Raw genomic sequence first — 55,243 nt, forward strand, 5'->3', positions numbered from 1 at the left:
ACCGGAGGAATAGTCCAGTGGTTCACAGCGTCCTCGCTGTGTTTTTTCAAAGGAACCTCGTCCCAGCCGTATCGGCCGGAGACGGGGTATCAACATATCTGGCGTTGACTTTTGGCACGCTGTTGAGTTCTCAAGGAACGGACGCTTCTTTCGTACTCACCCTCTCGGGCTTTCCTCCGGGCGCTTCCCTTCGGTGTTTCCGACTCTACCAGATCTTTTTCCGATCCGATTTCCTCGGCGCTTTCCAGGTTTCCGCTCTCGCGGTTCCCTTTCCGGCGGATCCGACTTTATCAGAGATTCTGAGCCGGATTTCCCACCCCTCCGGGGGTGTCCCGCGGAGCGCATGAAGGCTCCAGGTTCCCGTCCGGGCGGAGCCGTAAACGTACTGGAGCGGGGCGCCCCGATGCAAATCGAGGCGCCCCGCCGTCAGTTCGAGCGTCCGGACCCGTCAGACCTCCACGACCACAGGGAGGATCATCGGCCGGCGCCGGTAGCTGTCCGAGACCCACTTGCCCAGCGTGCGGCGGATGAGTTGCTGCAGCTGGTGGGCGTCGGCGATGCCCTCCTGGGCAGACCGCTCGAGGGTCTCGGCGATCTTCGGGACCACCTCGGCGAAGGCCGAGTCGTCGATGCCCGAGCCGCGGGCCTGGATGTGCGGCCCGCCGGTGATCTTGCCGGTGGTGGAGTCGACCACCACGAAGACCGAGATGATGCCCTCGTCGCCGAGGATCTTGCGGTCCTTCAGTGCGGGCTCGCCGACATCACCGACGGAGAGGCCGTCGACGTAGACGTAACCGGCCTGGACCTTGCCGGAGATCTTGGCCTTGCCCTCGACGAGGTCGACGGTGACCCCGTCCTCGGCGATGACGATGTGGTCGTGCGGCACACCGGTCATGGCGCCGAGCTCGGCGTTGGCGCGCAGGTGGCGCCATTCGCCGTGGACGGGCATGAGGTTCTTCGGGCGGCAGATGTTGTAGAAGTACAGCAGCTCGCCGGCCGAGGCGTGGCCCGAGACGTGCACCTTGGCGTTGCCCTTGTGGACGACGTTGGCGCCCCAGCGGGTCAGGCCGTTGATGACGCGGTAGACCGCGTTCTCGTTGCCGGGGATCAGCGACGAGGCGAGGATCACCGTGTCGCCCTCGACGATGCGGATCTGGTGGTCCCTGTTGGCCATCCGGGACAGGGCCGCCATCGGCTCGCCCTGGGAGCCCGTGCAGACGAGGACGATCTCGTGGTCGGGCAGGTCGTCGAGCGTCTTGACGTCCACCACCAGGCCCGGCGGGACCTTCAGGTAGCCCAGGTCCCGGGCGATGCCCATGTTGCGGACCATGGAGCGGCCGACGAAGGCGACCCGGCGGCCGTACTCGTGGGCGGCGTCCAGGATCTGCTGGATGCGGTGGACGTGGCTGGCGAAGCTCGCGACGATGATCCGCTTGCGGGCGCCGGCGAAGACCTGGCGGAGCACGTTGGAGATGTCGCGCTCGTGCGGGGTGAAGCCGGGGACCTCGGCGTTGGTGGAGTCGGAGAGGAGGAGGTCGATGCCCTCCTCGCTCAGCCGTGCGAACGCGTGCAGGTCGGTCAGCCGGTTGTCCAGCGGCAGCTGGTCCATCTTGAAGTCGCCGGTGTGCACGGCCATGCCGGCCGGGGTGCGGATGGCGACGGCCAGGGCGTCCGGGATGGAGTGGTTGACGGCGACGAACTCGCAGTCGAAGGGGCCGATGCGCTCCCGGTTCCCCTCGGCGACCTCGAGGGTGTAGGGCCGGATGCGGTGCTCCTGGAGCTTGGCCTCGATGAGCGCGAGGGTGAGCTTGGAGCCGATCAGGGGGATGTCCGGCTTCTCGCGCAGCAGGAAGGGGACACCGCCGATGTGGTCCTCGTGGCCGTGCGTGAGGACGATGCCCTCGATGTCGTCGAGGCGGTCCCGGATGGACGAGAAGTCCGGCAGGATCAGGTCGATTCCGGGCTGCTCCTCCTCGGGGAAGAGCACTCCGCAGTCGACGATCAGCAGACGGCCGCCGTACTCGAAGACCGTCATGTTGCGGCCGATCTCGCCTAGGCCGCCGAGCGGGGTGACCCGCAGGCCGCCTTCGGCGAGGGGCGGGGGGGCACTGAGTTCAGGATGCGGATGACTCAAAAGACTCTCCTCACCACGCACGCCACGTACCGGTGGGCACGTGGCGCGCGTGACGTTCGTGCAGAAGCAGTTGTCGTTGTGGGGCGCAGGCACCGGTGGCCTGCTTATTCAGTTGTGTCGCCCGGTTTCCGCGGTCCCGTCGTGGGGCCGGGGAGGGGGCGGTGCGAGAGATCTCGCGAAGTCTTGTTCTCAGAGTTGTACCCCGCCGGCGGCAAGATCGATCTTGAGCTGCGCGGTCTCCTCGGGCGTGAGCTCGATCATGGGGGGCCGGAGCGGTCCGCCGGGCAGGCCGAGCGCGGTCAGGGCGGCCTTGGTGGTCATGACGCCCTGGGTGCGGAACATGCCGGTGTAGACCGGGAGCAGCTTCTGGTGGATCTCGGTGGCCTTCTGCACGTCGCCGGAGGCGTAGGCCTCGACGAGGGCGCGCAGGTCCGGGGTGACGAGGTGGCCGACGACCGAGACGAAGCCGACCGCGCCCACGGACAGCAGGGGCAGGTTGAGCATGTCGTCGCCGGAGTACCAGGCGAGGCCCGAGCGGGCGATGGCCCAGCTCGCACGGCCGAGGTCGCCCTTGGCGTCCTTGTTGGCGACGATCCGCGGGTGCTCGGCGAGACGGACGAGCGTCTCGGTGTTGATGGGCACGCCGCTGCGGCCGGGGATGTCGTAGAGCATGACCGGCAGGCCGGTGGCGTCGGCGATGGCCGTGAAGTGCCGGTACAGGCCCTCCTGCGGGGGCTTGTTGTAGTACGGCGTGACGGTCAGCAGGCCGTGCGCGCCGGCCTGCTCGGCGGCGCGGGCGAGCTCGATGCTGTGGTGGGTGTCGTTGGTGCCGACTCCGGCGACGATGTGGGCGCGGTCGCCGACCGCTTCCAGGACCGCCCGGACGAGCTCCGTTTTCTCCGCGTCGCTGGTGGTGGGGGACTCGCCGGTGGTGCCGTTGATCACCAGGCCGTCGTTGCCTGCGTCCACCAGGTGGGCGGCGAGCCGCTGCGCGCCGTCGAGGTCGAGTGCGCCGTCCGCCGTGAAGGGCGTGACCATGGCGGTGAGGACCCGCCCGAAGGGGGTCTGCGGAGTCGAGGTCGGAGCCATGGGTAACACGCTACTCGTTGCTCAGGGCGGGGTCTGCCTTAGGGCGGGCGACAGGTCGTGCCAAAGGTGGAGCCCGGCACTGCCTGCTCGGGGGTTCAAGCAGTGCCGGGTCCGTTTGATCAGGCTAGATGAACTTCTCGAAATGCCGCAATACGGACACCTCGCGAGGCTGATGGGTACATCTGTACCTGGCCGGACGCGGACCGCGGAGGGCGGGGTGCGCCGCTACGGGGCTACCCGGCCGTTGGCGTTGAAGGCGGCGTACGTGAGGGGCATGAGCCTGGCCCACTCCGCCTCCATGCGCTCGCCGACCATCTCGATCTCCCGCTGCGGGAAGGACGGCACCTTCGCCAGCTCGTGCTGGGTGCGCAGGCCGAGGAAGTGCATCAGCGAGCGGGCGTTGCAGGTGGCGTACATCGAGGAGAACAGGCCCACCGGCAGGACCGCTCGGGCGACCTCGCGGGCGACGCCGGCGGCCAGCATCTCCTGGTACGCCTGGTAGGACTCGCGGTAGGTGTCCTCCATGACGCGGCCGACCAGCTCCTGCTGGGCCTGGGTGCCCTCCACGAACCGGTACTTGCCGGGGCGGCCCTCCTGGACGAGCTTGCGGGACGCGTCGGGGACGTAGAAGACCGGCTGGAGCTCGCGGTAGCGGCCGGACTCCTCGTTGTACGACCAGCCGACCCGGTGCCGCATGAACTCGCGGAAGACGAAGATCGGGGCGCTGACGAAGAAGGTCATCGAGTTGTGCTCGAAGGGGCTGCCGTGCCGGTCCCGCATCAGGTAGTTGATCAGGCCCTTGGAGCGCTCCGGATCCTTGTCGAGCTCCTCCAGGGACTGCTCGCCGACGGTCGAGACGCGGGCCGCGAAGAGCACGTCGGCGTCCGACGCGGTGTGCTTGACCAGCTCGACGGTGACGTCGCTGCGGAAGCTGGGCTTCAGGTCGTCGGCGGGGGTGTCGGTGCTCTCGGTCACGGCTTGGAGGGTTCCTTCCATCACGGCTGTCGGGCGGCGCCCACTCTACGGGCCGCCTGTGACATCGGGGCGTTCGGTGCCCGGGGCGACATCTTCGGTGAAGGTCTGTGATTTCGGCGAAAGCGGGCACCTTTCGGGACACTCGCTCGTCTGTGTTGGTGACAGCGGCTCGTTCGAGCCCCCTCAAGACCTTGAGCATCCGGAAAGGAGCCGTGCCTCCGATGTCCCGTCGGCGCGAGACCGTCCCGTTCTCCTTCGTCGCCGAAGCCGACCGGTTCCGCAGCAATGTCACTCCCCCGCCCCGCCGGCGCGCCTCCGCGAGCCAGCTGGCCGGGCGTCTGCTGCTGGGGCTGACCATCGTGGCGGCGCTGGTGGGTTCCGTGATCCTGGGGATGCCCGCCCTGTCGATCAGCCACACCCCGCAGCAGACACAGCAGGCCTCGCACGGGCACTGACCGGCCGGTGCCTCCCTTGGACCCCCACGGGTGGTGAGCGGGGACACAGCCGGATAGCCTCACCGGGCACAGCCCACGCATGGATTGAGTGAGGACCAGCCGTGCCCCTGCCCTTCCTGACGGCCGACCGTGCCTTCGACACCGCGGACGATGTCGCGCTGCCCTACGACGACCGTGAGCGCTGGCGGCGCCCGTACCGGCCGGGCCCGTGGCGGGTGGGGATCGCCGCGCTTCTGCTGCTGCTCGCCTCGTTCCTGCTGTTCGCGGCGGTCGTGATCGCGCTGACGGACGCGGTGTCCTCCGCCGGGTTCTGCCTCGGCATCGCGCTGGTCGTGATCGCGGCCGCGTTGCGGATGCTGCGCATGGGCGTGTGGGTCGGCGCCCGGGGGCTGCGCCAGGTGGGCTTCCTGGTCAGCCGTACGACGCCGTGGGACCAGGTGGTGAACGTACGGACGGTGCAGCAGCCGGTGCGCTGGCTCGGGCTGCCGCGCACGGTGCAGGGGCAGGCCCTGCTGATGACCCGCCAAGGCAGCGCGCCCGAGGACGTGCCCCCGCTCCTGACCACGCACAACGCCGACTTCATGGGCCGCCCGAGCGCCTTCGACCGCGCCGCGGACAAGGTGGAGGCCTGGGCGGAGGAGCACCGCCGCTGAGCCGGCCGCGCGCGGCCGGCTCACGCGGGGACGTGCCGGTGGGTCAGGCCGACTCCGGTTGCCTGCCCGCGTGCAGGGCTATCGCTCGTTGCATGGCCTTGCGGGCGCGGGGGGTGTCCCGGGCGTCGTGGTAGGCGACGGCCAGGCGGAACCAGGTGCGCCAGTCGTCCGGGGACGCCTCCGTCTCGGCCTTGCGGCGGGCGAAGACCTCGTCGGCCGAGTCGCGGTCGATGCGCCCGCTGGGCGTGCGCTTCAGCTCGTCGACGGGCAGCCCGCCCTCGGCGTCGAGTTCGGCGGCGAGCCGGTTGGCGTCGCGGACGAACCGGGTGTTCTTCCACAGGAACCACAGCCCGATCACCGGCAGGATCAGTACCGCGATCCCGAAGGCGACGGTCACGGGCGTGCCCGACTGGATGAGCATGACGCCGCGGCTGCCGACCAGGACGAAGTAGAAGACCAGGACGGCGGCCGTGACGAGGTAGGTGATCTTCGCGCGCATGGGGGTGTGGCTCAGTTCAGGTCGAGGAAGTGCTCCAGGCCGAAGGTCAGGCCCGGAGTGGTCACCACGCGGCGTGCGCCGAGCAGGATGCCCGGCATGAAGCTGCTGTGGTGCAGGGAGTCGTGGCGGATGGTCAGGGTCTCGCCCTCGCCGCCCAGCAGGACCTCCTGGTGGGCGAGGAGGCCGCGCAGGCGGACGGCGTGGACGGGCACGCCGTCGACGTTCGCGCCGCGCGCGCCGTCCAGCGCGGTGACGGTGGCGTCGGGTGCGGGGGCCGAGCCCGCCCTGGCGCGGGCCTCGGCGATGAGCTGGGCGGTGCGCGTGGCGGTGCCGGAGGGGGCGTCGGCCTTGTTGGGGTGGTGCAGCTCGACGACCTCGACCGACTCGAAGTACGGCGCGGCGATCTGCGCGAACTTCATGGTCAGCACGGCCCCGATGGAGAAGTTCGGGGCGATGAGCACGCCGGTCTCCGGCGACTGGGCGAGCCAGCCCTTGAGCTGGGCGAGGCGCTCGTCGGTCCAGCCGGTGGTGCCGACGACGGCGTGGATGCCGTGCCGTACGCAGAAGTCGAGGTTGCCCATGACCGAGGCGGGTGTGGTCAGTTCGACGGCCACCTGGGCGCCGTTCTCGGCGAGGGTCTCCAGCTTGTCGCCCCGGCCGAGGGCGGCGACCAGTTCCATGTCCTCGGCGGCCTCGACCGCCCGTACCGCCTCGGACCCGATCCGGCCCTTGGCACCGAGGACCGCCACGCGCAGCTTGCTCATCTCTTGCTTCCTTACGACCGGAGGGCCGACCGTCGACCGGGGGTGACGGTCGGCCCGGGTGGGTGACCGAAGGGCTCAGGCGACCGTCTCGTGCAGCAGGGCCGCCTGCTTGTCCTTGAGCGGGCCGATGACCGACAGCGACGGGCGCTGTCCCAGGATGTCGCGGGCGACCTCGCGGACCTCGTCCGGGGTCACCGCGGCCATTTTGCCCAGCATGTCGTCGACGGAGATCTGCTCGCCCCAGCACAGCTCACTCTTGCCGATGCGGTTCATCAGCGCACCCGTGTCCTCCAGCCCGAGGACCGTGGAGCCCTGGAGCTGGCCGATGGCGCGGCCGATCTCGTCGTCGGACAGACCGTGCTCGGCGACGTGGTCGAGCTCGTCGCGGCAGAGCCTCAGCACGTCGTGCACCTGGCTCGGGCGGCAGCCGGCGTACACGCCGAACAGGCCGCAGTCGGCGAAGCCGGAGGTGTACGAGTAGACGCTGTAGGCGAGGCCGCGTTTCTCCCTGACCTCCTGGAACAGGCGGGAGGACATGCCGCCGCCGAGGGCGGTGTTGAGCACGCCGAGGGCCCAGCGGCGGTCGTCGGTGCGGGCGAGGCCCGGCATGCCGAGGACGACGTGGGCCTGTTCCGTGCGGCGGTTCAGCAGGTCGACGCGGCCGGCGGTGCGCAGCCTGCGGCGGCCGTCGCGGGGCGCGATCGGCTCGGCCTCGGCGCTCTTGAAGGCACCGGCCTTCTCGAAGGCGGCGCGGACCTGGCGTACGACCTTGTGGTGGTCGATGTTGCCGGCGCAGGCGACCACGAGGTGGGTGGGGTCGTAGTGCTTCTTGTAGAAGCGGCGGATGCGGTCCGCGGTGAGGGCGTTGACCGTGTCGACGGTGCCGAGGACCGGGCGGCCGAGGGGGGTGTCGCCGAACATGGTGTGCGCGAACAGGTCGTGCACGCAGTCGCCCGGGTCGTCCTCGGTCATCGCGATCTCCTCGAGGATCGCGCCGCGCTCGACGTCGACGTCCTCCTCGCGGATCAGCGAGCCGGTGAGCATGTCGCAGACCACATCGATGGCGAGCGGCAGGTCGGTGTCGAGCACGCGCGCGTAGTAGCACGTGTACTCCTTGGCGGTGAACGCGTTCATCTCGCCGCCGACCGCGTCCAGCGCGGAGGAGATGTCGAGGGCGGACCTGCGGGAGGTGCCCTTGAAGAGCAGGTGCTCCAGGTAGTGCGTCGCGCCGCCGAGCGCCGGGGTCTCGTCCCGGGAGCCGACGTGCGCCCAGATGCCGAAGGTGGCCGAGCGCACGGAGGGCAGGGTCTCGGTGACGATGCGCAGGCCGCCGGGGAGGGTGGTCCTGCGGACGGTGCCGATGCCGTTCTGCCCCTTGATCAGGGTTTGGGTACGGGCGACGGCCCGCTCCTCCGAGGAGGTGCGGGCCGTCGCCCTGAAGCCACGGGACGTCACTTGTCCGCGTCGTCCTTCTTGTCGTCGCCGTCGTCCTCGCCCTCGATCACGGGGACGAGGGAGAGCTTGCCGCGGGAGTCGATCTCGGCGATCTCGACCTGGACCTTCTGGCCCACGCCGAGCACGTCCTCGACGTTCTCCACGCGCTTGCCGCCGGCGAGCTTGCGGATCTGCGAGATGTGCAGCAGACCGTCCTTGCCGGGGAGCAGGGAGACGAACGCGCCGAAGGTGGTGGTCTTCACGACCGTACCCAGGTAGCGCTCGCCGACCTCGGGCATCGTCGGGTTGGCGATGCTGTTGATCGTGGTGCGGGCGGCCTCGGCGGAGGGGCCGTCGGCGGCGCCGATGTAGATGGTGCCGTCGTCCTCGATGGTGATCTCGGCGCCGGTGTCCTCCTGGATCTGGTTGATCATCTTGCCCTTGGGGCCGATGACCTCGCCGATCTTGTCGACCGGGATCTTCACGGTGATGATCCGCGGCGCGTTGGGGGACATCTCGTCCGGCGTGTCGATCGCTTCCATCATCACGTCGAGGATGTGGAGGCGGGCGTCACGGGCCTGCTTGAGGGCGGCGGCCAGGACGGAGGCGGGGATGCCGTCCAGCTTGGTGTCGAGCTGGAGGGCGGTGACGAACTCCTTGGTGCCGGCGACCTTGAAGTCCATGTCGCCGAAGGCGTCCTCCGCACCGAGGATGTCGGTGAGGGTGACGTAGTGCGTCTCGCCCTCGATCTCCTGCGAGATCAGGCCCATGGCGATGCCGGCGACCGGGGCCTTCAGGGGCACACCGGCGTTCAGCAGCGACATGGTGGAGGCGCAGACCGAGCCCATGGACGTCGAGCCGTTGGAGCCGAGGGCCTCGGACACCTGGCGGATCGCGTAGGGGAACTCCTCGCGCGTCGGCAGCACCGGCAGCAGGGCGCGCTCGGCGAGGGCGCCGTGGCCGATCTCGCGGCGCTTGGGCGAGCCCACGCGGCCGGTCTCACCGGTGGAGTACGGCGGGAAGTTGTAGTTGTGCATGTAGCGCTTGCGGGTCACCGGGGAGAGGGTGTCCAGCTGCTGCTCCATGCGGAGCATGTTCAGGGTGGTGACGCCCAGGATCTGGGTCTCGCCACGCTCGAACAGCGCCGAGCCGTGCACGCGCGGGATGGCCTCGACCTCGGCGGCCAGGGTGCGGATGTCGGTGACACCGCGGCCGTCGATGCGCTTCTTCTCCTTGATGACGCGCTCGCGGACCAGGGTCTTGGTCAGCGAGCGGTACGCGGCGGAGATCTCCTTCTCGCGGCCCTCGAACTCGGGCAGCAGCTTCTCGGCGGCCAGGCCCTTGACGCGGTCCAGCTCGGCCTCGCGCTCCTGCTTGCCGGCGATGGTGAGCGCCTGGGCCAGCTCGGGGCGGACCGCGGCGGTCAGCGCCTCCAGGACGTCGTCCTGGTAGTCGAGGAAGATCGGGAACTCGCCGGTCGGCTTGGCGGCCTTGGCGGCGAGGTCCGACTGGGCCTTGCAGAGGACCTTGATGAAGGGCTTCGCGGCCTCGAGACCGGCGGCGACGACCTCCTCGGTGGGGGCCTCGGCGCCGCCCTTGACCAGCTGGATGGTCTTGTCGGTGGCCTCGGCCTCGACCATCATGATCGCGACGTCGCCGTCCTCGAGGACGCGGCCGGCGACCACCATGTCGAAGACGGCGTCCTCGAGCTCGGTGTGCGTCGGGAACGCGACCCACTGGCCGTTGATCAGCGCGACGCGGACGCCGCCGATCGGGCCGGAGAAGGGCAGTCCGGCCAGCTGCGTGGACGCGGAGGCGGCGTTGATGGCCACGACGTCGTACAGGTGGTCGGGGTTGAGCGCCATGATGGTGCACACGACCTGGATCTCGTTGCGCAGGCCCTTCTTGAAGGACGGGCGCAGCGGGCGGTCGATGAGGCGGCAGGTGAGGATGGCGTCCTCGGAGGGCCGGCCCTCACGGCGGAAGAAGCTGCCGGGGATCTTGCCGGCGGCGTACATCCGCTCCTCGACGTCGACCGTCAGCGGGAAGAAGTCGAGCTGGTCCTTGGGGTTCTTGGAGGCGGTGGTGGCCGACAGCACCATGGTGTCGTCGTCCAGGTACGCCACGGCGGAGCCGGCGGCCTGCTTGGCCAGGCGGCCCGTCTCGAAGCGGATGGTGCGGGTGCCGAAGGAGCCGTTGTCGATGACGGCTTCGGCGTAGTGGGTCTCGTTCTCCACTAGCGTTTTCTCCTCGTCCTCGTCCCTCCTGGCCCGTGTGGCCGGGGGACGGTGGCGGAGAAGCGCTCCGTCTGGTGCGGGCCGGTCTTCGATCGAAGCACCCGGGGCTCGCTTCCCCCCGGGGGCCACTACCGAGGACCGGCGGCGGCGAGGCGCGCTTCTCCTCGTTCTGTGTCGTCGTTCTACGTCGGTGTACGACGTCGATGTTCTACGTCGGTGTACGACGTCTTCTTCGCCGGCGTACGTATGTCGTTGTGCTACCACACTACAAAGCGTGAGTGACACTCCGCACGTTCGTCGCACGTACGGCAAAGGGAGCGGCTCCCGATACTGCCGGGAACCGCTCCCTTCACGGCGTCCTACTTGGCGCCCGCCGCACCGCGGCGGATGCCGAGGCGGTCGACCAGCGCACGGAAGCGCTGGATGTCCTTCTTGGCGAGGTACTGCAGCAGCCGGCGGCGCTGGCCGACCAGGATCAGCAGACCACGGCGGGAGTGGTGGTCGTGCTTGTGGGTCTTGAGGTGCTCGGTCAGGTCGGAGATCCGACGGGACAGCAGAGCGACCTGGACCTCGGGGGAGCCGGTGTCGCCCTCCTTGGTACCGAACTCGGAGATGATCTGCTTCTTCGTGGCGGCGTCGAGCGACACGTGTGACTCCTCTTGGTCTGAGACTGGCCTCCGAGTGCCCCCGGTCTTCATCTCGGGGGAGCTTCCACGACTCGTGAGGCGATGGTCCGCCGGCGCGCGGCTTCCGGGGCTCGCAGGGTTCCCTGCGGGGCTCCGGGGGTGCGTACACGAACGGCCGTCACACAGCGTACCAGGCGGTGGCGGTCCGGTTTCCCCCGCTCCCGCGAGGGCCGCGGGGCGGCGGGCGGGACTACTAGGGTGAGCGCTGTCAGCGGGTACGTACGCCGGGGGCCGGAGCCGGGAGGCCGGGGCCGGGAGCCGGGGAGTCTGGAAGGGGTCGCTGCGGCATGGCGGAGACGGAAGCCGAGACCAAGGCACGCAAGGAGCGCGAGCGGGACGAGCTGTACGCCCTCGACATCTCGGGCGTGGAGTGGCTGTGCGCGCCGGGGACGGAGCAGCACGAGGAGCGCGTCGAGATCGCCTACCTCCCCGGCGGCGCCGTGGCCATGCGCTCGTCCCTCGACCCGTCGACGGTCCTGCGCTACACGGAGGCGGAGTGGCGCGCCTTCGTACTGGGGGCCCGGGACGGGGAGTTCGACGTCGAGGTCTGACGCGAGAGGTGTGCGGAAGGAGGGGGCACGCGCGCGTGCCCCCTCCTTCCCCGGCGGTCACTTCCTGGCGGCGAGGCTCTCGAGTCCGAGGACCAGCCAGTCCCAGCGCTTCTGCTTGCTGTTGGCGGGGCCGTCCGCGGAGCGGGCGCCGAAGAACAGGCGGCCGTTCTGCACGAGGACGTCGCTGAGGTCGGGGGTCGCCAGTGTGTAGCCCTCCGTGGGCACCGCGAAGTAGAAGTACGGCGTCTCCGTGCCCGTCTCCGGGTCGAGGCTGACGAGCGCCGAGGGTGAGATGTGGTCGTCGCTCTCGCGCAGGGCCATGAGCTTGTCACCGCTCATGCGCAGCGGATACAGCAGCGCGTTCGGCCCGGACTCGAACTTCCTGGTGGTGTTCCCGGTCGCCAGGTCGAAGCCGATGACCCAGTTCGAGTTGTGCAGGCCGCCCGCCTCCTTGCTCCTGAGGAAGACCTGGTCGTCGCTGACCGGGATCGTCTGGCAGTCGTCGAAGACGACGTAGTCCGTCTCGTCCATGCACTCGCCGACGTAGAAGCTGTCGCGCAGCGAGATCGTGGTCCGCCTCCGGCCGTGGTCGTCGAGGGAGATCAGCTCGGTGAACTCGGTGTCGCCCGCCGAGACGGCGAGCACGGCCGGATCGGTGGACGGGACCCGTACGTCCCTGATGCCGGCCGCGGGCGCGTACGTCCACAGTGTGCGGCCGGTGCGGGGTTCGACACTGCGGACCTTGTAGACGAGCGCCTTCCAGGAGGTGGCCGGCTGCTTGCGGTCGAGACACTGCACCCGCAGGAGCAGGGCCCGCCCGCCGGCGGCGCCCGTGTCGCGGCAGTCGCCCGAGGCCCTGGTGCGCCACAGCCGCCGCCCGGAGTCCATGTCGTAGGCGTCCGAGCCCTTGCCCCAGGTGACGGCGACGGTGCCGTGGACGAGGGTCACGCTGGGGTCGTCGTAGGCGCTGTCGCGCAGGGGGATGACGTGGTCCCAGATCTTCTGGCCGTCGTCCAGGTCGACGAAGGTCACGTGGTCGCAGGCGGCGTGCCTGTCGTCGCTCGACCGGGACAGCACGGCCGTGCGGTTCTCGCCGGTGACGTGGCGGGTGTAGCCGCAGATGAGACCGGAGAGCCTGAGCCGCCACGCCTCGTCGTGGGGTGAGGCGTCCGTGCCGATCCGGAAGCCCGCGAGGGTGCTCTTGATGCCCTTGGCGAGGATCTTGTCGGTGGCCCACATGCCGGGCATGTCGTCGTGCTCGCCGGGGCTCATGTCGTCGATCGAGAAGCGGAAGCCCATGACGCCGACGGTGCTGGCGGGCGGTTCCTCGACCGTCTCCCGGACGTCGAGGCGGCCCTGGCCGGAGGCGACGGGCTTGTCGTCGCTCTTGCCGGGGCTGCCGTCGCGCAGGGCGAGGCCGGCCACGACGAGGGCGGCCACGACGGGCACCGCGAGGAGGCCCCACAGCCGTTTCCTGCGGCGCTTCCTGCGTTGGTCCTCGGCGGTCACCGCGGACTGCGTGTATATGGAGGGCGGCGGGCCGAAGCTCACGCGGGAGGGTCCCTTCGTCGCACGGGGCGGGTGGGCCCGTGTGCGTGGTGTCGGTGGTGGGTGGGGAGGCTCGGCCGGTCAGCTCGTCAGGGAGCGGACGGTCGTGTAGACGTCGAAGACGGCCAGGGCCAGGGGGACCAGGGTCAGCAGGACGAAGCCCTCGGCGATCTCCATGAAGCGGCCCCAGAAGGGGCTCAGGCCGCTGCGCGGCACGATGAGGCCGATCGCGGTGACGAGGGCGGCCGCCGCCGCGATCGCCGCGACGAGCCAGATAGTCCGGATGTCGAGGTCGCCGCGGTTGCCCTGGAGGGCCTCCAGCACGTAGGCGCGCGGCGGGTCGAGGGCCAGGCCGAGGCCGAGCAGGACCAGTGCCGCCAGGCCCGCCGCCAGCACGGGGGCGACCTGGGCGGTGTAGCGGAAGAGCTGGGCGCGGGTCAGCAGGGCGAGGCCGGTGGCGAGGGCCAGCAGCTGGGCCCACAGGCCGTCGGAGAAGCCGAGGACGGCGCAGGCGCCGACCGCGGTGAGGGCGCAGCCGCCGACGAGGCCGACGAGGAGTTCGTGGCCGCGGCGGGCCTGGGCGGCGATCCGCTCGGCGTCCACCGGCCGGGCGGCCTCGGGCTCGGCGCCGTACGGGGAGCGGGCGGAGTTGCCGGGCGGGTCGAAGCCGATCGGCAGGCGGGCGAAGCGCATCGACAGGCCGGGCAGGAAGGCCAGCGCGCCCACGGCGACCGGCGCGCACAGCGCGGCCGTCCGGGCGGGTGTCCAGTGGGCGAGGATCGCGGTGAACACCGCGAGCACGCTGACGGCGGAGGCGAAGACGAACGCCACGAAGGGACCGTCGCCGCTCGGCGCGCACAGGGTGAGGACGACCGAGGCGAGCAGCACCGCGGCGCAGGCGAGGAGGAACTGGAGCTTTCCGATGCCCTGGCCGTCGGTGAGCGGCAGGAGCCCCGATCCGCCGACCCCGACGCCCGGCAGTGCGCCGAGCCCGAGGGCGACGGCGAAGGCGCGGTCGTCGTAGACGCGGGCCCGCACGCAGGCCAGGACGACCAGGAGCAGTCCGGTGACGCCGGCGAGGACGCCGGGCAGGCTGTGCATGTCGTGCCGCGGGTCGGCGGTCCAGGCGACGAAGGCGAGCAGGGCCGGCAGGACGCCCCCGCCGACGAGTCCGGCCGCGCGGGTGAGGTCGCCGCTCCACAGGGTGTGCTCACGGGTGACGGCGGAGGCGACGGCGTCGGAGACGTCGTCGAAGACGGCGGGCGGCAGGGACTGCGAGAAGGGCCGCAGGGTGAGCAGTTCGCCGTCGAGGATGCGCTGCGCGGCGAAGGACCGGGCGCTGTCGAGGACGGTGCCGTCGCGGCGTACGAGGTGGTAGCCGACCGGGGCGCCCTCGGCGGGGCTCTGCCGGGAGAGCCGGAGGATCTCGGGGTAAATGTCGGCGACCGGGACGTCGTCGGGCAGGGCCACGTCGATCCGGCTGTCGGGCGCGACGATGGTGACCCGGCAGAAGCCGAGCCCGGTGCCGGCCCCGGAGGGCGCTCCGGTACCGGGACCGCCCGCCCCGGTGGCCGCCGCGGACGCCGTGATGCTCACCTGCTGCTCCCCCTCAGTGATGGTTCTGCGACTGCGATGTGAAGGTCCTGCGCCTTTTCCCCGGCCCGCGCCGCCGATGCCGCGGCCGTACGGCCGGGAAGGGCGCAGACCGGCCGGGACCGGGGCGCCGTACCGCTCCGCATCGCGCGGAATGCCCCGGTTTCCAGGCCTGTTCCGCGTGTGCTCACGCGAACATCCGGCACCCTACCGCCCCTTGGTCCCCGGCGAAGTCAGTAGGATCACGCGGCGGCCCGCGTCCCCCGGCCCGGGGCGGCGGCGTCCGCCTGACACGGGGTGGCGGACGGGAACTTTCGGGCCCGGCTAGGGAATTGGTGAGCAGTGAGCCACATCGTCGTCAAGCGTCCGCCGCGGGCGCTGCCGTCCGAAGTGCCCACGGGGGAAGTCGTCCTGCAGCCGCCGCCGGAGTTGCCGCGGGGGCACCAGGAGAGCGTGCTGATGCAGTTGCTGCCCACGCTCGGCATGGGCGGCTCGGTGGTGTTCTTCTTCACCAACGGCCAGCCGTTCATGAAGATCATGGGCATGGTGATGATCGCGTCGACGGTGGCCATGTCGATCGCGATGGTGGTCCGCTTCCGGCGCGGCTCCCAGGGGCAGTTGGCGGACCTGCGCCGCGACTACCTGAGCTATCTGTCGCAGACGCGGACCGCCGCACTGGAGACCGCGCGCAGGCAGCGCGACGCGCAGTACTACCTGCACCCCTCCCCCGACCAGCTGTGGGCCCTGGTGGCCGAGGGCAGCCGGGTGTGGGAACGGCGGCCGGGCGACGAGGACTTCGCCCAGGTGCGCGTCGGTCTCGGGCCGCAGGCCCTGGCGACCGAGCTGGTCGCCCCGCAGACGGGCCCGGTGGACCAGCTGGAGCCGCTGACGGCGGGCGCGATGCAGCGCTTCCTCGCCGTGCACGGCACCCTGGAGGACCTGCCGATGGCCATCTCGCTGCGGGCCTTCCACCACGTCACCGTCAGCGGTGAGCCGCGGTCGGCGCGGGCGGCCGCGCGGGCGCTGACCGCGTCGCTGGCCGCGCTGCACTCCCCCGAGGACCTCGTGCTCGTCGTGGCCGCGGGCCGCGACGCCCTGCCGCACTGGGAGTGGGCCAAGTGGCTGCCGCACGCGCAGGCGCCCGGCGCGGTGGACGGGGCGGGCAGCCGCAGGCTGATCGGCCCCGACAGCCGCGCGCTGGAGGACCTGATCTCCGCCAGCCTCACCGGCCGCCCGCGCTTCCACCCGGGCGCGGCGCCGCTCGTGGACCAGCCGCACGTCGTGGTCGTGCTGGACGGCCTCTCGCTGCCGCCCGACTCGGTGCTGGCCGTCGCGGAGGGCCAGCAAGGCGTGACCCTCGTCGAGGTGGTGCCGGGCGAGCCGGCCGCCGCGGCCGGCGACCTCCATGTCGTCGTACGGCCCGGGTCGCTGCGCCTGGAGTCGGCGGACGGCGCCGTCTACGAGGGGACGCCGGACGAGCTGTCGTACGAGAGCGCCGAGGCGCTGGCCCGCCAACTGGCGCCGTTGCGCGTGGCGTCGGGCGGTGACGACGGCGAACCGCTGCTGGCCAACCTGGAGTTCACGGATCTGCTCGGCCTCGGGGACGCGGCGTCGGTGGACACCAAGCGGACCTGGCGGCCGCGTGCGCTGGCCGAGCGGCTGCGGGTGCCGATCGGCGTCGGCGAGGACGGCCGCCCGGTGATGCTGGACCTGAAGGAGGCCGCGCAGGAGGGCATGGGTCCGCACGGGCTGTGCGTGGGGGCCACCGGCTCCGGCAAGTCGGAACTGCTGCGCACCCTGGTCCTCGGCCTCGCGGTCACCCACTCCTCGGAGACGCTGAACTTCGTCCTCGCGGACTTCAAGGGCGGCGCCACCTTCGCCGGCATGGCGCAGATGCCGCACGTCGCGGCCGTCATCACCAACCTCGCGGACGACCTGACGCTGGTCGACCGCATGGGCGACTCCATCCGGGGCGAGCTCAACCGCCGCCAGGAGCTGCTGCGCGACGCGGGCAACTACGCCAACATCCACGACTACGAGAAGGCGCGCGCGGCCGGCGCCCCTCTCCAGCCCATCCCCTCACTCGTCCTGGTGATCGACGAGTTCAGCGAACTGCTCACCGCCAAGCCGGACTTCATCGAGATGTTCGTGCAGATCGGCCGCATCGGCCGGTCGCTGGGCGTGCACCTGCTGCTGGCCTCGCAGCGCCTGGAGGAGGGCCGGCTGCGCGGCCTGGAGACGTATCTGTCGTACCGGATCGGTCTGCGCACCTTCTCCGCGGCGGAGTCCCGTGCGGCGCTCGGCGTCCCGGACGCCTACGAGCTGCCCAACGTGCCGGGCTCGGGCTTCCTGAAGTACGGCACGGACGAGATGGTGCGGTTCAAGGCGGCCTACGTGTCCGGCGTGTACCGCACGGGCGCGCACCGTGCGGCGGCCGGGGGCGGGGCGCTGCCGGTGGACCGGCGGCCGGTGCTGTTCACCGCGGCCGAGGTGCCGGTGACGTACGCGGCGGTGCCCCGGCAGCGGGTCGCGGACGAGGGCGAGGTCGACGAGGCGCTCGCGGACACCGTGCTGGACGTGATCGTGCGCCGGCTGGAGGCGCAGGGGCCGGCCGCCCACCAGGTGTGGCTGCCGCCGCTGGACAGCCCGCCGTCGCTGGACGGGCTGCTGCCGGGGCTCGTGGCCGTGGAGGGCCGGGGGCTGACCCAGCCCGGGTACGAGGGCGCGGGACGGCTGGTGGTGCCCGTGGGCCTCGTCGACAAGCCGTACGAGCAGCGGCGCGACCCGCTGTGGCTGGACTTCTCCGGGGCGGCCGGGCACATGCAGATCGTCGGCGGCCCGCAATCGGGCAAGTCGACCCTGGTCAGGTCGCTGATCTGCGCCTTCGCCCTCACCCACACCCCGCACGAGGTGCAGTTCTACGGGCTGGACTTCGGCGGTGGCGGCATGGCGGCGGTGGCCGGCCTGCCGCACGTGGGCGGGGTGGCCTCGCGGCTGGACCCCGAGCGGGTGCGGCGCACGGTCGCCGAGGTGTACGGCGTGCTGACCCGCCGCGAGGAGTACTTCCGCTCCTCCGGCATCCCGTCGATCGCGGACTTCCGCGCGCGCCGGGCCCGGGGGCAGATCACGGTCGCCGACCAGCCGTGGGGCGACGTGTTCCTCGTCGTCGACGGCTGGGGCAACTTCCGGGCGGACTACGAGGCGCTGGAGCCGCTGGTCCTGGACATGGCGGCCCGGGGCCTGGGCTACGGCATCCATGTGATCCTCACCGCGTCGCGGTCGATGGAGGTCCGGGCCAACATGAAGGACCACCTGATGAACCGCCTCGAGCTGCGGCTCGGCGACACGATGGACTCCGAGATCGACCGGAAGGTCGCGGCGAACGTGCCCGCCGGGGTGCCCGGGCGGGGTGTGTCGCCGCAGAAGCTGCACTTCATGGCGGCGGTGCCGCGCATCGACGGCCTGACCTCCGACACGGACCTGGCCGACGCCACGCAGGCGCTCGCGGCGGAGATCTCCCGGCACTGGCAGGCGCCGGGCGCGCCCGAGGTGCGGCTGCTGCCGCGCGAACTGCCCGCGGCGCAGCTGCCGTCGGGCGACCGGTACCCGGAGCGCGGGGTCGCCTTCGCGCTCGACGAGGACAGCCTGGAGCCGGTCTTCGTCGACTTCGAGCAGGACCCGTTCTTCCTGGTGTTCGGTGAGAGCGAGTCGGGCAAGTCCAACCTGCTGCGGCTGCTGATCAAGCAGCTGACGGAGCGTTACCCGGGCGACGAGTGCAAGCTGTTCGTCGTCGACAACCGGCGCTCGCTGCTGGACGTCACGCCCGCCTCGCACCTGGCCGAGTACATCCCGATGTCCAACGCCATGGACCACCACATGACGGCGCTCGCCGACCTGATGCGGCGCCGTACGCCGACGGCCGACGTGACGGCGCGTCAACTGCGGGAGCGGAGCTGGTGGAAGGGGCCGACGGTGTACGTGGTCGTGGACGACTACGACCTGGTGTCCACGTCCAGCGGCAACCCGCTCGCCGGTCTGACGGAGCTGCTTCCCTTCGCCCGTGACGTGGGCGTCCGCTTCATCATCGCCCGCTCCACGGCGGGCGCGGGGCGCGCCTCCTACGAGGCGTTCATGCAGCGGCTCCAGGAACTCGGCGCGCAGGGCGTGGTCCTGGCCGGCGACCCGAGCGAGGGCGACGTCCTCGCCGGCGTCCGCCCCCGCCCCATGCCCCCCGGCCGCGGCACCTTCGTCTCCCGCCGCCGGGGCAGGCCGTTGGTGCAGACGGGGCTGGTCGAGGACCAGCGGTACTGAGACACGGGAACCCCACGGGGTGGGCACCTCCCGCGTATGCCCACCCCCGTGGGGTTCCGTCCGTTCACTGCCCGGGCCGGCTCACTGGAAGTAGCTGGCGCCCTTGAGGTCTCCGGCGCGGTAGTCACCGCCGGCCTCGTGGACGCGCTGGCCGATGGTCACCAGTGCCTGGTGGATGCCGTTGGCGTGCGCGTCCCACTTGGTGTGCTGGGCCTTGAAGGCCTCGTGCGCCTCGCCGCCCCAGCCTTCGGCGATCTTCTGGACGTCGGCCTTGAGGGACTGGATGTCCTCTTCCAGCTTCTTGGCGATGGAGCCGAGTTCGGTCGTCAGCGCGTCGAGGGTGCCGTACTTTACGGCGAGATCCTGGTTGTGGACGTTCGTCATGGGTGCCCCGTCTCGTCTTTCGGGTCGGTCTTCAGTGGTCGGCCGCGAGGCCCGCAGGCCCGGGGAGTCAGTAGCTGGTGAGCGCGGAGGTCTTGCCGCCCAGGTCCTGCACGTCGATCTGGTGGATCTTGCTGTGCAGTTCCTGCTCGAGGCTCTCCTTGTCCTTGCGGTTGAGGTTGACCCCCTCGAGCACCTTCTCGAGCATCTTCCCGAGGGCGACCACGTGGTCGTTGATGTCCGACTGCTTGCGGTCGAAGGCCGCGGCGCCCTGGCCCGTCCAGTTGCTCTGGATCATGTCGATGGTGCCCTGGAGCCGGGCGAGCTGGCCCTTGATGGACTCGTACTTGTGGACGATGGACTTCTCGAGCCTGAGGACTTCAGCGCTGTCGAGCTTACGGCCGTCGGCCATGTGGGTACTCCTTCTCGTCGATCGGTGAACGCGGGTCGTTCACCCTTTCCGCGCACGACGCGATCACTCTAGCCAGACCCTGCGACAGCCGAGCCGCCCACAAGCACGGACGGCGGCACGGGACTTGGCCAGTTTTCGCGGTTCATTCTCCGGGCGCCGTCAGTCTCGTGCGTCTTCTGCGGGCGTCTCTGGTGGCTATGGCTGTGCCGGTGAGGGCGGCGGTGAGGACTGCCGTGGACACGGCGACGTACGTGGCGAGGCGGGCGTTGCGTTCATCGGGGGTCTCGCCGAGCTGGAGGCGGGCGGGGGTGGGGGGCTGCGCCTTGGTGAGGCCGTCCTCGGGGGACGGGGACTGCGTGGGGTGGTCGTCCTCGGTCAGGGCGCGGACGGGGTCGACCACGCCCCAGCCGACGAGGCGGTCGTGGCCGGCGATGGTGCGCTCCGCGGTCTGCTCGATCTGGGCGACCACCTCGCGGGCGGTCCAGTCGCGGTGCTTGGCCTTGATGAGCGCGGCGACGCCGGCGACGTACGGCGCGGAGAAGCTGGTGCCGTTGTCGGAGCAGTGGCCGCCCTTGGGGACCGTGGAGACCATGTCGACGCCGGGGGCGGCCACGCCGACGAAGTCGCCGGACTGGGAGAAGGCGGCGCGTTCGTTGTTGCGGTCGGAGGCCGCGACGGCGAGGACCCCGTCGTAGGAGGCGGGGTAGGTCGGCTTGACGTTGCCGCCGAGGCCGTCGTTGCCCGCGGAGGCGACCACGACGATGTTGAGCGCCAGGGCCGCGTCGACGGCCTGCCGCAGCGTGGGGTCCGGCTCGACGGCGTTCGAGGTGTCCTGCGAGATGTTGATCACGTCGGCCTTGGCGCGGATCGCGTAATGGATCGCGTCGGCCAGCGTCCGGGCCGTGCCGTGGCCCTCCGCGTCGTTCTGCTTGAGCGGGATGATGGTGGCCTCGGGCGCCAGCCCGACGAATCCGCTGCCCTTCATGGGGCGGGCCGCGATGATGCCGGCGACCTTGGTGCCGTGGCCGACGGTGTCGGTGGTGGCGCTGGACCCGGCGCCCTCGACCTTCTTGCCCTTGTCGTCCTTGGACGGCAGGAAGTTCTTGCCGCTCTTGGCGTCGACCGCGTCCGCGAGCTGACGGTTCCTCACGTCGACGCCCGTGTCGATAACGGCGACGCGTACGCCCTTGCCCCGGGACTGGCCCCACAGTTCGTCCAGGTTGACCCGCTGGAGTGCCCAAGGGCGCCCTGGATAGGTCTTGTTGGGGAACGTGCACTGGTCCGAGAAGGAATCGTCGGCCGCCGCACGCGGGGTGAGCAGGGTGGCCGTGGCGAGCAGGGCCGCCGCCGTCACCGTGCCGGCGCGCAGGGCGTGTGCGCCCGGGGAGCGATGCGCCATGGTGTGCGTCCTCCCTACGAGCCCTGCGGCTGGCGTGCCGCGGCCGTCGAGAGCCGGGGACCGGTGGGCAGGAACTCGGACCACGCGGCGGGCACCGGCGCCGGGTTCACACCGGCGTACCCGAGCCGGGTCTGCGCCTCCTGCGCCTCCTGCCGCAACTGCTCGCGCTCCTTGGCCGTCGTGCCGATGCCCGCGTCGTCGGTGGCGCTGTCGGAGTTGGACTGGAGCACGTAGCGCAGGCCGGTGTCGGTGACGAGGAAGACGGGCCCCGCCTTGGTCTCCCGGCCCTGGAACTGGCGGTAGACCTGGCCTGATCCGGGGGTGACGTAGGCGCTGGCGGAGCCGATGGGCAGCGGGGCGGGGAAGTCGGCGCCCGCCCAGGTGCTGAGGGTGGTGTCGCCGCTGCCGCCGTCCACGCCGTCCAGGACGTTGCAGACGGTGCTGCGGCTGCCGGGCCGGTCGGAGGCGTCGTTGACGGGCACGGGGCTCTCGGTGGGCCACCGGTGGCCGGCGCCGAACGCCCCGCCCGGCTGCAACGCGCCCGGGCTGACCGCCTGCGCCTGGCCGGCCTGGCCGAGCCGGGCCAGGTCCTTGCTGAACAGCAGCAGTTGGGCGACGAACGCGGAGACGGGCGCCACCCTGCCGGGCAGCACCACGTAGTACTGCTCCTTGGTGTTGTCGGCCGCCTTGAGCACCATGCCGACCCTGTTCACCGAGGGGTCGAGCCCGCCCGGCGCCCCGGCGGGCGCGCCCGGGACGCCGTCGATCACCGGGAAGCGGATGCGGTCGCCGGTGTGCAGGGTCGCCAGCCACTGGCTTGACACCCGCTCCGGCTCGCGGCCCGAGCCGACGACGGCGCGCAGCAGCAGTTCGTCGTTCGCGGACACCCGGTACGCCGTGCCGCCCGCGTCCACGACGTAGCGCTTCCCCTCCGGGTCGACGACGTAGAGGAGTTCGCCGCCGCGCAGCCGCTGCGGGCCCTTGGTGCGGGCCATGTCGCGTGCGGCGAGCACCAGCGCGGCCTTCTGGATGGAGCGGCCGCCGGCGCTCGGGCGCTCGCACACCACCCACTGCTTGGCCGCGGCGGCCTCCTTGTCCGAGGGCAGCCGGTCGGGGGCGTATGGGATGCCGACGGTCACCCCGTGCGGAATCCTCCCGCTGTCCAGCACCGACTCCGCGACCGTGACGACCTCGCCCTGGCCGGGGTTGAGCAGGAGCTTCGCCGACGCCATGTTGAGGACCGGGTGGAGCTGGACCTTGCCGTCGGTCTTCAGGACCACGTAACGGGTGGTCGACTTGCTGGCGACGATCACCTTTTCGTTGGGCGTGTCCCAGCCCTGCGGCGCCGTCGGCCTGAACATCCCCCAGGCCCCGAAGACGGCCATCACGACCACGCCCACGATGGTGCCCGGCAGCACCGCGCGCATGGGCCGCGGCGCCCCCTCCTCCGAGCCGTCCGGCGACGACTGGACGAAGGACGCGAGCATGCGGCGCTTCGCGAAGGTGTAGGCGTTGAGCTGGTCCCGCCGAGATGCCATCTGCCCTTGTCTCTCCCCGTGTTCCGCCCGGCCGCACCCGAGGGCGGGGCACGTCCCCCGCCTGTCGTTGTCGGACCGAGCCCCTACTATGCCTGGTGTCCGCGGGGGTTCGCGGGGCGGGTAGGGTGCCCGGACCTTCAAGAGCCCTGTGCGGTGCTGGAACAGCTGGTGAGTTGTGAGCAAATCGGGGGGATGAAGTGATGACTTCCGGGACGCGGACCCGTTCCCGCGACCGGGTACGCACGGGGGGTTCCCCGGCGCCCGGCCGGTCACCCGCGGGGCCCTCGCCCGCACCGGGCCGCCTGCCCTCCCCCGCCAGTTCCCTCAGCCTCCGGCCGCGGCCGGGAAGGTCCGGGGCGTTCCGGCTGCAACGGCTCGTCCTGCTGGAGATCGCGGCCGCCGCGCTGCTCGCCGGGTGGGCGGCCGGACCCGTCGCGCTGGTACCGGCGGCCGTGGTCGCCGTGGTGCTCGTGCTGCTCGCCGTCGTCCGCCGCCGCGGCCGCTCACTGCCCGAATGGCTCGGTACGGCACGGGCGTTGCGGGCGCGGCAGCGCCGTGCGGCGTCCCTGGTGATCCCCGCGGGCACCGAACCGGGGCTGGCCCCCGCCGTCGAGTGCGACCCGGCGCTGCGGACGTACTCCTACGGCGGCTCCGAGGGCGGCCGGGAGCGGCGCCCCGTCGGCATGGCCGGGGACGGCACCTTCCTCAGTGCCGTCGTGCAGGTGGAGGCCGACGTCACCGCGCTGCGGGCGGAGCGGGGACGGCAGCCGCTGCCGGTCGGGCTGGTGCGGGACGCCCTGGAGGTGGACGGCATCCGGCTGGAGTCGGCGCAGATCGTGCTGCACACCCAGCCCGCGCCCGCGCTGCACCTGCCGCAGCACTCGGTCGCGGTGACCAACTACGCCCCGTTGCAGGCGCAGGCGGGCGCCCCGGCGGTGCGCATCACGTGGATCGCGCTCAAGCTGTACCCGGAGCTGTGCCAGGAGGCCGTGGCCGCGCGGGGCGGCGGGCTTGTGGGCGCGCAGAAGTGCCTCGCGCGCGTGGCCGGCCATCTGGCCAGCAGGCTCACCGGTGCCGGGTTCCGTGCGACCGTGCTCGACGAGGAGGAGCTGACGGCGGCCATCGCCACCTCCGCGTGCGCCAATCCGCTGGTGACGGCGGAGGCGGGGCGTACGGAGGCGCGGGAGCGGCGCACGGAGGAGTCCGGGCGCAGCTGGCGCTGCGACAACCGCCGGCACACCACCTACTGGGTCCGGCGCTGGCCCCAACTGGGCGAGCGGGGCACGTCTTTGCCGCAGCTCGTCGCGCTGTTGACGGCTGTGCCGGCGCTCGCCACGACGTTCAGCCTCACGCTGTGGCCCGGGGACCGTCAGGAGACCGCGCTGTGCGGGCACGTACGGGTGACCGGCCGCGGTGACGACGAACTCGTCGCAGCCCGGCGCGCGTTGGAGGACGCCGCCCGGCAGGCCGGCGCGGGCCTCGCCCGGCTGGACCGGGAGCAGGTGCCCGGCCTGCTCGCCACGCTGCCCCTCGGAGGTGCCCGTTGACCGCCATCACCACCCAGCCGGCCGCCGGTGCGCCCGGGGGCGCCGGGCCTTCCGCCCCTGTTCCGGCTCCGGACCCGGCTCCCGCCCCGCCAACCGCCGTCGAGCGGGTGCGCGGGCGCCTGCGCGGCGGGCTCGGGCTGCTCGGCCCTCGGCACGGACGCCATACGCTGCCCGCGGAGCAGGTGGACGCGCTCGCGCTGCCCATCGGTGACGACGGTGTCGTCGCCGGCGTGGACGCCGAGGGGCGGCCCGCCGTGCTGGGCCTCAACAGGCCGACGCCGTACGACGTCGTACTGATCGGCAGTCTGTGGACGGCGCAGGTCCTCGCCCTGCGCGCGGCGGCCACCGGGGCGCGCGTGGCCGTGGAGACGGGACGGCCGCAGGCGTGGATGCAGATGGTGCACGCCATGGGCGGCGGGCACAACGGGCTCGCGGTCCACGAGGTGGGCCGGGTGCCCCCGCAGGGCGCCTCGGCCGGAACCCCCGTACTGGTGGTGCGCGACTGCGGGATGCGGCCCCCGCGCGGGCGTGTGGTCTCCGGTCCGTGGCAGTCGGTGCTGACCCTGCTGCCGTACCTGAGTCCGGTGGCCCCACGGCTGATACGGCAGGCAAGGTTGGTCGGCGTCCAGCGGATCTCACCGGACGAGGCGGCCGAACTCGGCCGCGCCATGGCGCTGCCACGGGCCGACGTGGAGTCGCTGCCCACGCTCGCGGACGGGGTCACCCTGTGGTGCGCCGACCGCGACCGGCAGTACGTGATGACCCAGCCGACCGACGCGGAGACGGGACTTCTGGGCAATCCGCGCCGGATGGACTGAACGGCCCTCATGGGACGGGCCTGCCGTGAGCATGCCCGTGGTGATTAGGCTGGGGCGGGGGGCGTCACGTCGGAACCCGCGGCCCCCTTACGAGTTGAACGGTCGCCCCAGCACGGCTTGAGGGTGCTCGACCACACCAGGAGGAACTGTGAACAGCGATCGGGACGGGATCCGCGGGGGCTGGGGGGCCACACCCGGCGATGACCAGTCCGACGCGGAGTCCGCCGTCGAGGCGACGGGCGAGTTCACCATCGACTACGCACCGCCCGCCTGGTACACGCAGAACGCCTCGGGTGCGGCCGGGGAGGCGGCCCCGGCACCTGCCGCCCCGGCACCTGCCGCCCCGGCACCTGCGGCCCCGGCCCCTGGGGCGCCGGCCACTCCTCCCCCGCCTCCGCAGCAGCCCGGCTGGACGCCCGCCGCGCCCACCGCGCCGCCGGCGGCGGAGGAAGCCTCGAACGGTGACCTGGTGAGCGGGGCGACCATGCGGATCTCCGCGGCCGCTCTGAAGCGCGAGTTCGCCGAGCGGGCCGGTGCCGATGCACCGGGGGCCGCTGGAAAGGGTGTTGGGGAGGGTTCTGGGACGGACGCGGGTGCGCGGTCCGGACCGGAGCCGGAAGCGGCGGTGACGGAATCGGAGGAGGCGGAGCCGGCTTCCGCGACTCCGGAGGCTGCGGTGACTGCGGAGGCTTCGGTGGCTCCGGAGGCTGCGGACGTCGACGACTCCGACGCGGGTGACGTCGACGGAGGGAAGGCGGAGGAGGCCGGGGACGCCGGTCCTGCCGAGGCCCCTGCGGACGACGTGGTGCGGGACTCCGAGGCCGGTGCCGACGAGGAGGTTCCGGCCGCCGGCGGCGACGGCAGCGGTGACGCGGACGGTGACGTGCAGGATGCCGTGTCCGCCGGTGACGACGCCGCTGAGAGCGCGGGTGAGGCACAGGACGCCGTCGTGGACGGCACCGACGTGCGGGACGCTCCGCCCGCGTGGGCCCCGCCGCCCGCGCCACAGGACGCAGTGCCGCCGCTGCCGCCGTCGTACCAGCCCGCGGCCCCGGCCCCGGCGGCCCAGTGGCCCGCGCAGCCCCAGCCCCCGGCGCAGGGCCAGCCTCAACCGCCGCACGAGCCGCAGGAACCGCAACCCGCGCCCGCGCCCGCGCCCGCCGCGTGGAACGCGCCGGCGCAGGCCCCGGTGCCGCCGCCCCAGCAGCCCCCGGCCCCCACTTCCCCGGTCCCGCCGTCCGGTTACGGCTTCCCACAGCCGGGCCCCGCGCCGGCGGCCCCGCAGCCGACGCCGCCCCACCCGGCACAGGGCGGCTACGGCTTCCCCCAGGCCGGCCCGGTACCAACGGTCCCGCAACCCACACCACAGCCGCAGCAGATGCCGCAGCCGCAGCCGCCCAACCCGGCACAAGGGGGCTACGGCTTCCCCCAGGCCGGCCCGGTACCAACGGTCCCGCAACCCACACCACAGCCGCAGCAGATGCCGCAGCCGCAGCCGCCCAACCCGGCACAAGGGGGCTACGGCTTCCCCCAGGCCGGCCCCGCGCCAACGGCCTCGCAACCCACACCACAGCCGCAGCCAATGCCGCAGCCGCAGCCGCAGCCGCCCAACCCGGCACAGGGGGGCTACGGCTTCCCCCAGCCTCCCGCGCAACCCGGCCAGCCGGTGCCTCCCGCGCAATTGCAGGCCCCAGCGGCGCAGCCCCCGGCTCAGCCCCAGCCGCCCCAGCCCCAGCCCCAGCAGCCCGTCGACCCACGGCTCGGGGCCGCCTGGCCGCAGCCCGTGCAGCACGACCAGCGGCAGCCCGTCAACCCCGGTGCCGCGCCGCTCGGTTACACGGCGGCCGTGGAGCTGTCCTCCGACCGGCTGCTCAACAACAAGCGCCAGAAGGCCCGTAGCGGACGGCCGGCCGCAGCCGGGTCCCGGTTCCGCATCGGGGCCAAGAAGGAGGAGGCCGAGCGGCAGCGGAAGTTGGAGCTGATCCGGACGCCGGTGCTCTCCTGCTACCGCATCGCGGTCATCAGTCTCAAGGGCGGTGTCGGCAAGACGACCACGACCACCGCGCTCGGCTCCACGCTCGCCAGCGAGCGGCAGGACAAGATCCTCGCCATCGATGCCAACCCGGACGCCGGCACGCTCGGCCGCCGGGTGCGGCGGGAGACCGGGGCCACCATCCGTGACCTCGTGCAGGCGATCCCGTACCTCAACTCCTACATGGACATCCGGCGGTTCACCTCGCAGGCGCCCTCCGGCCTGGAGATCATCGCCAACGACGTCGACCCGGCGGTGTCCACGACGTTCAACGACGAGGACTACCGGCGCGCGATAGACGTGCTGGGCAGGCAGTACCCCATCATCCTCACCGACTCCGGCACCGGTCTGCTCTACAGCGCCATGCGCGGTGTGCTGGACCTGGCCGACCAGCTCATCATCATCTCCACGCCCTCCGTGGACGGCGCGTCCAGCGCCAGTACGACCCTGGACTGGCTGTCCGCGCACGGGTACGCCGACCTGGTCGCCCGTTCCCTCACCGTCATCTCGGGTGTGCGCGAGACCGGCAAGATGATCAAGGTGGAGGACATCGTCTCCCACTTCGAGACCCGGTGCCGGGGCGTGGTCGTGGTGCCCTTCGACGAGCACCTGGCCGCCGGCGCCGAGGTGAACCTCGACATGATGCGGCCCAAGGTGCGTGAGGCGTACTTCAACCTGGCCGCGATGGTGGCCGAGGACTTCGTCCGGCACCAGCAGGCCCAGGGCCTGTGGACCTCCGACGGCAACCCCCCGCCGGTGGCGGCCCCACCGTTCCCGGGCCAGCCCTACCCAGGTCAGCCGCCCCAGCCCTACCCGGGCCAGTACGCAGCCCCGCAGCAGCCGCAACCACACCCCCACCCCCAGCCCCAAGCACACCCGCAGCCGCAGCAACACCCCCATGTGCAGCCCCAGTCACAGCCGCACCCGCAGCAACACCCCCAGCCGCCCTACCCCCCGCAGTACCCCCAGACCCCTCCCCCGCCGCCCCCTCCGCCGCCCTCCCAGCAGTGACCGGTCACTCCTGACCCGCCCCCGAAGGCCCGCGCCGTCCGTACGGCGCGGGCCTTCGCGTGTTCGCAGCCAGAACCGTTGGGAATCCGCCGCCACGCCCTCACCAGGAGGGCGTCAGTGGTCTCCACCAATGAGTGCAGCAGAGCGACGAATTCGTTATTTCCGCAGGCCACATGGGGTTTGACGCACCGTTGACGGGCGCAGACTGCCGCTGATAGACACTCACTTCATTCCGCCGGCGTCACACGATCAAGCCCGTTCAAGCCTGCCACGCGCGGGGGCGCAAACCGTCCCACGCGTGCGATGACGCGAGGTCACCGAGCCATGAAGAGACATGATCAGCACGGCAGAGGACGTAATGGCCCACACCTGAGGAGGTTCCGGCTCCTCGGCGCCGCGGTTGCCGCCGCCCTCCTCCTCACGGCCGGCCTCGCGACCCCGATGACCCCGGGCACGCCGCAGGCACACGCGGCCGAGGCCCACGACAAGGACGGCGGCGGCAAGAAGGTGCTCACGGTCGCCGTCGCGCAGAGCGTGGACTCGCTGAGCCCGTTCCTCGCGGTGCGGCTGCTCAGCACGAGCATCAACCGGCTGATGTACGAGTACCTCACCGACTACGACCCCAAGGACGCCCACGCCGTACCGAGCCTGGCCACCAAGTGGGAGCCGTCGCCGGACAAGCTGACGTGGACGTACACGATCCGCGGCGACTCCAAGTGGTCGGACGGGCAGCAGGCCACCGCCGAGGACGCGGCGTGGACGTTCAACAAGATGATGACCGACCAGGGCGCCGCCACCGCCAACGGCTCCTTCGTCGGCAACTTCGCCCAGGTGACCGCGCCCAGCCCCACCAAGCTGGTGATCCGGCTGAAGAAGCCGCAGGCCACCATGACGGCGCTGGACGTGCCGATCGTGCCCAAGCACATCTGGGAGAAGGTGAAGGACTTCTCGAAGTTCAACAACGACAAGACCTTCCCCATCGTCGGCAACGGGCCGTTCGTCCTGACCGACTACAAGCCGGACAGCTATGTGCGCCTGAAGGCCAACAAGGACTTCTGGCGCGGCGCGCCGAAGTTCGACGAGCTGCTGTTCCGCTACTACAAGGATCAGGACGCGGCCGTGGCCGCCCTGCGCAAGGGCGAGGTGTCCTTCGTGGCGGGCTCGCCGTCCCTGACGCCCGCGCAGGCCGCCTCCCTCAAGGGCGACAGGAACATCCACGTCAACGACGCCCCGGGCCGCCGCTTCTACGCCCTGGCCACCAACCCGGGCGCGCAGGCGAAGAACGGCGAGAAGTTCGGTGACGGCGACCCGTCCCTGCTCGACGAGCGGGTGCGGCACGCGCTGTTCATGGCGGTCGACCGCAAGGCGATCGTCGACAAGGTGTTCCAGGGCCACGCGGTCGAGGGCCAGGGCTACATCCCGCCCCGCTTCTCCTCGTACTTCTGGAAGCCCTCGGCCGGCCAGGAGCTGGCGTACGACCCGGTGAAGGCGGGGCAGCTCCTCGACCAGGCGGGCTACAGGAAGAACGCCGACGGCAAGCGGGCCGGCAAGGACGGCAAGCCGCTGAACTACCGCGTGCTGTGCCACGCCACCGACCCGAACGACAAGGCGGTCGGCAAGTACCTCCAGGAGTGGTGGGGCAGGCTCGGCATCGGTATCACGCTCGACTGCCTGGACAACGTGACCGACCCGTGGCTCGCGGGCAAGTACGACCTGGCGTTCGACGGCTGGTCGGTCAACCCCGACCCGGACTTCGTGCTCTCGATCCACACCTGCGCGGCCCGTCCGGCGACGCCCAAGGACACCGGCGCGACCGACGACTTCATCTGCGACAAGACCTACGACGAGCTCTACGCCCAGCAGCTCGCCGAGTACGACCCGGCCAAACGGGCGGACATCGTCAAGCGGATGGAGTCGCGGCTGTACGACCTCGGGTACATGAACGTCATGGCGTATCCGAACGCCGTCGAGGCCTACCGCACCGACCAGATCAAGTCGATCACGACGATGCCGTCCAAGGCGGGCAACATCTACGGCCAGGACGGCTACTGGAGCTGGTGGTCGGCGGTCCCGGCCGACTCGGGTGACTCCTCGGGGAGTTCGGTCTCCACGGGCGTGGTCGTCGGCATCGCCGCGGGCGTCGTCGTCCTGGTCGGCCTCGGAGTGCTCTTCGCGATGCGCCGCCGGGCCACCGCCGAGGACCGTGAGTAGGGCAGGCGCGACCATGAGCGAGGCAGGCGGACATGACCGCTGAAGCGACACCCTCGCTGGTCGAGGACCCGGGCGCCTTCGGTGCGGCCGGGTCCGGGCCGGCGGGGGCCGGGCGTGCGCCCCGTGCGCGCACCACCGCGGCGTACCTGCGGTACGTGGCGGGGAAGCTGGCGGGCGCGGCGGTCTCGCTGCTCGCCGTCCTGGTCACCAGTTTCTTCCTCTTCCGGCTGATCCCGGGCGACCCGGTGAAGTTCATGACCGGCGGCCGCCCGGTGTCGGCGGCGCAGATCACCGCCTACCGGCGGGAGTTCGGGCTCGACCTGCCGCTGTGGCACCAGTTCACGCAGTACTGCGGCAAGGCGCTGACCGGGGACCTGGGCACCTCGTACCAGTTCCACGTGCCCGTCGTCGACAAGATCACCGAGGCGCTGCCGAACACCCTGCTGCTCACCGGCACGGCCTTCGTCCTCTACACGGCCCTCGGGATCTTCCTCGGCACGCGCTCCGCGTGGCGGCACGGCGGGCTCGGCGACCGTCTCAACACCGGTCTGGCGCTGACCCTTTACTCGATCCCCTCCTTCTGGCTGGGGCTGCTGCTCATCATCGTGCTGTCGGTCGGCGCGGGCCCGGTCCCGGGGCTGTTCCCCACCGGCGGCATGGAGTCGGGCGGCAAGGAGGGCTTCGCGTACGCCGTCGACGTCGCCCACCACCTGGTGCTGCCGGTGGTGACGCTGGTGGCGGTGGAGTACGGCCAGACGCTGCTGGTCACCCGGTCGGCGCTGCTGGACGAGATGGGCGGCGACTATCTGACGACCGCGCGGGCCAAGGGACTTCGCGACGACCTCGTACGGCGGCGGCACGCCGTGCCGAACGCGCTGCTGCCGACCGTGACGCTGGTCTTCGTCAACCTCGGCCGGACGGTGGCCGGGGTCATCCTCGTCGAGACGGTCTTCTCCTGGCCGGGGCTCGGCGGGCTGTTCTACCAGGCGCTGAGCGTGCCCGATCTGCCGCTGGTGCAGGGGCTGTTCTTCGTCTTCGCCTCGGCGGTGATCGTGATGAACACCCTCGCCGACCTCCTGTATCCGCTGCTCGACCCGAGGGTGGGCCGATGACGACCCCGAGCACCGAGTCCCCGGAGACCGCCCCGGCCGCCGAGAACACCGGGGCCGCGGCGGTACCCGGTCCGCGCGCGACGGCGTGGCGGCGGCGCCGGGCCTCGGCCGCGCGCTTCTGGCGGGAGTACCGCCGGCACCGGGCCGGTGTCCTGGGCCTGGCCGCGCTGCTGCTGTTCGCGCTCGTCGCGCTGACCGCGCCGCTGACCGTGGGCTCGGACGTGGCGAGCGTGACGGACGCGCCGGGCCGGCCGCTGCAGAGCCCGAGCGCTCAGTTCCCGCTGGGAACCGACCAGTTCGGGCGGAGCCTGCTCGCCCTGGTGATCTGGGGTTCGCGCGTCTCGCTGCTCGTCGGGCTGCTCGCGGCGGTGCTGTCGGTGGCGATCGGCGCGCTCATCGGCATCACCGCCGGGCACTTCCGCGGCTGGTACGCGACTGTGATGATGCGGGTCACCGACTGGTTCCTGGTGATGCCGACGCTGGTGCTGGCCATCGCGCTGGCCACCGTGATGTCCCGCTCGCTCGGCACGATCGTGCTGGCCATCGGCGTGACCACCTGGCCGACGACCGCCCGGCTGGTGCGCGCGCAGACGCTGGCGGTGGAGTCACGGCCGTACATCGAACGCGCCAGGGCGCTCGGTGGCGGCCACTGGCACGTCATGTCCCGGCACGTGCTGCCCAATGTGATGCCGCTGGTGCTCGCGCAGACCACGCTGATCATCTCCTCCGCGATCCTCGCCGAGGCGACGCTCGCCTTCCTCGGGCTCGGGGACCCCACGGTCGTCTCCTGGGGCGGGCTGCTCCAGGACGCGCGGGAGGCGGGAGCGGTCAGCTCCGGCGACTGGTGGTACCTGGTGCCGCCGGGCATCGCCATCGCCGTGGTGGCGCTGGCGTTCACGCTGTGCGGCCGCGCGGTGGAGGCCGTCCTCAACCCCAGGCTGGGGGTGTCGCGTTGAGCCTGCTCGAGGTGCGCGAGCTGGAGGTCGCCTACCCCGGCGGCGCGGCCGCCGTGCGCGGGGTGGACCTGAGCCTCGCCGCGGGCGAGAAGCTGGGCATCGCCGGTGAGTCCGGCTGCGGCAAGTCCACGCTGGCGCTGGCCCTGCTGCGGCTGCTGCCGGCCGGGACCCGGACCGGCGGGCGGATCCTGCTGGACGGCGAGGACGTGCTCACGATGAAGTGGGGCCGGGTGCGCGCGGTGCGCTGGGCGGGGGCGTCGATCGTCTTCCAGGGCGCGATGCACTCCCTCAACGCGGTGCACCGCGTCGGCGACCAGATCGCCGAGCCGATCCTGCTGCACCACAAGGCGACCCCGGCGGGCGCGCGGAAGCGGACCGGCGAGCTGCTGGAGCAGGTGGGTCTGCCGGCCGCGCGGGCGGACGCCTACCCGCACGAGCTGTCCGGCGGGCAGCGCCAGCGCGTGATGATCGCCATGGCGCTGGCCTGCGATCCGCGGCTGATCGTCGCCGACGAGCCGACCACCGCCCTCGACGTGATGATCCAGGCGCAGATCCTGCGGCTGATCGAGGAGCTCGTGAGCGAGCAGGAGACCGGCCTGATCATGATCAGTCACGACCTCGCCGTCCTCGCCGACACCTGCGACCGGCTGGCGGTGATGTACGCGGGCCGGATCGTCGAGGAGGGCCCCGCCCGCCAGGTCTACGACGACGCCCGGCACCCCTACGGCCGGGCCCTGTCGGAGGCGTTCCCGCGCATCGGCGACCCGGCGTCGCGGTTCGCGCCGCACGGGCTGCCCGGCGATCCACCGGACCCGGCCGCGGTGCCGTCCGGCTGCGCCTTCCACCCACGCTGCCCGGTGGCCCTGGACGTCTGCGCGACGCGGGACCAGCCGCTGCGCGCGGCGGGGCCGGAGCGCCGGGCGGCGTGCGTGCACGTGGAGGGGGCGGGATTCGGCGGGACCCCGGCCGCGGGCGCCGGCGCCCGGGCCCCGGACGCCGAAGCGAGGAGCAGCACCCCATGACGAACCCGACGACTGACCCCACAACGCACCCCAGGACGACGACCACCGCCACGCCGCCGCTGCTGCGCGCCGAGGGACTGCGCGTCACGTTCCCGGGACGGCACGGGGATCCCCCCGCGCGGGCCGTGGACGGGGTGGACCTCGACATCGGGCCGGGCGAGATCGTGGCACTGGTCGGCGAGTCGGGCTGCGGCAAGACGACGCTGGCGCGCGCCCTGCTGGGCCTGGTCCCGCCGACCGCGGGCCGGATCGCCTTCGACGGCGCCCCGCTCGGCCGCTCCACCCGCGCGCTCAGGGCGTACCGCAAGCGGGCGCAGCTCGTCCTCCAGGACCCGAGCGGCTCGCTGAACCCCCGGCACACGGTGTACGACGCCGTCGCCGAGGGGCTGCGCATCCACGGTCACGGCGGTGACGAGCGGGCCGCGGTCGCCGAGGCCCTGGCCCGGGCGGGGCTGCGGCCGCCCGAGCGCTTCTTCCCGCGCTACCCGCACGAGCTGTCCGGCGGCCAGCGCCAGCGCGTGGTCATCGCGGGCGCGCTCGTCCTCGGGCCCGAACTCCTCGTCGCCGACGAGCCGGTGGCCTCGCTCGACGCGTCGGTGCGCGGCGAGATCCTCGCGCTGCTGCTGCGGCTGCGCACCGAACTCGGCCTGGCCGCGCTGGTGGTGACGCACGACCTGGGCCTGGCGTGGAACATCGCCGACCGGGTGGCGGTGATGTACCTCGGGCGGATCGTGGAGACCGGCGAGGTGGAGCAGGTCCTCACCGCGCCCCGGCACCCTTACACGCAGGCGCTGTTGTCCGTGCTGCCCGAGGCGACGGGCGCGCCGGTCGTCCTCGCCGGCGAGCCGCCGGACCCCTCCCGCATCCCTTCCGGCTGCCGCTTCCACGCCCGCTGTCAGATCCTCGCGTCCGGCGAGGCCGAGCGGGCGGGTGTCGCCGACGCCTGCCGTACCCGGGACCTGGAGATCCTCGGCGGAACGTCCGCGTCCCAGGTCGCCTGCCACTGGGCGCGGGCCCGCGCGGACGCCGCGAAGACGGAGGCGTCCGGGGCCGGGTGAGGGGCGGGCCGGGCGGGGCGCGGGGGTCAGCGGGTCTCGGCCGTCGCGCTCTTCGCGTCGGCGGTGATGATCCCGCGGCACTTCCTGACGTCCTCGGCCATCGTCTCCAGGAGCGCGTCGAGCGAGTCGAACCTGGCCTGGCCGCGCACGAAGGCGAGGAAGTCGACGCCGACGTGCAGGCCGTACAGGTCCAGGCCGACGCGGTCGATGGCGTAGGCCTCCACCGTGCGCTCGGTGCCGTCGAACTGCGGGTTGGTGCCCACCGAGATCGCGGCCGGCATCACCTCGCCCTGCGCGTGCAGATAGCCGGCGTAGACGCCGTCGGCGGGGATCGCGGTGTGCGGCAGGGTCTCGACGTTGGCCGTGGGGAAGCCGAGCTCGCGGCCGCGCTGGGCCCCGCGGACCACCACGCCCTCGACGCGGTGCGGGCGGCCCAGGATCTCCCGGGCGCCCTCGACGTCGCCCTCGGCGACCAGGCGCCGGGTGAGTGTGGAGGAGAAGGGCTCGCCGCCGCCGGCCTCACCGGTGACGTACAGGTCGACGACCTCGACCTCGAAGTCGTAGGTCTTGCCCTGCTCGGCGAGGAAGTCGACGTTGCCGGCGGCCTTGTGGCCGAAGCGGAAGTTCGGGCCCTCCACGACCGCCTTGGCGTGCAGCTTGTCGACGAGGACCTTGACGACGAAGTCGGCCGGGGACAGCTTCGAGAACTCGGTGGTGAACGGCAGGATCAGCACCGCGTCCACGCCCAGCCCGGCCATCAGCTCGGCGCGGCGGTGGTGGGGGGCCAGCAGCGGCGGGTGGCTGCCGGGCCGCACGACCTCGCTGGGGTGCGGGTCGAAGGTGACGACGACGGACGGGACGCCGAGGTCGCGGGCGCGGTTCACGGCGTGCTCGATGATCAGCTGGTGCCCGCGGTGCACCCCGTCGTAGGAGCCGATGGTGACGACGCTGCGTCCCCAGTCCTCGGGGATGTCCTCCAAGCCACGCCAGCGCTGCACTGTGACCGCTCCTCGTCGAACCCGTGTCCGTGTGTGTCGTTCTCGTTGTCGTTGCCTTGCCGCAGGTCTAAGGGTGCCATGCCGCGCGCGCCCGGCCCGCATCGGCATGGTGCCTGTGATCCGGCGCACTCCCGCCGCGCGGCCCGGCCCGTACGGCCGTACAGGGGCGCGTACGCCGGCTCACACGGGGACGCGTACGCCCGCCAGGTTCTCCAGCATGCGGCGGGCGCTGGGGCCCACGACGGCCGCCCAGTCCTGCGGGGACTCGGCCAGCCAGCCAGCCGTGCGCGCGGCGAAGCCGGGGACGTGCCGGCCCAGCTCGACCAGGCCCCGGTCGAAGACGGCCGCGCCCTGCGGGGTGCGGACCAGGAGGAGGCCGACGCGGTGGACGAGGTCGCGCAGGTCCTCCTCGGCGCCGGCCGCCGCGCCGCGCAGCACCGCGTCCAGTACGGCCGGGTCGTCCTCGTGGGCCAGCAGGTAGTCGAGGAGTTCGCGCCGCAGCGGCCGGGAGGCGGGCGCGCCGGGCCCGGCGAGCACCGCGCCGAGCGCCGCCCGCAGCGGCTCCGGACCACCGTCCAGAAGGCCGGTGACCAGCGGGAACAGTACCGTCCGTGCGGCGGTATCGTGCTCCAGCCTCCGCCCGACGTACGCCGCCACCGCCCCCGCCGTCTCCGGCCGGCGCACCACCGCCTCGCGCAGCGGGGCGGCGACCCGGCGGGCGAGCACGGGCGTGGTGACGGCGGCGAGGGCGCCGAGTGCCTCACCCGCGTCGCCTCCCCGGCCCAGCCGCTCACCGAACGCGGTGAGCACCGCCTCCGGATGCGTGGCGAGCGCCGGGGCCAGGGCGGCCGACGGCAGATAGGGGTCGCCCTGCGCGAAGTGCCGCAGCGCCTGCGGCAGATGGTGGGCGCGGGCCTCGGGATCCCGCAGGAGCAGGGCGAGCGCGCCGCCGTGCAGGGCGGCGTCGGCGGGGCGGGCGAGCAGGGTGAGCGCCGCCTGGCGCAGCAGCATCCGGTCGGCCTCGGCGCGGGCGTGGGGCGCCGTGCGCAGGGCGTGGGTGACGGCGGCGGCCCGCCGGTCGGGGCGTTCGTCGTGGGCCCAGCGGTCGACGGCCCGGCACAGGGCGGACGGCTCCTCCTCGGCGAGCACGGCGAGCAGTTCGTCGGCGCGGGGGTGCGCGCGGTCGAGGAGGGTCTCGGTGAGGTCGTCCAGGGCGCGGTGGCGGTGGGTGTGGAGCAGGGCCTGCGCGGCGGTGGCCACGGTGGCGTGCGGCGCGGCGGGCAGCGGCCGCTCGTCGTCGAACCAGCGGGTGAGGTGCGGCAGTACGGCGGCGGGGTCGGCGGCGAGGAGCTGGGCCGCGGCGTCGAGGTAACGGGGTGAGTGAGGGGCGGGGGGCGGGGCGCCGGGCGCCGCCGGTGCTGCGGCGGTGGAGGAGGACGGCGGGGCGGGGTCGGCGAGGAGGAGGCGGCGGAGCAGGTCGCAGCGGTCGGCGGCCGTCAGGTGCAGCGCGGTCCAGAAGCCGGGTCCGAAACCGTCCGGCACGGGCAGCCCGCACTCCTTCCAGGCCACGATGCGCTCGGCGAGCAGCCGCAGCACGCCCGCGTACGGTGTCGCGTCCGGCACGCGCAGCAGTACGGCGGCGAGCAGCCGCGAGGCCCACCAGGAGTGCGGGTCGCTGTCCAGCGCGCACACCAACTCCTCCAGCCGTACGGCCAGTCGGCGTGTGCCGTGCTGGCGGGCGAGGAGGAGCAGGGCCTGCACGACCGGTCCGATGCGGTGGTGCGGGACGGGCAGCGGGCGGTCCGGCTCGCCGGGGACGCGGCGGCGGTGGACCAGGACGCGCAGGGCCTCGTCCAGGTCGAGGTGGATGCCCTGGATCCAGTCGGCGAGTTCCTCGTGCGCGAAGCGGTAGCCGCCGCCGGCCGGGACGAGCAGGCCCTCGGTGAGGACGGCGGACGCCCAGCCGGTGCCGCCGCCGAGGCGGGCGGGGGCGGGCCCCCACGGGAATAGCTCCTCGAAGGCCGCGCGGTCGAGTTCGCCCCCGCCGGGGCTCAGGCTGCGGCGGGCGGCCTCGTGGACCTGGCCGCTCACCTTCGCGGCCAGCCGCCGTACCGCCGTGCCGCGCAGGCCGTTCTCGGCGGCGAGGCGGACCGCGACGCGCAGGCACATGAGGTCGAGGTGGGCGGCGAGCACGTCGTCGCGGTCGAGGACGGGCAGCCCGGCGGGGTCGGGCAGGGCCGCGCGCACCTCCGCCAGGAGGCGGAGGGTGAGCGGGTGGCGGGCGTCGGCCTCGACCAGTACGCCGTCCGGGACGCCGAACGCCGAACGCGCCTCGCGGGCCTCCCGCGGGGTGAGGTCGCCGAGGCGCAGGCACGGCGGGACGTGGTGGCCCCGGGCGCCGCTCGCGGGTGCGGTCGCGGCCGGGGTGTGCAGGAGGCCGGAGGGGAAGCGGGCGCCCGCCTCCTCCCAGTACTCCTCGCGGCAGGCGACCACCAGTCGTGTGCCCGTGCTCCGCAGCCAGCGCGCGGTCCCCTCGGTCCAGTCGGCCAGGCGGTGGGCCAGGTCCGGGGGCATCTCCTCGGGGCCGTCGAGCAGCAGCAGGAGGGGGCGGCCGTGGGCGCGGGCGAGGCGGGCGACGCGCTCCGGGGTGAGGTCGCCGAGCTCGGTGGACAGGGGCGCGCGGGACGCCGCGACGATCCGGGCGGCGCGGTCCAGCGCCCGGCCCACCGCGTCCGCGACGCAGGCGTCGCCGCCGTCCAGGTCGGCGCCGCGCAGCCACAGGGTGGGCGCGGGAGCGTCCCCGCGGGCCCGCCGGGCGGCCAGGGCGGCGAGCTCGGTCGTACGGCCGCTGCCCGGCGCTCCGACGACTCCGAGCACCAGGGCCGGACCGTGCTCGAACTCGGCCAAGTCCCTTGCGGGGGCCGACCGTTCGACGGAGGTCAGGGTGAGGCCGGACGGGCAGGACGGGGGCGTCGCGTGTGTGGCCGGGGTGGTGGCGGCCGCCGGGGCGTGTTCCGCCCGCCTCGCCCACTGCGGGGCCGGCCACCGGGAGGGGGCCGGGGAGTCCGGGGTGAAGGCTCCTTCGCCGTGCACGGTCGGGCGGCCGGCGAGCAGGCCGGTCAGGGGGTGGGAGGGGTGCGGCGGCAGGGCGCCGGGGGGACCGTCCTGGGCGAGGGAGGTGGCGGTGAGTTCGAGTACGGCGGCCAGATTGAGGTCGGCGCCGTAGGCGGGCACGGTGGCCGCGTTACGCGCGAGCACCGCGGCGAGGGCGGCCCGGCCAACGGAGTCGTCCTCGGCGGGGGCAACCCCGCCGGGGGTGGCCCCGCCGGGGGTGACGCCCGCGTAGGTGACCCCCGCGGGGACGTCACCGGCGGAAACGCCCCGCGCGGAGACGTCACCGGCGGGACCGCGCCACGCGGAGGCCCCGGCAGAGGCGTCACCCGGGGAGGCGCCCCCCGCAGAAGCACCCCACCCGCAGGCGCCCCCCGCGGAGACATCACGGGCAGAAGCACCCCACGCGGAGGCGGTCCCGGCAGAGGCGTCCCCCGGGGAGGTGACCCACGCGGAGGCACCCCCCGCAGAAACATCACCGGCAGAAGCACCCCACCTACAGTCACCCCCCGCAGAGACGTCACCGGCAGAAGCACCCCCGGCGGGGATGACGCCGAGGGAGTGCGGAGGCAGCGGTACCGCGAAGCCGGCGTCGCGGTGGCCGGACTGGAGCGCGGTGCCGAGGACGGCGACCACCGCACCGGTCGTCCCGTCGAGCACCGGTCCCCCGGCCGCACCGCCGCCCGGCCGCAGCGCGTCGCGGCCGGCCGTGCCGATGGCCAGTTCCAGCGCGTTCCCGACCAGGTGGAAGCGGTCCGTGGCGGTGTACGTCACCGAGGCGGCGCCGAGTACGCGCGCCTCACGCCAGCCGCCGGCGGCGATACGGACGTACGTCCCCGTCTCCACGCCGTCCCGCACGGTGATGGGCAGGGGCTCGGCGTCCAGGCCCTCGGTGCGCACCAGGGCCAGGTCGAGTCCGGGCAGCGGCGTCACCGCGCCGTCGGTCACCAGGCAGGAGCGCTCCTCGCCGCCGGGCAGGTGCAGCACGAGGCGGGAGAGGCCGTCGACGGCCTCGTGACTGGTGATCACCGTGCCGTCGTGGTCGGCGGCGAAGCCGAGACCGCGCGGCCGCCCGGCGAGGTCCCGCACGCACACGAGGGACCGGTCCAGCACCCGGTCCCGGGCCTCGGCGGCGACCCGCCAAGGGGCCTCGGCGACCGGCTCCGCCTCACCACCGCGCCCCGCCTGCCCTGCCCGCCCCGCCAGCCCGGCACGCGCGGCCTGCGCCGGACGCGCGGAGCGCGCACCCCGAGCCGTCCGCAGCGCGTGCCGACCGGTGGCGGGGCCGGCGGCCGGGAGTGCGGCGGAGCCGCCGCCGGGGGCGGTGGCGCCCGGGAGCGCGTCCGGCGCGGTGGCGGGGGCGGGGGTGGCGTGCGGGTCCGGGCGGACGGGCGTACCGGGGTCCGTGCCGCCTCGCCCGGGGCCGGCGGAGTTCCCGGTTGCTCGCGGGGGCCGTTCCGCCATGCTTGAACCTCCGCGCCGTACTGCCGTTCCTCGTCCCGACGGTAGGCGGCGGATGATCAGCGGGGAAGATCGCGCGGCGAACGCGCCCCCCTGCACTCCCTCCGTTCACTCCGAGCGCCCGCACGGTCGGGTGAATAGGCGGGAGCCGGTGGATACACCCTAGGGGTGGGGGAACCGAGGGGGGACCGTGGAGCGGCGGCTGTGGAGGACCCCGTGTCCGTGTCCGCCGCTCCACGGGCAGGTGCGGTGCTCAGCCGAAGACGGCCACGCTCTTGGCCTTGCCCCGGTGCTCCTCGACCAGGGCCAGGAAGCGCCCCTCGGGGTCGAAGACCGCGACGGGACCGGCGCCCGCGTACTCCTCGGGCATCTCCAGCCGTACGCCGTTGGTCAGCAGCCGGGCGCGGCGGGCGTCGACGTCCCAGCGGGGGAACGCGGCGGAGGCGGCCTGAGCGATCGGCATCACGGTCAGCTCCTTCTGGAGCTGGTCCAGCGTCCTGGCCCCGTCGAGCTTGTACGGGCCGACCCGGGTGCGGCGCAGCGCCGTGAGGTGACCGCCCACGCCGAGGTCGGCGCCCAGGTCGCGCGCCAGGGCGCGGATGTAGGTGCCGGAGGAGCACGCCACCGAGACGACCAGGTCGAGCACGGGGGTGCCGTCGTCGGCGACGGCCTCGCGGATGTCGTGGACCGCGAAGGACGACACGGTGACCGGCCGGGCCGGGATCTCGAACTCCTCGCCCTCGCGGGCGCGCTTGTAGGACCGTACGCCGTTGATCTTGATGGCGCTGACCTTGGACGGCACCTGCATGATGTCGCCGGTCAGCTTGGCGATGGCGGCGTCGACGGCGTCCCGGGTGACCCTGGAGGCGTCGGTGGAGGAGGTGATCTCGCCCTCGGCGTCGTCGGTGAGCGTGGTCTGGCCCAGCCGGACGGTGCCGAGGTACTCCTTCTCGGTCAGCGCGAGGTGGCCGAGGAGCTTGGTGGCCTTCTCGACGCCCAGGACGAGGACGCCGGTCGCCATGGGGTCGAGGGTGCCGGCGTGGCCGACGCGGCGTGTCCTCGCGATGCCGCGCATCTTGGCCACGACGTCGTGCGAAGTGAAGCCCGACGGCTTGTCGACGATGACGAGGCCGTCGGGCGGGGTGGGCTTGCTGGTCATTCGGCGGTGTCGTCCGTCTCGTCGGCCTCGTCCTCGGCATCCGGCTTGCGGTACGGGTCCGCGCCGCCGGCGTACGAGGCGCCCGCGGACGCCTCCCGCACCTTGGCGTCGGACTGGCGCGCCTTGTCGAGGAGGTCCTCGATGGTCCGGGCGGTGTCGGGCAGGGCGTCCGCCACGAAGGTGAGGGTGGGCGTGAACTTCACGCCAGCCGCACGCCCGACCTCGGAGCGCAGGATGCCCTTGGCGCTCTCCAGGCCGGCGGCCGCGGCGTTCCGCTCCTCCTCGTCGCCGTAGACCGTGTAGAAGACGGTCGCCTCCCGCAGGTCGCCCGTGACCCGGGTGTCCGTGATGGTGACGTGGGAACCGAGCCGCGGGTCCTTGATCCCGCGCTGCAGCTTCTGGGCCACCACCTCTCGGATGAGGTCCGCCAGCCTTTTCGCCCGCGCGTTGTCGGCCACTGGTCCGTCTCCCGTTCTGTTCTTCTGGGGGGTTGCTTCTGTCTTGCCGGCTGTCTGGGTGCCCGCCGTCTAGTCGTCCTCGCCGTGGAAACGGCGTCTGACGGACAGCAGCTCCACCTCGGGGCGGCCGGCGACCAGTCGCTCGCAGCGGTCCAGCACGTCGCTCAGGTGCGCCGCGTCGCCGGAGACCGCGGCGAGGCCGATCAGGGCCCGTCGGTGGAGGTTCATGTGGTCCACCTCCGCCGCGCTCACCGCGTACGTGCGCTGGAGCTCGGCGACTATCGGGCGGACGACGGAACGCTTCTCCTTCAGCGAGTGGACGTCGCCGAGGAGGAGGTCGAAGGACAGAGTCCCCACGTACATGTGTGTGCCGGGTTGCCCGCCGGTGCGGGGTCGATGGTCCTGCCCTTCGGTGCGGGCAGGGACATCAAGAACGGTACCGCGATCCTGCCGGAGGCTCGACGGGGTTTCGGGTGCGAGGGCTTCGCCCCGGCCCCGCCCGCAAGGGCCCCGTGGGTGCACGGCCGCAGCGGCCACCGGCCGGCGGAACGAGTTCCGCCGGCCGGTGGTGCCTCGGTGCCGTTACGCCCGCGGCTTCTCGCGGAGCTCGTACGTCGCGATGACGTCGTCGACCTTGATGTCGTTGAAGTTGCCGAGGTTGATACCGCCCTCGAACCCTTCGCGGATCTCGGTGACGTCGTCCTTGAAGCGACGCAGGCCCTCGATCGTGAGGTTCTCCGCGACGACCTTGCCGTCGCGCAGCAGGCGCGCCTTGGCGTTCCTGCGGACCTCGCCGGAGCGGATGAGAACACCCGCGATGTTGCCCAGCTTGGACGACTTGAAGACCTCGCGGATCTCCGCCGTACCGAGCTCGACCTCCTCGAACTCCGGCTTGAGCATGCCCTTGAGGGCCGCCTCGATCTCCTCGATCGCCTGGTAGATGACCGAGTAGTACCGGACGTCCACGCCCTCGCGCTCCGCCATCTGCTGGGCACGTCCGGCGGCGCGGACGTTGAAGCCGATGACGATGGCGTCGGAGCCCATGGCCAGGTCGATGTCGGACTCCGTGACCGCACCGACGCCGCGGTGCAGGACGCGGATGTCGACCTCTTCGCCGACGTCCAGCTGGAGCAGGGAGGACTCCAGCGCCTCGACCGAACCAGAAGCGTCACCCTTGATGATCAGGTTCAGCTGCTGGACCTCGCCGGCCTTCAGCACCTTGTCCAGGTCCTCCAGCGACACGCGGCGCGTGCGCTTGGCGAACGCGGCGTTGCGCTCGCGGGCGGCGCGCTTCTCCGCGATCTGGCGGGCCGTACGGTCCTCCTCGACCACGAGGAAGTTGTCACCCGCACCCGGGACGTTGGTCAGGCCCAGGACCTGGACCGGCGTCGACGGGCCGGCCTCGGCGACGTTGTTGCCGTTGTCGTCGAGCATGGCGCGGACGCGCCCGTAGGCGTCGCCGACGACCATGGTGTCGCCCACGCGGAGCGTGCCTCGCTGGACGAGGACCGTGGACACGGCGCCACGGCCGCGGTCCAGGCGGGACTCGATCGCGATGCCCTGTGCGTCCTGGTTGGGGTTCGCACGCAGGTCGAGCGCCGCGTCCGCGGTGAGGATGACCGCCTCGAGGAGGCTGTCGATGTGCAGACCCTGCTTGGCGGAGATGTCGACGAACATGGTGTCGCCGCCGTACTCCTCGGCCACCAGGCCGTACTCGGTCAGCTGACCGCGCACCTTGGTCGGGTCGGCGCCCTCGACGTCGATCTTGTTGACCGCGACCACGATCGGCACGTCGGCCGCCTTGGCGTGGTTCAGCGCCTCGACCGTCTGCGGCATGACGCCGTCGTTGGCCGCGACGACGAGGATCGCGATGTCCGTCGACTTCGCACCGCGGGCACGCATGGCGGTGAACGCCTCGTGACCCGGGGTGTCGATGAAGGTGATGGCGCGGTCGTCGCCGTTGACCTCGGTCGTGACCTGGTAGGCACCGATGTGCTGGGTGATGCCGCCGGCCTCGCCCGCGATGACGTTGGTCTTGCGGATGGCGTCGAGCAGCCGGGTCTTGCCGTGGTCGACGTGACCCATGACGGTGACGACCGGCGGGCGGACCACCAGGTCCTCCTCGTCGCCCTCGTCCTCGCCGAACTCGATGTCGAAGGACTCGAGCAGCTCGCGGTCCTCCTCCTCCGGGCTGACGATCTGAACCGTGTAGTTCATCTCGCCGGCGAGGAGCTGCAGCGTCTCGTCGGAGACGGACTGCGTGGCCGTGACCATCTCGCCCAGGTTCATCATGACCGCGACGAGGGAGGCCGGGTTGGCGTTGATCTTCTCCGCGAAGTCCGTGAGCGACGCGCCGCGGGAGAGACGGATGGTCTCGCCGTTGCCGCGCGGCAGCATCACGCCGCCGACGCTCGGGGCCTGCATGGCCTCGTACTCCTGACGGCGCTGCCGCTTCGACTTGCGGCCACGCCGCGCGGGACCACCCGGACGGCCGAAGGCGCCCTGCGTGCCACCGCGGCCACCGGGACCGCCGGGACGGCCGCCGAAGCCGGGACGGCCACCGCCGCCGCCGAAGCCACCGCCGGGACCGCCGCCACCGGGACGGCCGGCGAAACCGCCGCCGCCACCCGGACGACCGCCGCCACCGCCACCGCCGGGACGGCCGGCGAAGCCGCCGCCGCCACCGGGACGGCCGGCGCCGCCGGGACGACCCGCACCGCCCGGACCGCGGCCGCCGGGGCCGGGACGCGGGCCGGCAGCGGGACGCTGCGGCATCATGCCGGGGTTCGGACGCGGGCCGGCCGGGCCGGGACGCGGACCGCCCTGCGGACGGGGCATCGAACCCGGGGTCGGGCGGGCGCCGCCCGGAGCCTGGGGACGCGGACCGCCGCCCTGGCCGCCGGGGCCCTGCGGACGCGGACCGGCGCCGGGGGCACCGGGACCGCCGGGACGGGAGCCCTGCGGACGGGGCGCCTGCGGGCGCGCCATGCCGGTGGAGCCACCGGAGGTGAACGGGTTGTTGCCCGGACGCGGACCGGCCGGACGGGCGCCCGGACGGGCGGCCTGGCCACCGGGGCGCGGGGCGCCCTGGCCCGGACGGGCCTGGCCCTGGCCACCACCGGGACGGCTGCCACCGGGCTTGGGGGCACCGGGACGCGCGCCGGGGCGCGGACCCTGGCCGGCCGCCGGGGACGGAGCCGGGGCGGACGGCGGAGCGGTGAACTCCGGGGTGGTGGGCGCGGCCGGGGCCGGACGCGGCGCGGGCTTGGGGCCCGGCACCGGACGCGGGCCGGCGGCCGGCGCGGTGGGAGCCGCGGCCTGCTGGGCCGCGGCGGCGGGCCTGGGCGCGGCCGGCGGCCTGGGGGCAGCCGGACGCTCTCCCGGCGCCTTGGCGGCGCGGGAGGGACCCTGGCCCTGCGCCGGCGACGGCGCGGCGGGCCTGGGGGCGGCCTTCTTCGGGGCACCCGGCTTGGCGGACCTGCCGCTGCCGTTGCCCTGCTGGAAGGCGTCAGTCAGTTTGCGTACTACGGGCGCCTCGATCGTCGAGGATGCCGATCGGACGAATTCACCGAGTTCCTGGAGCTTGGCCATGACGACCTTGCTCTCCACACCGAACTCCTTGGCGAGTTCGTATACCCGGACCTTAGCCACTTCGCTCCTTTGAGGTCCGGGTTGCGGCCGGACCGTCGCTAGTTCATGGGCGTACTCATCGCGTACTCATCGAGTGCTCATCGCAATCTCGACCTGCTTTCGACTCGCGAGGTACCAGGCCGCACGGGGTTTCCGCGCGACACGTCTTCCTTACCGTGTTGCCTGCTCGGCAACTGTTGTCCGCTCGACGTACTGGCGCAACGCCTTTGTGTCGAGCGCTCCCGGGGCGCGCAACGCCCGCGTGAACGCCCGGCGGCGCACCGCCTGGTCGAGACAGACCAGGGCGGGGTGTACGTACGCACCCCGGCCGGGCAGCGTACCGCGAGGATCAGGGACGCACGCGTCCTTGATCGCCACGATCCGCAGCAGATCCGTCTTGGCCGCTCGCTCCCGGCACCCCACACAGGTGCGTTCAGGGCATGCGCGGGCCTGCGTCCGGCCAGACACCCTTAAGTCTACCTCCCCGTACGCACCTCACCCCTTTGGGGCAGGATTCGAACAGTTGCCGCGCAAAGCTGTCGTGATCTCAGCGGTGCGCGGCCTGGATCTATTCCCCCGCGCCGGCGGCGGCCTGCTCGGTGTCCGGGCGGATGTCGATGCGCCAGCCGGTGAGCCGGGCGGCGAGGCGGGCGTTCTGGCCCTCCTTGCCGATGGCGAGGGACAGCTGGTAGTCGGGAACGGTCACGCGGGCCGAACGGGTGGCCATGTCCACCACCTCGACCTTGGAGACGCGGGCCGGCGAGAGCGCGTTGGCCACCATCTCGGCCGGGTCGTCCGACCAGTCGACGATGTCGATCTTCTCGCCGTTCAGCTCGCCCATGACGTTGCGCACCCGGCCGCCCATGGGGCCGATGCAGGCGCCCTTGGCGTTCAGGCCCGAACGGGTGGAACGCACGGCGATCTTGGTGCGGTGACCGGCCTCGCGGGCGATGGCGGCGATCTCCACGGACCCGTCCGCGATCTCCGGGACCTCCAGCGCGAACAGCTTCTTCACCAGGTTGGGGTGGGTGCGCGACAGGGTCACGGACGGACCGCGTACGCCCTTCGCCACCCTGACGACGTACGACCGCAGCCGCATGCCGTGCGGGTAGGTCTCCCCCGGCACCTGCTCCTGCACCGGCAGGATGGCCTCGAGCCTGCCGATGTCGACGAGCACGTTCTTCGGGTCGCGGCCCTGCTGGACGACGCCGGTGACGATGTCGCCCTCGCGGCCGGCGTACTCGCCGAGCGTCGCGTCGTCCTCGGCGTCGCGCAGCCGCTGCAGGATGACCTGCTTGGCGGTGGTGGCGGCGATGCGGCCGAAGCCGGAGGGGGTGTCGTCGAACTCGCGGGGCTCCTGGCCCTCCTCGAGGTCCTCGGGGTCCTCCTTCGCCCACACGGTCACGTGCCCGGTCTCCCGGTTGAGCTCCACGCGCGCGTGGCGGCGGCTTCCCTCGGTGCGGTGGTAGGCGATGAGGAGGGCCGACTCGATCGCCTCGACCAGCAGGTCGAAGGAGATCTCCTTCTCCCGGACCAGACCCCGCAGGGCGCTCATGTCGATGTCCACGGCTACGCCTCCTCTTCCTTCTTGTCCTTGCGGCTGAACTCGACCTGCACGCGCGCCCTGACGACGTCCGGGAAGCCGATCCTGCGGGTGGTCGCCCTGCGGCCCTTGACCCCGGGCACTTCCAGGTCCAGGCCCTCGTCGTCGACGCCGGTGATCCTGGCCACCAGCTCGTCGCCCTCGGCCAGCTGGAACTTCACCAGCCGGCCCGTGGCGCGCACGTAGTGCCGGTGCTGGGTGAGGAGGCGCTCCGCGCCGGGGGTGCCGACCTCGAGGGTGTACTCGCCCTCGCCCATCGCGTCGGTCTCGTCGAGCCTCGCCGAGAGCGCGCGGCTCACATCGGCGATCCGGTCCAGGTCCGCTCCGGTGTCGGAGTCGACGACGACGCGCAGCACCCGCTTGCGGCCGACCGCGTCCACGGCGATCTCTTCGAGGTCCAGTCCCTGGGAGGCGACGAGCGGTTCCAGGATCTCCCGCAGCCTCTCGCTCTGGGTGGTGCTCATCCGGGTGACTCCTCGGCCGCGTGTGCTGTTGTGGGATGGGTCGCGTGTCTGGTCAAAGGGTATCCGGTCCCGGGGGGTGTTGCCGTCCACCTGGCCAGGGGTGGTGCCGCTGAGTGGTGCCCGTGGGGTGCGCGGGTACCGTGATCACGGGCGAGTCGCCCCTCCCGCATCGTTCGTACGCACCCGAGGACGTCTGCCGTGCCGTACCCCCCATTCACGCGGGCCCTCGCAGGGCCGCGCAGAAGGAGCCTGCTCGCCTCGGCCGCGGGGGCCGCCCTGCTCGCGGGCTGCTCCGCAGGATCCGAGGACTCCGGCGGCACGGGCGGCGGCCCGTCGCCCGCCGACCGGGTGCGCGCGGCGGCGGCCGGCGACAGCCAGGCGCTGGCGCGGCGCTACGACGCGGTGGCCGCCGCCCATCCCGACCTCGCCGAGCGGCTCCGCCCGCTGCGGGCGCAGGTCGCGGCCCACGCGAAGGCGTTCGGCGGGACGACGGCGCCGGCCGGCACGGCCTCGCCGGACGCGGAACCCTCGCGAGCCCGGGCGGGCTCCGAGGCATCGCCGGCCGGCTCGCCCCCTGGATCCGGTCCGGGCTCGGCGCCGGGCTCCCCCGGGAGCGGGCTCGGTACGCCCGCGGGCGCGGGCGCCGGGGTGGCAAACGGGGGTTCCTCTACTGGAGCCGTGCCCCGCAAGGCCAAGGACGCCCTGGCCGAACTGGCCGCCGCCGAGCGGGCGTTGGCCGATCGGCGGGCGGCGGTGCTGGAACAGGTGCCGGGGGAGCTGGCGCGGTTGCTGGCCTCCGTGGCGGCGGCCGGGGCCGCGCACGCGTACCTGCTGACGGAGGGCGGTCGATGAGCGGGACGGCGGAACAGCGGCTGAAGGCGCTCCAGGCCGCGCTCGCGGCGGAGCACGCGGCGGTCTACGGCTACGGGGTCGTCGGCGGCCGCGTCGGCGAGGTGCGGCGCGCGGAGGCCCGGGCGGCGTACGACGCACACCGGGCGCGCCGGGACGCCCTCGCGCGCGAGGTGCGGGGCCTCGGCGAGCGACCGGTGGCCGCGGCGGCCGCCTACGCGCTGCCGTTCCCGGTGCCGGACTCCGCGGCGGCGGTGCGGTTCGCGGCCCTGCTGGAGGACCGCGTGGCCGGGGTCTACTCGGACCTGGTGCGGGCCACCGGGGGCGGGCGGCGGACCGAGGCGGCGGCAGCGCTGCGGGAGGCGGCGGTCCGGGCGGTGCGCTGGAGCGGCGAGAGCGTAGCCTTCCCTGGTCTCGCCGAGCGGGCGGAGGCGGCGACGGGCTCGCCGTCCCCGGCGCCCACGGCCTGAGAAGGGCGGCACCCGGAGCACCAGGGAGGTCGGGCACACCGCGTACGGCGACATCGCAACCGCGTCCAGGAGGACCAGGAAGGAACGGACTCGCGCATGGCTTTCGAACCGCCGCGGCGCTTGGTGCGGGCACTCGGTGAGACGGCACCGGACGGCGACGACTGGCTGGAGAGGCTGCCCGGACTGGAGCGGGAGGCGGTCCAGTCGTACGCGCTGACCGTCGAGCGGGTGCAGGTGCCCGGCGGGCGCAGCAGCCTGGTGGTGCTGGTGCGTACGGCGGACGGCACGCCCGCCGTGCTGAAGCTCGCCCCGCCGAGGGCACGGCCGGGCAGCGAGCGGGCCGCGCTCGCGCACTGGGGCGGGCGAGGCGCCGTACAGCTGCTTGAGCCGGAGACCCCCGAGGGCGTGCTGCTGCTGGAGCGTCTGCACCCCGACGTGTCGGTGCGGTCGCTGCCGGAGGCGCGGGCGCTGCTGGAGGCGGCGGGGACACTGCGCAGGCTGTGGGTCGAGCCGCCGGACTCGTACCCCTTCGAGACGGTCGCCGAGCGCACGGGGCGGCAGGCGGAGGCGATGCGGGCGGGCGCGGACGCCGACGCGGAGGTGGCGCCGCTGGCGCGGGCCGCGCTCACGGCGCGCGAGGAGCTGCTGGCCGCGCCGCCCGAGCCGCGGCTGCTGCACGGCACGTTCCGGCAGAGCAAGGTGCTGGCCGGCGACCGCGTGCCGTGGCTGGCCGTGGGGCCCGACCCGGTGGTGGGCGATCCGGCCTTCGACCTGGCGCGGCTGGTCCGCGACCGCGTGGAGGACCTGATCGCCTCCCCGTCCGGGCCGGCCGTCACCCGCCGCCGCGTCAAACGCCTCGCGGAGTCCCTGGAGGTGGACCAGGAACGGCTGCGCGGCTGGACCCTGTTCCGCGCCGCGGAATCGGGCCTGCGGGCCCTGCGGGTGGGCCGTCCCCGGGACGCCGAACTCCTCCTGGAGTTCGCCACCTGGCTCTGACCTCCCGCCGGGCCCGCCGGACCCTTACGCCGTGAGGCGGGACAGCGCCTCGTCCGTGGTGATCTCCTCGCGCTCGCCGGTGCGGCGGTTCTTCAGCTCGACGACGCCCTCGGCCGCGCGGCGGCCGACGACGAGGATCTCGGGGACGCCGATGAGCTCCGCGTCGGTGAACTTCACGCCCGGGGAGACGCCGGCCCGGTCGTCGACCAGGACGCGGACGCCGGCGTCGGCCAGCCGCTGGGAGAGCTCGAGCGCCAGCTCGGTCTGCAGGGCCTTGCCGGCGGCGACCACGTGGACGTCGGCCGGGGCGACCTCCTTGGACCACACCAGGCCCTTGTCGTCGGCGTGCTGCTCGGCCAGGGCCGCGACCGCTCGGGAGACGCCGATGCCGTAGGAGCCCATGGTGACGCGGACCGGCTTGCCGTTCTGGCCGAGCACGTCGAGCTTGAGGGCGTCGGTGTACTTGCGGCCCAGCTGGAAGATGTGGCCGATCTCGATGGCGCGGTCCAGCTTCAGGCCGGTGCCGCACTTGGGGCAGGGGTCGCCCTCCTGGACGACCACGACGTCGACGTACGCGTCGGCCTCGAAGTCGCGGCCGGCGACGACGTTCCTGGCGTGCGTGTGCTCCTTGTTGGCGCCGGTGATCCACGCCGTGCCCGGCGCCACGCGCGGGTCGGCGATGTACGTCACCTTGTCCAGGCCCTGCGGGCCGACGTAGCCGCGTACCAGGTCCGGGCGGCCGGCGAAGTCCGCCTCGGTGACCATCTCGACGAGCGCCGGCGCGAAGTGGGCCTCCACCTTCCCCATGTCGACCTCGCGGTCGCCGGGCACGCCCACGGCGACGATCTCGCCGTCCACCTTCACGAGGAGGTTCTTCAGGGTGGCCGAGGCGGGCACGCCCAGGGAGGCGGCCAGGGTCTCGATGGTGGGGGTGTCCGGGGTCGGGATCTCCTCGGCCGCGGGCACGCCGGAGCCGTCCACCGGCTTCAGCTCGTACGTGATCGCCTCGGTGTTGGCGGCGAAGTCGCAGTGGGGGCAGTCGGCGAAGGTGTCCTCGCCGGCCTCGGCCGGGGCGAGGAACTCCTCCGACTTCGAGCCGCCCATCGCGCCCGCGGTCGCCGCGCAGATGCGGTAGTCGAGGCCGAGGCGCTCGAAGATGCGCTGGTAGGCCTGGCGGTGCAGGGCGTAGGACTCGGCGAGGCCCTCGTCGCTGAGGTCGAAGGAGTAGGAGTCCTTCATCAGGAACTCGCGGCCACGCAGGATGCCGGCGCGGGGGCGGGCCTCGTCGCGGTACTTGGACTGGATCTGGTACAGGATCACCGGCAGGTCCTTGTAGGAGGACGCCTGGTCCTTCACCAGCAGGGTGAAGATCTCCTCGTGGGTGGGGCCGAGGAGGTAGTCGCCGCCCTTGCGGTCCTTGAGGCGGAACAGCTCGCCGCCGTACTCGTCCCAGCGGCCCGTCGCCTCGTAGGGCTCGCGGGGCAGCAGCGCCGGCAGCAGCACCTCCTGGGCGCCGATGGCGTCCATCTCCTCGCGGACGACGCGCTCGACGTTGGAGAGGACCTTCCTGCCCAGCGGCAGCCAGCTCCAGATGCCCGCGGCGGTGCGGCGGACGTATCCGGCGCGGACCAGCAGCTTGTGGCTGAGGACCTCGGCGTCGGCGGGGTCGTCGCGCAGCGTCTTGGCCAGCAAGTGGGACATGCGCTGGACCGGTGCGTTGGCCATGGTTCTCGTACTCCTGCCGGATCGGGTGATGGCAAGGAGGTTAGCCGGGCGGGCTGCGGCTCGGGAAATCGGTCAACGCCTGCGCAGCGGCAGCGGGGCGCCCATCACGGCGTACGGCATCGGGGCGCTCGGGAAGAGCACCTGGCGGGCCAGATCCTCGTACCCGAGGGAGTGGTAGAGGCCGCGGGCGGGGCTGTCGGTGTCGATCGCGGAGAGGATCGAGCGGGGCTCGGCGGCGCCGTCGGTGATGGAGGTGATCAGGGCGCGCCCGATGCCGCGGTTCTGGTGGCGGGGGTGCACGTGCAGCTCGGTGATCACGAAGGAGCCGTCGAGCCAGTCGTCGTGGCCGCGGGCGCGCAGGTAGGGCTCGACGACGGTGGACCACCAGTGGGTGCGGTCGTTGGGCATGCCGTAGACGAAGCCGACCAGACGGCCCTCGGAGGTTGTGGCGCCGAGCGCGCGGGCGCCCGGGTACGTCATGTGGCGCAGCACGATCTGCCGGCGCACGGCGACCTCGTCGGCGCCGAGGCCGAAGGCCAGGGCCTGCACGGCGAGCGCCTCGTCGACGCGGGCGGGCAGGTCGAGGGGGCCGATCACGACGTCGTCGGTACGGCGGGGTGCGTGACCGGGGATGTGGGGCATGCCGGGGAGACTACCCGGCTCGCAGCGGCCTCAGAACAGCACGCTCATGAACGCGCCGACCTCCTGGAAGCCCACCCTCCGGTAGGTCCGGCGGGCCGGGGTGTTGAAGTCGTTGACGTACAGGCTCGCGACGGGAGCCACGTCGGCGAGCGCGTAGCGCAGCACCGCCGCCATCCCGGGGGCGGCCAGGCCGCGGCCGCGGTACTCGGGGGCGACCCACACGCCCTGGATCTGGCAGGCCCGGTCGGTGGCCGCGCCGATCTCGGCCTTGAACATCACCTTGCCGTGCTCGTCGAGGCGGGCGAAGGAGCGGCCGGAGCCGACGAGTTCGGCGACCCGGGCCTGGTAGAGCAGGCCGCCGTCGCCGGCCAGCGGGGAGACGCCGACCTCCTCGGTGAACATCGCCACGCAGGCCGGCAGGATCGTCTCCATCTCGTCCTTGCGGATGCGGCGGACGTAGGGGTCGGGGGTGATGTCGGCGGACAGGCGGTCGGTGACCATGAGGGGCTGGTGGGCGCGGACCTCGCGGGCAGGGCCCCAGCTGGGCTCCAGCAGCCGCCACAGCTGGGCCGTGGAGTCGGCGGGGCCGACGATGGAGGAGCAGCGGCGGCCGGCCCGGCGCGCCCGGTCGGCGAAGGCGCGCACGGCGCGCGGGCCGGCGCAGATCGGCACGAGGTTGGCGCCCGCGTAGCACAGCGAGGTGAGCATTCCGGCCTCGTACCAGCCCCACATCTCGCCGCCGAGCCGCCACGGGTCGAGCCCGGCGACCTGTACGCGGGACGTCACGAAGGCGTTCGCGACGGGCTCGCGGTCGAGGACCGCGAGCGCGGCGTCGAGGTCACTCGGTTCGAGCACCCGTGAGGTGGTCTGCGTCAACACGTGCGGGGGCCTTCACGCTGGGGGTTTGGCTGGTCTCCGCACTGTACCCGCCGAATCTGAGCGGCGCCGCCCCCCGGGGAGGCCCCCGAAAGCCTCCCGGGCACCCGGCTCGTAGCGGGGACATGGGACGTCCGGCGGGGGCGCCACGGTGCACTGGGGGAGAGCGCGCAGGACAAACCGGACAGAATGGTGTGGTACCCAGCGTCGAGGGTTTCGGGAGAGCGGTGATCGCGGTGGAGTCGGACCTCCCGTACGCCGTGCTGCGCGACCTCGGCGCCGGTGTCCTCGCCCTCGACACCGACGGGCTGATCACCTACGTCAATCCCTGGGCGCTGCGGCTGCTGGGCCGCACCGAGGCCGGGATGCTCGGCCGCGACGCGCACGATCTGCTGCACCGAGGGGCGGACGGCGCTCAGGTGCCGCGCGAGAAGTGCACGATGCAGGCCCCCCTGCACGACAGCCGGGACCCCGGGGAGGGCAGCGAGGAGTACTTCCTGCGGGCCGACGGCACGCTCGTGCCCATCATCTGGTCGACCACTGGGCTGGTCCTCGGCGGCCGGCGGGCCGGGCTGGTGGTCGTCTTCAGCGACTTCAGCCTGCACCGGGACGCGGAGGCGCGGGCGGCGGCGCACACCGCGGCCCTGGAGGCCCTGACCGACCGGCTGAACCTGCTGGCGAACGTCTCCACGGTGCTGATGTCCACCTGGGACACCACCGGCCGGCTGCGCAGGCTGCTCGGGCTGCTGGTCCCGGCGCTGGGCGACTGGGCCGCGGTGGACCTGTTCGGCTGGCGCTCGGGGTCCCCGGAGCGGATCGCCGTACGCGGTCACGCGCACCGCCGGCGGGCGAGGCGGCTGGAGGGACCGCTGCCGCCGCTGCCGGAGAAGGCCCGTTCGGCGCTGGGCCGGGCCGCCGACTCCGGTGAGCCCGTGGTGCTGACCCCGGCCGGGCTGCGGGACGCGGACGCCCCGTTCGCCGCCACCCACCGGGCGCTGTTCGACCGGCTCGGCGGCCACTCGGCGATCGTGGTCCCGCTGCGCGCCCGCGGGCACCAGTACGGCATGCTCACCCTGGCCCGCGCCGGCGACTCCCCCGCGCCCGCGCTCGCCGAGGTCCGGCTGCTGTCCGACATCGGCCGGCGGGCGGCCCTGGTGATGGACAACTCCCGGCTCTACGCCGAGCAGCGCAATGTAGCCGAGACCATGCAGCGCCAGTTGCTCGCGCCGCTGCCGCAGGTCGACCACCTGCGGATGGCCGCGCGCTATCTGCCCGCGCAGAGCACGATGGAGATCGGCGGCGACTGGTACGACGCCTTCCTGCTCTCCGACGGGGTGATGGCCCTGGTGATCGGGGACGTGGTCGGCCACGATCTCCAGGCCGCCGCGCACATGGCGGAGGTGCGCAACATGCTGCGCGCGCTGGCCTGGGACCACCGGGAGCCGCCCAGCCTGATCGTGCGCCGGCTGGACGAGGCGGTGACCAACACCAGTGACGCGCCGATGGCCACCCTCGTCTTCGCCCGCATCGAGGGTCCGGAGGGCGGCCCTTGGCGGCTGCAGTGGGTCAACGCCGGGCACCCGCCGCCGCTGCTGGTGACCCGGGAGGGACAGGCGCGGTACCTGGAGGGAGGGCACGGTCCGCTGATCGGCATGAGCGCCACGCTCCACCTGGGGCTCAACTGGCCTGACACACGGGAGGAGTTGCCCCCCGAGTGCACCCTGCTGCTCTACACCGACGGCCTGGTGGAGAGCCGGGGCCGCCCGATCGACCTGGGCATGGCCAAACTGCGCCACCACGCCTCCGTGCTGGCGCGGCGGATGGCCACCGCCACCGTGGACGCCTTCTGCGACGAGCTGCTGGAGCGCATCGCGCCGAGCGGCGACGACGTCGCGCTCCTCGCCCTGCGCCTGCCGGCGGCCGGCGCGGGCGCCCCCGACGACCGCTGCCCGCCGCCGCCCCCGCAGTCCCCGTACAGCCCAGCCGCCCCGAACCGGGCCGCCCCCGGCTCCCTCCAGGAGAACCCCCCGGTGGAGGACCCCACGCGTGGCGTCCGCGAGGCCGTACTGGGCGAAACCCCGGACAACGAGGACGAGCGCTGACCGACCGGGCGGGGCCACGGCCCCGCCGGCCACCGCTCAGCCCGGCCGCGCCGGACCGGGGCCGCGCCGCGACCGGTGGTCGGCCGGCCGGTGGTGGGCCGGGTGCGGACGCCGGTCCCCGGCTGTCACGGCCGGCCGCCGTCGGTCCCGCCTCAGCCCGCGACGGAGACCTCGGGCTCGCCCGAGGCCACGCCCTCGGACTCCATGCGTTCCGCGAGCTTCATGGCCTCCTCGATCAGGGTCTCCACGATCTTCGACTCCGGGACGGTCTTG

The 55,243-nt window shown here is 73.0% G+C and carries 42 protein-coding genes and 1 pseudogene; 16 read left to right on the forward strand and 27 right to left on the reverse strand.

Annotated features, from left to right (window positions below; genetic code table 11):
* Positions 1–448: 448 nt before the first annotated feature.
* From IE217_RS32880 to thyX, 3 genes are all read right to left on the reverse strand, one after another.
* On the reverse strand, positions 449–2,134 hold the full coding sequence (locus IE217_RS32880; RefSeq protein WP_190181609.1) for a ribonuclease J: 1,686 nt from the start codon (positions 2,132–2,134) through the stop codon (positions 449–451).
* Between the two features lie 189 nt (positions 2,135–2,323).
* A complete protein-coding gene (gene dapA, locus IE217_RS32885) occupies positions 2,324–3,223 on the reverse strand; it encodes a 4-hydroxy-tetrahydrodipicolinate synthase (protein WP_190181610.1) in 900 nt (299 codons plus the stop codon).
* A 225-nt stretch (positions 3,224–3,448) separates the two neighbouring features.
* Positions 3,449–4,219, reverse strand: a complete 771-nt coding sequence (thyX, locus tag IE217_RS32890; RefSeq protein ID WP_190181611.1) for an FAD-dependent thymidylate synthase — start codon at positions 4,217–4,219, stop codon at positions 3,449–3,451.
* A 200-nt stretch (positions 4,220–4,419) separates the two neighbouring features.
* On the opposite strand from thyX, the gene IE217_RS32895 reads away from it, so the two are divergent.
* Both IE217_RS32895 and IE217_RS32900 read left to right on the forward strand, forming a co-directional pair.
* Positions 4,420–4,653, forward strand: coding sequence for a hypothetical protein (locus tag IE217_RS32895; protein WP_190181612.1), 234 nt, complete (start codon positions 4,420–4,422; stop codon positions 4,651–4,653).
* A 101-nt stretch (positions 4,654–4,754) separates the two neighbouring features.
* Positions 4,755–5,306: an SCO5741 family PH domain-containing membrane protein gene (locus tag IE217_RS32900; RefSeq protein ID WP_190181613.1), complete on the forward strand. Its 552-nt coding sequence runs from the start codon at positions 4,755–4,757 to the stop codon at positions 5,304–5,306.
* Positions 5,307–5,349: 43 nt separating this feature from the next.
* Here IE217_RS32900 and IE217_RS32905 read toward each other — a convergent pair whose 3' ends face one another.
* From IE217_RS32905 to rpsO, 5 genes are all read right to left on the reverse strand, one after another.
* Positions 5,350–5,805: a tetratricopeptide repeat protein gene (locus IE217_RS32905; RefSeq protein WP_190181614.1), complete on the reverse strand. Its 456-nt coding sequence runs from the start codon at positions 5,803–5,805 to the stop codon at positions 5,350–5,352.
* Positions 5,806–5,816: 11 nt separating this feature from the next.
* Entirely contained in the window at positions 5,817–6,569 is a 753-nt protein-coding gene (gene dapB / locus IE217_RS32910; protein ID WP_190181615.1) for a 4-hydroxy-tetrahydrodipicolinate reductase, read from the reverse strand.
* A gap of 75 nt (positions 6,570–6,644) precedes the next feature.
* On the reverse strand, positions 6,645–8,024 hold the full coding sequence (locus IE217_RS32915) for a M16 family metallopeptidase (protein WP_190181616.1): 1,380 nt from the start codon (positions 8,022–8,024) through the stop codon (positions 6,645–6,647).
* Entirely contained in the window at positions 8,021–10,240 is a 2,220-nt protein-coding gene (locus tag IE217_RS32920; RefSeq protein WP_190181617.1) for a polyribonucleotide nucleotidyltransferase, read from the reverse strand. The genes IE217_RS32915 and IE217_RS32920 overlap by 4 nt, the downstream gene beginning before the upstream one ends.
* Before the next feature lie 359 nt (positions 10,241–10,599).
* Positions 10,600–10,887, reverse strand: coding sequence for a 30S ribosomal protein S15 (gene rpsO / locus IE217_RS32925; protein ID WP_004982702.1), 288 nt, complete (start codon positions 10,885–10,887; stop codon positions 10,600–10,602).
* Positions 10,888–11,213: 326 nt separating this feature from the next.
* Here rpsO and IE217_RS32930 point away from each other — a divergent pair, with 326 nt between their 5' ends.
* Complete coding sequence (locus IE217_RS32930; protein ID WP_190181618.1) at positions 11,214–11,477, forward strand: DUF397 domain-containing protein; 264 nt, start codon at positions 11,214–11,216, stop codon at positions 11,475–11,477.
* 57 nt (positions 11,478–11,534) lie between these two features.
* Here IE217_RS32930 and IE217_RS32935 read toward each other — a convergent pair whose 3' ends face one another.
* Complete coding sequence (locus IE217_RS32935) at positions 11,535–12,986, reverse strand: PQQ-binding-like beta-propeller repeat protein (RefSeq protein ID WP_229865816.1); 1,452 nt, start codon at positions 12,984–12,986, stop codon at positions 11,535–11,537.
* Positions 12,987–13,106: 120 nt separating this feature from the next.
* Positions 13,107–14,621 (reverse strand): type VII secretion integral membrane protein EccD, encoded by a 1,515-nt coding sequence (gene eccD, locus IE217_RS32940; protein ID WP_190181620.1) that lies wholly within the window; start codon positions 14,619–14,621, stop codon positions 13,107–13,109.
* Positions 14,622–14,960: 339 nt separating this feature from the next.
* Between eccD and eccCa the strand changes: the two genes are divergently transcribed.
* A complete protein-coding gene (gene eccCa, locus IE217_RS32945; protein WP_190181621.1) occupies positions 14,961–18,929 on the forward strand; it encodes a type VII secretion protein EccCa in 3,969 nt (1,322 codons plus the stop codon).
* 81 nt (positions 18,930–19,010) lie between these two features.
* Here eccCa and IE217_RS32950 read toward each other — a convergent pair whose 3' ends face one another.
* The 4 genes from IE217_RS32950 to eccB all read right to left on the reverse strand — a co-directional run bounded on the left by IE217_RS32950 (position 19,011) and on the right by eccB (position 22,659).
* Positions 19,011–19,313 carry a WXG100 family type VII secretion target gene (locus IE217_RS32950; protein ID WP_190181622.1) on the reverse strand — a complete coding sequence of 101 codons (303 nt, stop codon included), beginning with the start codon at positions 19,311–19,313 and terminating at the stop codon, positions 19,011–19,013.
* Positions 19,314–19,380: 67 nt separating this feature from the next.
* A complete protein-coding gene (locus IE217_RS32955; protein WP_190181623.1) occupies positions 19,381–19,722 on the reverse strand; it encodes a WXG100 family type VII secretion target in 342 nt (113 codons plus the stop codon).
* A 142-nt stretch (positions 19,723–19,864) separates the two neighbouring features.
* Positions 19,865–21,121, reverse strand: a complete 1,257-nt coding sequence (gene mycP / locus IE217_RS32960; RefSeq protein WP_190181624.1) for a type VII secretion-associated serine protease mycosin — start codon at positions 21,119–21,121, stop codon at positions 19,865–19,867.
* A gap of 14 nt (positions 21,122–21,135) precedes the next feature.
* A complete protein-coding gene (gene eccB, locus IE217_RS32965) occupies positions 21,136–22,659 on the reverse strand; it encodes a type VII secretion protein EccB (protein ID WP_190181625.1) in 1,524 nt (507 codons plus the stop codon).
* 200 nt (positions 22,660–22,859) lie between these two features.
* Between eccB and eccE the strand changes: the two genes are divergently transcribed.
* From eccE to IE217_RS33005, 8 genes are all read left to right on the forward strand, one after another.
* Positions 22,860–24,206, forward strand: coding sequence for a type VII secretion protein EccE (gene eccE, locus IE217_RS32970; protein WP_190181626.1), 1,347 nt, complete (start codon positions 22,860–22,862; stop codon positions 24,204–24,206).
* A gap of 107 nt (positions 24,207–24,313) precedes the next feature.
* Positions 24,314–25,024, forward strand: coding sequence for a hypothetical protein (locus tag IE217_RS32975; protein ID WP_229865821.1), 711 nt, complete (start codon positions 24,314–24,316; stop codon positions 25,022–25,024).
* Positions 25,025–25,172: 148 nt separating this feature from the next.
* Entirely contained in the window at positions 25,173–28,067 is a 2,895-nt protein-coding gene (locus tag IE217_RS32980; RefSeq protein ID WP_190181628.1) for an SCO5717 family growth-regulating ATPase, read from the forward strand.
* Positions 28,068–28,391: 324 nt separating this feature from the next.
* Positions 28,392–30,278 carry an ABC transporter substrate-binding protein gene (locus tag IE217_RS32985; RefSeq protein WP_190181629.1) on the forward strand — a complete coding sequence of 629 codons (1,887 nt, stop codon included), beginning with the start codon at positions 28,392–28,394 and terminating at the stop codon, positions 30,276–30,278.
* Between the two features lie 32 nt (positions 30,279–30,310).
* Positions 30,311–31,390 carry an ABC transporter permease gene (locus tag IE217_RS32990; protein ID WP_190181630.1) on the forward strand — a complete coding sequence of 360 codons (1,080 nt, stop codon included), beginning with the start codon at positions 30,311–30,313 and terminating at the stop codon, positions 31,388–31,390.
* Complete coding sequence (locus IE217_RS32995) at positions 31,387–32,346, forward strand: ABC transporter permease (RefSeq protein WP_190181631.1); 960 nt, start codon at positions 31,387–31,389, stop codon at positions 32,344–32,346. Before IE217_RS32990 ends, IE217_RS32995 begins: the two co-directional genes overlap by 4 nt.
* Complete coding sequence (locus IE217_RS33000; RefSeq protein ID WP_190181632.1) at positions 32,343–33,368, forward strand: ABC transporter ATP-binding protein; 1,026 nt, start codon at positions 32,343–32,345, stop codon at positions 33,366–33,368. Before IE217_RS32995 ends, IE217_RS33000 begins: the two co-directional genes overlap by 4 nt.
* Entirely contained in the window at positions 33,365–34,426 is a 1,062-nt protein-coding gene (locus IE217_RS33005) for an ABC transporter ATP-binding protein (protein ID WP_190181633.1), read from the forward strand. Before IE217_RS33000 ends, IE217_RS33005 begins: the two co-directional genes overlap by 4 nt.
* A gap of 26 nt (positions 34,427–34,452) precedes the next feature.
* On the opposite strand, the gene IE217_RS33010 is transcribed toward IE217_RS33005, so the two are convergent.
* From IE217_RS33010 to rimP, 9 genes are all read right to left on the reverse strand, one after another.
* Positions 34,453–35,424: a bifunctional riboflavin kinase/FAD synthetase gene (locus IE217_RS33010; protein ID WP_190181634.1), complete on the reverse strand. Its 972-nt coding sequence runs from the start codon at positions 35,422–35,424 to the stop codon at positions 34,453–34,455.
* 180 nt (positions 35,425–35,604) lie between these two features.
* Positions 35,605–39,999 (reverse strand): serine protease, encoded by a 4,395-nt coding sequence (locus tag IE217_RS33015; protein WP_229865818.1) that lies wholly within the window; start codon positions 39,997–39,999, stop codon positions 35,605–35,607.
* A gap of 250 nt (positions 40,000–40,249) precedes the next feature.
* A complete protein-coding gene (gene truB, locus IE217_RS33020) occupies positions 40,250–41,155 on the reverse strand; it encodes a tRNA pseudouridine(55) synthase TruB (RefSeq protein ID WP_190181635.1) in 906 nt (301 codons plus the stop codon).
* Positions 41,152–41,613, reverse strand: a complete 462-nt coding sequence (rbfA, locus tag IE217_RS33025) for a 30S ribosome-binding factor RbfA (protein ID WP_190181636.1) — start codon at positions 41,611–41,613, stop codon at positions 41,152–41,154. Before rbfA ends, truB begins: the two co-directional genes overlap by 4 nt.
* Positions 41,614–41,682: 69 nt before the next feature.
* Positions 41,683–41,976, reverse strand: a complete 294-nt coding sequence (locus IE217_RS33030) for a DUF503 domain-containing protein (RefSeq protein WP_190181637.1) — start codon at positions 41,974–41,976, stop codon at positions 41,683–41,685.
* 219 nt (positions 41,977–42,195) lie between these two features.
* Positions 42,196–45,264 carry a translation initiation factor IF-2 gene (infB, locus tag IE217_RS33035; RefSeq protein WP_190181638.1) on the reverse strand — a complete coding sequence of 1,023 codons (3,069 nt, stop codon included), beginning with the start codon at positions 45,262–45,264 and terminating at the stop codon, positions 42,196–42,198.
* 150 nt (positions 45,265–45,414) lie between these two features.
* Positions 45,415–45,711 carry a YlxR family protein gene (locus tag IE217_RS33040; protein WP_190181639.1) on the reverse strand — a complete coding sequence of 99 codons (297 nt, stop codon included), beginning with the start codon at positions 45,709–45,711 and terminating at the stop codon, positions 45,415–45,417.
* A 100-nt stretch (positions 45,712–45,811) separates the two neighbouring features.
* Positions 45,812–46,810, reverse strand: a complete 999-nt coding sequence (gene nusA / locus IE217_RS33045) for a transcription termination factor NusA (RefSeq protein WP_190181640.1) — start codon at positions 46,808–46,810, stop codon at positions 45,812–45,814.
* Positions 46,811–46,812: 2 nt separating this feature from the next.
* The gene (rimP, locus tag IE217_RS33050; protein WP_190181641.1) at positions 46,813–47,310 is read right to left on the reverse strand and encodes a ribosome maturation factor RimP; all 498 of its coding nucleotides are present in this window, start codon (positions 47,308–47,310) and stop codon (positions 46,813–46,815) included.
* 198 nt (positions 47,311–47,508) lie between these two features.
* On the opposite strand from rimP, the gene IE217_RS33055 reads away from it, so the two are divergent.
* From IE217_RS33055 to IE217_RS33065, 3 genes are all read left to right on the forward strand, one after another.
* Positions 47,509–48,162: a hypothetical protein gene (locus tag IE217_RS33055; protein WP_190181642.1), complete on the forward strand. Its 654-nt coding sequence runs from the start codon at positions 47,509–47,511 to the stop codon at positions 48,160–48,162.
* On the forward strand, positions 48,159–48,629 hold the full coding sequence (locus IE217_RS33060) for a DUF4439 domain-containing protein (protein WP_190181643.1): 471 nt from the start codon (positions 48,159–48,161) through the stop codon (positions 48,627–48,629). The genes IE217_RS33055 and IE217_RS33060 overlap by 4 nt, the downstream gene beginning before the upstream one ends.
* Positions 48,630–48,725: 96 nt before the next feature.
* Positions 48,726–49,625: an aminoglycoside phosphotransferase family protein gene (locus IE217_RS33065; RefSeq protein WP_190181644.1), complete on the forward strand. Its 900-nt coding sequence runs from the start codon at positions 48,726–48,728 to the stop codon at positions 49,623–49,625.
* A 24-nt stretch (positions 49,626–49,649) separates the two neighbouring features.
* On the opposite strand, the gene IE217_RS33070 is transcribed toward IE217_RS33065, so the two are convergent.
* From IE217_RS33070 to IE217_RS33080, 3 genes are all read right to left on the reverse strand, one after another.
* Positions 49,650–51,350, reverse strand: coding sequence for a proline--tRNA ligase (locus IE217_RS33070; protein ID WP_190181645.1), 1,701 nt, complete (start codon positions 51,348–51,350; stop codon positions 49,650–49,652).
* A gap of 72 nt (positions 51,351–51,422) precedes the next feature.
* A complete protein-coding gene (locus IE217_RS33075; RefSeq protein ID WP_190181646.1) occupies positions 51,423–51,992 on the reverse strand; it encodes a GNAT family N-acetyltransferase in 570 nt (189 codons plus the stop codon).
* A gap of 30 nt (positions 51,993–52,022) precedes the next feature.
* Complete coding sequence (locus IE217_RS33080) at positions 52,023–52,871, reverse strand: GNAT family N-acetyltransferase (protein WP_190181647.1); 849 nt, start codon at positions 52,869–52,871, stop codon at positions 52,023–52,025.
* A gap of 233 nt (positions 52,872–53,104) precedes the next feature.
* Here IE217_RS33080 and IE217_RS33085 point away from each other — a divergent pair, with 233 nt between their 5' ends.
* Complete coding sequence (locus tag IE217_RS33085) at positions 53,105–54,970, forward strand: SpoIIE family protein phosphatase (RefSeq protein WP_373298188.1); 1,866 nt, start codon at positions 53,105–53,107, stop codon at positions 54,968–54,970.
* Positions 54,971–55,122: 152 nt separating this feature from the next.
* Here the strand turns inward: IE217_RS33085 and IE217_RS33090 are convergent.
* Positions 55,123–55,243: pseudogene (locus IE217_RS33090) on the reverse strand (flavodoxin-dependent (E)-4-hydroxy-3-methylbut-2-enyl-diphosphate synthase); the annotation flags it as partial.

Origin of the sequence: Streptomyces naganishii JCM 4654, from assembly GCF_014650575.1 — a bacterium.
Lineage (GTDB): Bacteria > Actinomycetota > Actinomycetes > Streptomycetales > Streptomycetaceae > Streptomyces > Streptomyces naganishii.

What these genes read in the sequence shown, in the direction of transcription:
- dapA (WP_190181610.1), bottom strand. Translation starts at nt 3,223, where the DNA reads ATGGCTCCGACCTCGACTCCGCAGACCCCCTTCGGGCGGGTCCTCACC.
- thyX (WP_190181611.1), bottom strand. Translation starts at nt 4,219, where the DNA reads ATGGAAGGAACCCTCCAAGCCGTGACCGAGAGCACCGACACCCCCGCC.
- IE217_RS32895 (WP_190181612.1), top strand. Translation starts at nt 4,420, where the DNA reads ATGTCCCGTCGGCGCGAGACCGTCCCGTTCTCCTTCGTCGCCGAAGCC.
- IE217_RS32905 (WP_190181614.1), bottom strand. Translation starts at nt 5,805, where the DNA reads ATGCGCGCGAAGATCACCTACCTCGTCACGGCCGCCGTCCTGGTCTTC.
- dapB (WP_190181615.1), bottom strand. Translation starts at nt 6,569, where the DNA reads ATGAGCAAGCTGCGCGTGGCGGTCCTCGGTGCCAAGGGCCGGATCGGG.
- IE217_RS32930 (WP_190181618.1), top strand. Translation starts at nt 11,214, where the DNA reads ATGGCGGAGACGGAAGCCGAGACCAAGGCACGCAAGGAGCGCGAGCGG.
- IE217_RS32950 (WP_190181622.1), bottom strand. Translation starts at nt 19,313, where the DNA reads ATGACGAACGTCCACAACCAGGATCTCGCCGTAAAGTACGGCACCCTC.
- IE217_RS32955 (WP_190181623.1), bottom strand. Translation starts at nt 19,722, where the DNA reads ATGGCCGACGGCCGTAAGCTCGACAGCGCTGAAGTCCTCAGGCTCGAG.
- mycP (WP_190181624.1), bottom strand. Translation starts at nt 21,121, where the DNA reads ATGGCGCATCGCTCCCCGGGCGCACACGCCCTGCGCGCCGGCACGGTG.
- eccB (WP_190181625.1), bottom strand. Translation starts at nt 22,659, where the DNA reads ATGGCATCTCGGCGGGACCAGCTCAACGCCTACACCTTCGCGAAGCGC.
- eccE (WP_190181626.1), top strand. Translation starts at nt 22,860, where the DNA reads ATGACTTCCGGGACGCGGACCCGTTCCCGCGACCGGGTACGCACGGGG.
- IE217_RS32985 (WP_190181629.1), top strand. Translation starts at nt 28,392, where the DNA reads ATGAAGAGACATGATCAGCACGGCAGAGGACGTAATGGCCCACACCTG.
- IE217_RS32990 (WP_190181630.1), top strand. Translation starts at nt 30,311, where the DNA reads ATGACCGCTGAAGCGACACCCTCGCTGGTCGAGGACCCGGGCGCCTTC.
- IE217_RS32995 (WP_190181631.1), top strand. Translation starts at nt 31,387, where the DNA reads ATGACGACCCCGAGCACCGAGTCCCCGGAGACCGCCCCGGCCGCCGAG.
- IE217_RS33005 (WP_190181633.1), top strand. Translation starts at nt 33,365, where the DNA reads ATGACGAACCCGACGACTGACCCCACAACGCACCCCAGGACGACGACC.
- IE217_RS33015 (WP_229865818.1), bottom strand. Translation starts at nt 39,999, where the DNA reads ATGGCGGAACGGCCCCCGCGAGCAACCGGGAACTCCGCCGGCCCCGGG.
- truB (WP_190181635.1), bottom strand. Translation starts at nt 41,155, where the DNA reads ATGACCAGCAAGCCCACCCCGCCCGACGGCCTCGTCATCGTCGACAAG.
- IE217_RS33030 (WP_190181637.1), bottom strand. Translation starts at nt 41,976, where the DNA reads ATGTACGTGGGGACTCTGTCCTTCGACCTCCTCCTCGGCGACGTCCAC.
- rimP (WP_190181641.1), bottom strand. Translation starts at nt 47,310, where the DNA reads ATGAGCACCACCCAGAGCGAGAGGCTGCGGGAGATCCTGGAACCGCTC.
- IE217_RS33060 (WP_190181643.1), top strand. Translation starts at nt 48,159, where the DNA reads ATGAGCGGGACGGCGGAACAGCGGCTGAAGGCGCTCCAGGCCGCGCTC.
- IE217_RS33065 (WP_190181644.1), top strand. Translation starts at nt 48,726, where the DNA reads ATGGCTTTCGAACCGCCGCGGCGCTTGGTGCGGGCACTCGGTGAGACG.
- IE217_RS33070 (WP_190181645.1), bottom strand. Translation starts at nt 51,350, where the DNA reads ATGGCCAACGCACCGGTCCAGCGCATGTCCCACTTGCTGGCCAAGACG.
- IE217_RS33075 (WP_190181646.1), bottom strand. Translation starts at nt 51,992, where the DNA reads ATGCCCCACATCCCCGGTCACGCACCCCGCCGTACCGACGACGTCGTG.